Genomic DNA, 43,443 nt, shown 5'->3' on the forward strand with positions numbered 1-43,443 from the left:
TTTTGTGATTTGAACGTCATGTGGATGTGATTCTTTCAATCCGTTACCACTCATTTGAACAAATTGTGCTTCTTCACGCAACGCTTTCAAGTCTGCTGCACCGACGTAACCCATCCCTGATTTCAAGCCACCGATTAATTGGAAGACAATATCAGAAACGCTTCCTTTGTAAGCGACACGTCCTTCGATTCCTTCTGGCACTAATTTATTTGCTTCATTGACACTTCCTTGGAAGTAACGATCACTTGATCCTTTTTCCATTGCGCCCAATGAGCCCATGCCACGGTAAGTTTTGAAACGACGGCCTTGATAAATTTCAAATTCGCCTGGAGATTCATCTGTACCTGCTAACATACTTCCTAGCATTACAGCATGGCCACCAGCAGCTAAGGCTTTCACGATATCACCAGAATATTTAATACCGCCATCGGCGATAATTGCTTTACCATATTCTCTAGCTACAGAAGCAGCATCATAAATTGCTGTTAATTGAGGAACACCAACACCAGCAACGACACGTGTTGTACAAATTGAACCAGGTCCAATACCAACTTTGACAACGTCAACGCCGACATTATACAATGCTTTGGTTGCTTCAGCAGTGGCAACATTACCAGCAATTAATGTTGCTTCAGGGAACGTTTCACGAATTTCTTTAATTTTGCGAATAACGCCGGCACTATGGCCATGTGCAGTATCGATAACAATCGCATCGGCACCTGCTTCTAATAATGCTTCCGCACGTTCGAACGTATCACTAGTGACACCGACTGCTGCCGCTACAAGTAAACGACCATGTTCGTCTTTGGCAGCATTTGGGAATTCAATCACTTTTTCAATGTCTTTAATTGTAATTAAGCCACTTAAGCGACCTGCTTCATCAACGATTGGTAATTTTTCGATTTTATGTTTTTGTAAGATTTTTTCTGCATCTTTTAAAGATGTGCCTACTGGCGCAGTGACTAAATGATCTTTTGTCATGACTTCTTCGATTTTGATTTGGTAGTCGGTTACAAAACGCATATCACGGTTTGTAATAATTCCGACTAATTTACGGTTTTCCATTGTTTCTACAATTGGCACACCGCTAATACGGTAACGACTCATTAATTCTTCTGCATCCGCTACTAAGTTTGTTGGTGTTAGAAAGAATGGATCAATGATAACGCCGCTTTCAGAACGTTTGACTTTACGTACTTCGTCTGCTTGTTGGGCGACAGTCATATTTTTATGTACGACACCTAGTCCACCTTGACGAGCCATCGCAATTGCCATATTACTATCTGTAACAGTATCCATACTGGCACTCATCAATGGAATATTTAACTTGATATTTTTAGCTAATTGTACACTCATGTCTACATCATTTGGTAAGACATGGCTTTCTGCAGGGATTAATAGCACATCATCAAATGTAAGACCTTTTTTCGCAAATTTTGTTTCCCAATTTGACATTTTTTTGTCCACTCCTCGACTTAATTTTATATATGAAAATAACAGATAATACTAAGGAAGTCAACTAGATTTGTTTAAATAATCAATGAGGAATAAAGGACAAAACGCCAAAATCGGTTTGTCCTTTATTCAACTCTTCCTAATTAAGGTCCTACTTTCATCGTTGTTCTTTTATCTTGTGTTTCTTTTTTTGTTGTAAAAATCGGCTAAATCCAAAACCACCAACAGAAAGTAAGGTAATCATTGTCCCTATTTTTTGCACTTTTGTTCTTTGGTAACGGATGTCGACATGTCCTGTACCAGATAAAGAAAGAGCGGTTAAGCCTCCTTGATTGGTTAGGCTCATTTTTTTAGCGCCCGTTTGGTTTTTCATTTGAATCGTGGCTTGATAGCCTAAGTAATAAATAAAAGGAACGGTCACCTTCGCTGATTGATTCACCACTTGGTAGTCAAATGAAATTTTCCCATAAGGCATTCTAACATTTGTAATGGTTACTTGTTCTGCCGAATAATCAAGTGGTCGTTTTTTCTGTTTCAATAATTCCTGATAATTGATTTCATCTGGCAAATATTCATGGCCCGCACCGATATAAAAAGGCGCTGGCTGCTCATACTCAGCTTTTGTTAACAGGCGGCCTTGTTGTGACTGAATACTTTGATATTGATAAATGCCCAAATTGCTGATGGCAAGGAAAACCAACAAAGCCACGGTCCAAGATTTACGGAAAACGCCCCATTCGTCTTGTGCAATGAAAAAAGCGAGCATTACAGAAAGAATCCCTAAAAACCGCCAAGGAAACTGAATTGTATTTAAAGGCGTGTGGTTCAGCCAGTGCCAAGGAAAAAGCGTGGTAACCATCAATAAGAGTACCAGCGTCAAACCAATAAACCGTTTGTTCTGAATTTTTTTGCTGGCAAGCGAAACCACTGCTACAACAAGCCCCACAAACAAAAGGGTTCCTAGATTCGCTGTTTTCGCGTGAAAAACACTGCTCTTTAAACTATTAATGAAAAGAGAAACAATAGGATAACTTCTTTCGGAAATATAAGTGAGTGGATTGGACGTAACTTTAAACACTTGATTTTTCATTTGTTCAGCAACTGGTAAAAGATAAAAGGCCAGCCAAAGCAGCGTCAAACCTGCAGCCTTCGCTAATGCCAACAGGACCTCCTTTTTAAAAAACTGCTGCCAATAAAACAGAATGTATAACCCAATCCAAATAGAAACCATTTCAATAGAAATAAAGTGAGCCAACCCAATCCCAGTCATCGCCAGCGTTAACAACGGCCAACATTTCGTGGTTCCCTTTCGTAATAAAAACAGGCTCGCTAAGACCAACGGAAAAAAACTTAGCGCCAAAAATTCTCCTAACGCTTGGCGATTAAACAAGTCTTGCATGCGGTAAATAGATAAGCCATACAAAATGGCAAAGAGATAGCTTCTTTTTTTAGAGAGCGCCATTAATCGGCCTGCATAATAAGTAAGACTAAATGTTGCCAAGTTTACCGCAAAAACAAAAATCGCCATACTAGCGACAAAGGAAATCCCCAGAACACGCAAAAGCGCAGGTAAATAAAGATACGCATCTGGATAAAACAAACTAGAGGCATAGCCATAGCCTCCCAAGAAAAAATAATTGATTTTAGGAAACCAGTCGTTGTTTTTAATTGCTAATGCGAGACCTTCCACCCGATTTTGATGAAAGCGGAAATCACTTGCTCGTAAAAAATTCTCTTGAAAATAGACAAAATAGAGAGAAAGTCCACTTAATAAGAGAAAACTAATAAAAATGAGTAGCCGGTCGTGTTGACGGCACCAAGACTTCACTTGTTGTCCCATAAGAGGCTCCTTTCTTTAGCAAACTTCTGAAAACAGAAGCCTGGGACACTAGTTTTTTCGACTAATCCCCCAGGCTTTAACTGTTAAAACGCTCTATTGAGAGAGCGACTTTGCTTGTTGCAGTTTCTGCGTCAGCCGAGCGCATTCACAATTGAGCGCGCGCCGTTTATTGACGTGTCATGAAACTACCTTGAATATTGTATTTTTTCTTGAAGAAATAGCGTGCTACAAAGGCTAACGCACCGATTACTAAAGCAATCATCGGATCTAAGATGGGATTGATCACTGGTGGTAGCATCGCTGAACCAGCGAAAACTGCAATCCACAAGAACATCCCACCAAATAGAATGGCGGTCGTTTTTAACCAACCAGGACGTTTGCTTTTGTCGCCACCTTGACGATCAAAACGGTAAACATATTTGTGCATTAGATAGAAAACATAACCCCCAGCCATCGCACCTAAGATATATGTGGTTAATCCGAGAGGTTGTGCGGTTCCTTTTGAAAATAGAGACATCGCCGCTAACATGATTGTTAATAAACCAAGTAATAGTAAGGTATTGTCGAGCCAAATCATCCAGCCCGCTGGTTCTTTGACTTCTGCTGGTTTATTTAAAATTGCTTCCGTCCGTTCTGAAACAGTGCCAAATAACTGACGGGCTGTTTTACCTGTTTTTTGACCGGCTACTAATTCTGGCAAAATACCGTGTAGAGCCAATGCTAGCTCTTCTTCAGATAAATTAGCCGCTTTTAATGATTTTTTTAAGTCAAAAATGTATTGTTCATTTCTTTTAGTCAAATTCTGTTCTAATTGACGATTCTCAGCCACGATTGCTCGTAATGCTTCTGCTTCCATAGTTGTATCCTCCTCACCCTCATGTAGAGGGAACCTCTTTCTAAACGGCTGAATGGCCTTAAATATGTGGGCTTATCCCAAAACAAATTGCTTGTTGGGCACATTTTTTTAAACGTTAAAACGGAACAACATAACATCGCCATCTTGAACGACGTAGTCTTTTCCTTCTAAACGAACACGGCCCGCTTCTTTGGCAGCTTGCATATTGCCATATTTATCTAGGTCTTCATAAGAAACTGTTTCCGCACGAATGAAGCCTCGTTCAAAGTCACTGTGGATAATCCCAGCTGCTTGAGGTGCCTTGATTCCCTTACGGAACGTCCACGCACGAACTTCTTGTTCACCAGCTGTAAAGTAGGTAGCTAAGCCTAACAAATCGTACGCCGCACGAATCAATTGATCTAAGCCAGATTGTTCAATGCCCATTGCTTCTAAAAATTCAGCCTTGTCTTCTTCAGAATCTAATTCAGCAATTTCTTCTTCTGCTCGCGCACTAACCACGATTACTTCCGCATTTTCGCTGGTTGCAAAATTACGAACTTGTTGTACATACTCATTGTTGTCTGGGTCTGCCACTTCATCTTCTGAAACATTTGCTACATAAAGGACCGGCTTTGTGGTTAATAAGAAAAGAGATTTAACAATTTTCTCTTCTTCTGGCGTAAATTCAATCGTACGAGCAGATAAACCTTCTTCTAAAACTGGTTTAATTTTGTCTAAAACAGCTAATTCTTCCACCGCTTCTTTATCTTTTGCTTTCGCCATTTTAGCCACGCGAGTATAGCGCTTATTGATTGAATCTAAATCTGCTAAAATTAGCTCTAAATTAATTGTATCAATGTCTGCTAAAGGATCAACGAAATCCGCATCTCGATTTTGTTCACGCATGATATTTTCGTCATCAAAACAACGAACCACGTGACAGATTGCATCTACTTGACGAATGTGACTTAAAAACTGATTTCCCAGCCCTTCTCCTTTGCTGGCACCTTTAACAATTCCGGCGATGTCTGTAAATTCAAACGTTGTGGGAACTGTTTTTTTCGGTTTTACTAGTTCTGTCAAGCGTTGTAAACGGGCATCTGGTACTTCAACCATGCCGACGTTCGGATCAATCGTTGCAAAGGGATAATTTGCAGCTTCTGCTCCTGCTTTTGTAATTGCGTTAAATAGGGTCGATTTACCAACGTTTGGTAAGCCGACAATTCCAGCTGTTAGTGCCATTTGTTTTCCACTCTTTCTCTCAGTCTATTCTCTTTTCTATTAGAGGCATTAAAGCATTAGTCTGCTTTTTTCTCGATTACTTTTTTTAATTTTTTAGTAAAATCACGACGCGGCATCATGACAATATGCCCGCAATTCGTGCACTTGATTTTGATATCAGCGCCCATGCGAATGATTTGCCAACGATTTGCTTGGCAAGCATGCGGCTTTTTCATTTCGACAATATCGCCTAAATCATACATGTTCCAAGCCTTCTTTCTTCTCTTACTTATATAAAAATACCATGATTACAATACCATTTTTTACCGAAACTAGCAAAAGGATTTGTGACTTTCTGTCTTACTTTCTCACTTTGCTTTTTATTCCTCGTCAAAATGAATATCTAAAATATCTAAAATTCTAGCCAAATCCGAAGAGGACAAGTACTCAATTTCAATTTTTCCTTTGCCTTCTTTTTCTTGAATCGCTACGGTTGTCCCAAATTTATCCATTAAGCGGTCTTCACTTTCACGAATATAAATGGGTTTTTCCTTGATGGCTTTTTTCGCTTTTTTGCCCTTTTTGCCTTGTGTTTCGTTTAATTCAGCGACAAGTTGTTCTAATTGTCGAACCGTTAAATTGTCTTTAATACAACGATTAGCTAATGGCAATAGCTGTTCTTTGTTCTTCAAACCTAATAACGTCCGTGCTTGACCCATTGACATGCTTTGTTTTTGAACCATTGCTTTGACCGCATCTGGTAAGGTTAGCAACCGTAAATAATTGGCAATATACGGACGACTTTTTCCCAAACGTTCTGCGACTTCCGCTTGTGTTAATTTCAAATTTTTCATTAGCATTTCATAGGCTTCTGCTTCTTCTAGCGGATTTAAATCTTCCCTTTGTAAGTTTTCCAAAACAGCAACTTGCATCATGGATTCTTCATCAAATTCGCGAATAATTGCGGGAATTTTTTCTTTGCCGGCTAATTTAGAAGCCCGGAACCGACGCTCACCTGCAATAATTTCATAGCCTTTAACTGCCGATTTACGGACAATAATCGGTTGAAACACACCGGAATGTAGAATCGAGTTTGCAAGTTCTTGTAAAGAGGTTTCATCAAATGTTTTCCGCGGTTGGTAAGGATTGGGACGAAGTTCGTTTAATAGAATTTCTGTCACTTGTTCGTTCTTAACGTCGACATCTTCTAGCTTTGCGATATCTTGAAACAAGGCATCGATGCCTCTGCCTAAACCTTTGCCTTTATTCATTCTCCAACACTTCCTTTGCTAGTGCTTGATACACTTCGGCACCTTTTGAGCGAATATCATAGTCAATGATTGGTAAACCATGACTTGGTGCTTCGGATAAACGGACATTTCTTGGAATAATCGTGTCATAGACTTTTTCACGGAAATATTTACGGACTTCTTCCACGACTTCGGCGCCTAAATTGGTCCGAGCATCGTACATGGTTAACAAGACCCCTTCAATTTTCAATTCAGGGTTAAAATGTTTTTGAACCAAGCGAATCGTATTTAGCAATTGACTCAAGCCTTCTAATGCGTAATATTCACATTGAACAGGAATTAGAATCGAATCACTTGCTGTAAAAGCATTGATTGTTAAATGCCCTAGAGAAGGCGGGCAATCAATTAAAACGAAATCATACATGTCTCTTACTTCATCAATTGCTAATTTCAAGCGCGATTCTCGAGCCATCATTGAAGTTAATTCAATTTCGGCGCCTGCTAATTGAATAGTTGCAGGGACAATATCTAAATTTTCACGGCTGGTATGTTGAACCACGCTAGTGATTGGTTCTTCATTTACAAGGACATCATACACATCGTGTGCGACATCTGGTTTAGGGACACCCATGCCACTGGTAGCATTTCCTTGTGCATCAATGTCGATCAGTAAGACTTTTTTGCCTAAGTTTGCTAAACATGCGCCTAAATTTACAGTGGTCGTTGTTTTACCAACGCCGCCTTTTTGGTTCGCTACAGAAATAATTCGTGTCATGTGTGTGCCTCCATCTTATTTAATCGGTTGTTTATTTGGTAATCCAGGTTTTCTGGGATATTTTTTAGGGGTTTCTTTTTTCTTTTGAATCACGACAATGTGACGTTCGTCTGCCGTAATCGGCAATGTAAAACCAACTTCTTTTTGAAATTGACCGCCTAATGTAGCGATTGCAGGTTTTGCTTCATTAATTTCTTCTTCACTTTTCGATGCTTTTAAGGCTAAAAAATAGCCTTCTTTTTTAACTAAGGGTAAACACAGTTCACTTAAAACATTTAATCGTGCAACTGCTCGCGCTGTAACGTAATCAAACGCGCCACGAAATTCTGCTTTTTGACCAAATGTTTCTGCACGATCATGATACAAAGAAACATTAGCCAAACCTAGTTGATTCACCAACTCTGTTAGGAAAGTAATTCGTTTATTTAAAGAGTCAACAATTGTGACATTTAATGAAGGAAAAACAATTTTCAAAGGAATACTTGGAAATCCTGCGCCTGCGCCAACATCACAAATGGCTTTATCGCTGGCAAAGTCTTCAAAGAATGCCAACGAAACAGAATCATAGAAATGTTTCAAATAAACTTCTTTTTCTTCTGTAATGGCTGTTAAATTCATTTTTTCATTCCATTCTACTAGTAGATGGAAATATTGGTCAAATTGTGTCATCTGTTGGTCTGTCAATTCAATGCCTTTTGCGGCTAATAGTTGTCTAAATTCTTCGGGTAGCATAAAGACTCCTTCCTTTTTTGTGAAACAGAAAAATGTTTCACAATCATCTTTTCCTACTTTAACGCAAATAGCAATTTCTTGCAATGCTTTTCGGAAGATTTTTGCCTGAATGATAAAAGAAAAATCCGCCTTTTTATGTGGTAAAAAGTCTCTAGCCACGGGCCAAAATGTTCAATTGGCGGCAACGAAAACCGCCTTTCTCTAAGAGTAAAACAAGCCAATGTTTCATGTGAAACATTGGCTTGTTTTACTTACTATAATCATCGCACTTTATTTGTCGTTCTCTGCGGTAGTCGTATTCTTGGATACGGGGACTTAACCAACCTTTTTTGGCTGTTTTTCGTAATTGATGATCAAATCTCCCTGGTGGTGAACTATCTAGTAATTCATGGGTACGATTATTCCGATTTGCATAATTAAACGATTCACCATTCAAGACTTTTTCCTGGTATTCATTGTTTTTGGCCGCTTGATAATAGGCTGGATTACTAATTAATCTGCCTCGCCAGTCCTCAACTAACACATCCCACTGGGTTACAAAGGTCCCTTCTTCATTCAAAATAAACTCACTGTGAAAATTAGGCGTCAATCGTTTCTTATTAATTAAAGAATAAGATGCCCCCTCAGGGTATTTGTTATGCAAACGAGCAGAGCTTTTTTTCAGTTTCCGCCCGCCCATTCCTTGCGGCTTGGCCGCAAAAACATAACGTTTTAATGCCTGTTCATCGGTGTCCCCTTCTTGTTTAAAAAAATCGCGGATATACGTGATATTTTGACGATCAATATACATTCTTAATTGATGTATCTTTTTCGCTTTCTCTTGGTTAAAGCTCCCAAGAAGACCTAACGGATAGGCTTTTTGAACTGTTTTTGCCAACAAATGCCAAAACGTCGCATGCGGTGCAATCGTCTTCGAGAAACGATAAGGTCCTACTAATTGCAACATGCCATGCTGATCCAACACTGCACCTAATTGCCATAACAGTAACGAGAGCTTTTCTTGCGGACGATAAACCGAAAAGCGAAATAATCGCTCATACGCTGAAGAGCCCACTTCTTCCACTTCAGAAAACAGTTCCGCGACTGCTGTTTTCGCTTGCTCAAGTGGCAAGAAACGCGTGTCTTTTATGGCGCTTTCCACTAATCCATAAACAGCTTGGCGGTCCCAGCCAGCGTCAATCGCCGCCTCTACACCAGCACTCATTGCTTGTTGTAATTCTTGCCAACGTCCCATCTTCTCGCCGCCTTTTTCTATATACTTCTTCTATAATGATAATCCTTTCCCCGCAAAATGCCAACTGCTTTAACGCAAAAAAACAACCCGCCCTTTGGGGAAGGGCGGGCGGAGGAGTTAAAAAATGAAAAAGTGTTTTGTTAGGGTTTTGTTTATCGGGTATGTTTAAATAATAGCCGTTAAATGTGAAGAAACTATGGTAAAAATGCGCCTTCTTTTCAACAAAATTTTGAAAAAGTCTCTTCAGAAATTAAGATTTTTTTGCGAAGTTGCCCACTGGCTACCCTCATTCAACATATTATATATTTAATATCCACAAAATCATAAAATAAATATACACAATAATGAATATTTATTCAACGGTTAATAAAACAACCAAAAAAGCGAGTGATTTACACTCGCTTTTTCAACTAAATTAAATGATTTTCTCTTAAAATATCACCAATATACGTATCCTCAAATTTCTTCACAAAGTGTTCAACCATTTTGCGTTCCACGAACGGCATATCCATTTCTGTTAATTTTTTCTTGTCAGATAAATAATAAACAGAGTTTGCTAAGACGCGCAAGTCGTATGCAGAAGCAAACACTTCTGGTACTCCGCGTTCAACCTCTAGCAATTGATAAACAGCTTCCATCGCTGTCCGTACAGAATACTCTGTTGTAAACACCGTATCTCGTTCAGTATCTGCGAAGTTCCCAATGAAAGCAAGATTTTTAGAGCCGTTTGGTACAACTAATGGTCGATCGCCTGGTTCTCTTAACATAAAGTAAGAAGTGATAAACGGCATATACACCGGAATAGTGGTAGCCGATTCTTCTGAAATACGTTCAATTTCCCCTTCTGGGACCCCTAAATGATAAAGTAACTCTTGCGTAATTTCTTGGCCGGTACATTGTTCGATTGGTTTTTTGATATAATTTCCTGGTTTATTAGAAAGTAATCCATATACCCAAGTTATAGATTGTTGATCATTTTGTTCTTTAAAATGCGGTTGTCTATGCATGGCGAAACTCATCATCCAATTAGAGTCTTTGATAGTAATAATACCACCTGTGACAATTTTTCCTGTGCGTAATTTACGATGTGTTAACCGAGAAAGATACGGTTCAATATCGAAATTTTCCCACGTAATCGTTGCTGAGACAAACCAACTTTCATCTGGTAAATTTTCACAGAAAACTTCTGGGTGCCCAAATTCTGGGGATTGTTTTGCTAAGTTTTTCCAGAGATTCCAACTTCCCCCTAGTTCATGAGTAATTGGTGCTGGTGTATGATGATCTCCTTGCGTCGAACTTTCAGTAATTGAGCCATTCGTTACGAAGACTAAATCATTTTCAGTTAAAGGAATTTCTTTGGTTTTGCCCGCTTGTGTCAACAATAATCGCCGAGCAACTTTAGTAGCTCCTTTGATGTCGACTTGGATATCATTGATCGTTGTTTCATATTGAAAGTCTACCCCTTGATTGGTTAAAAAGCTTAGTAATGGTTTCACTAACGATTCGTATTGATTGTATTTGGTAAACTTCAAGGCTGTAAAGTCAGGCAAACCTTTGATGTGGTGGATAAAGCGCATGATGTAGCGGCGCATTTCAATGGCAGAGTGCCATTTTTCAAAAGCAAACATTGAACACCAATAGATCCAAAAGTTGGATTCAAAAAATTCTTCGCCGAAAACATCTTCAATTTTTTTGCCAATTAATTGATCTTCAGAAGTCATAAATAAATCAACGATTTCTTTTTGTGCTTTTTTGGATAAAGTAAATTGTCCATCATCGGGGACACGTTCGCCACGGTTATGAATAATGCGGCAATTTGAAGAATTCGGATCATCTAAATCTAACCGGTAAAACTCATCTAGGACAGAGGCATCTTCTACTTCTAATGATGGTACCGAACGAAATAGATCCCACAAACACTCGAAATGGTTTTCCATTTCGCGTCCGCCGCGAGTGACAAAGCCATCATGGGGAATAAATTTACCATCTAAAGAACCGCCAGACAGCGTGAGTTCTTCAAAAATGTGAATATTTTCGCCCTTCATTTGACCGTCACGAATTAAGAAAACAGCCGTTGCTAAACCTGCTAGGCCACCACCAACAATGTAGGCACTCTTGTCATCTACGCCTTTTGGTTTTCTTGGTCGAGCAAATGCTTCATAATTTCCATTTGTGTATCTCATTCTCGTTTCCTCCTATCATTTGATACCCTCATCATACTGCTACCAAAAAAAATACCCAAAAGATAACCCTTTTTTTTAAGAAATTCTTTGACAAATAAAGAAAATTGTCTAATTTTTAAGCAAGTGAATAAACGTAGATGTTTCATGTGAAACAAAAAAAAGAACGAGAAGAAAAATGGCCGCTTTTTCTTCTCGTTCTTTTTATGCTAATTCGTTTACCGTTTCTACTCCAAAAACAGCAACCCAATCTTCCTGAAAATCAGTTACTGCTTTTTGAATGGCGGGCATTGCCAAGCCTTGTGTCACGAGTTCTGGTGCGATAGTGACCGCTTGCGCCCCCATTTGACAGGCTTGATTAATTTGTGCCACGTTTTTAAAACTAGCAGCTAAGATCTTACTCTTTGCGTTCGTCCGTTTAATTTCTGCAGCTAAATGCTCAATAACCTTTTGAGAATCAATTGTTAAATTCTCCATCCTATTATAATACGGCGCTAAATAATCTGCACCTGCCGCAATCGCTAGATAACCTTGAAATTCTGTATAAATAGCGGTTGCTGTTATCCGATAATTTGCCTGCTTTAGTTGTTTGATGGCTGCCAAGCCTGCTTCATTGACTGGGATTTTAATGAATGTTTCTTGGCCTAATTGTTGTACAATGGTTTGGGCATCTTCTAGCATCTCTTCTGTCGTTTGACCGACCACTTGGACGTGCAAACTCGCTTGTCCAATCGTTTTTTTGATTTCTTTCATCTGCGCAAAGAAGTCAATTTTTCCTGCTTGTTTAACAATACTGGGATTAGACGTCACGCCTGCCAGTGGTAAAATTTTCTGATACTTTCGAATAGCCTCAAGATTAATTGTATCTAGCATAAATTCCATCTTTTACGTTCCTCCCTTAAACGATAATTATAGAATAGTGATTGTTGTACCAACAGTTATTTCAGGAATAGCTTTTTCTTCAACATATAATGTACCTGGTAATTCAGGTGTTGTTGCGCCATCAAATTTAATAGTAATGTGACCCAATGTGTCTAAATTAGTTAATACTACCTCGCCTACAGCGGTAATCTGGTAAGTTTGTTCATCAATCACTAACGTTTGCTTGTCCGTAATCGCTTCTGTGACTGGCTGAACCTCAATGTTATAACAATAATCTGCTAAAGCATCTGGTGCATCTTTTCCAAATAAGATGACCATTTTTTCTTCTTTAAATAATTCGGCTTCTGGTCCAATAGACTGAACCTTTGTTGTAAATACTGACATTTCCCATCCTCCAAAAAAATTTTTTAACTATACAATCCAAAACTTGCTAACCAAGCAACTAGTACTCGAGGGGCACCATTTAAGAAACGAGAATATAAAACAGAAGGGACCCCGACTTCAACGGTTTCAGCTTCAGCTTCTTCCAAGCCTAAACCCACGGGAATAAAGTCGCACGCGTTTTGTGTATTAATAGCAAACAATGCTGGTAGAGCTAGTTGTGGCGGAATGTTGCCTTTCCCAATTTCCACACCAATTAACGTACCAATTACTTGGCTGATTACTGCTCCAGGACCTAATAAAGGAGAAAGAAACGGCAGAGAACAAATAAAACCAATAATTGTTAACCCCACAATGTTTCCTGCTAAGGGCGCCATGATATTGGCAAAAAATTCACCAATTCCTGAACCTTGGATCACACCAATTAATAAAGAAACAAATGCCATAAACGGAATCACTGTGTTGATCATCGTTTGTACGCCTTCACGGGCTGATTGGTTGAATGTCGCTACAACTTTTCCTGCACCCATACCAATTTTCGCAACAAAACTTTGTTGTTCCGCTTTTTGTTCAGTAATTTTTTTACTTGTATCATATTTAAATTCTGTTTTTTTCGAGGTGGGCTTTTCTGTATCAGCAGCAGCTTCTTCTGATGTCAATGTAATCTGTTTCGGGCCTACAGCGGAAACATAAATTGTCTCATTAATGTATTGTGCTAAGGGACCACTTTTGCCAGTTGGAACAACGTTAATAGTAGGAATTCCTTTTTTAGGATAAATTCCGCAACGAAGAGTGCCTCCACAATCAATAATGGCTAATGCGATTTCATCATCTGGAATCGATGTCTTAAAACCATTGACCGCTTCCATTCCTGTCAAATCTACGATTTTATCAACAATTGCGGGTTTCTCGCCGCCACCTGTAATGTAAATAAATTTATGTTTTTCTTCTGTCGGTGTAATCACTAAGGGCCCACCATAACCGCCATTTCCTTTAACTACCTTAATACTATTGTACGTCATCTCACCTTGCTCCTTTCTAATCCACAGCAATCTCTACTGTTTTACTAAGGGTAATTCCTTGTTGTTTGCAAACATAGGCGGTAGTGAAATCGGTAACCCAACCGCCAATAAAATTCATTAATATCCCTACAAACATATAGCGAATCGCTAGGTCCATCGAATTTAGTCCTAACGTATCAATCCCTTGCGCAATCCCTAACCAAACGAACAATTCACCAGGATTAATATGAGGGAAAACTCCATTACTGGTATGACAAAATTGCGCTTGTGCAGCATAATAGCTAGGTTTATAGTATTCTGGTAAAAATCGAGCCATCGTAAAGGACATTGGATTGCCTAACATAAAAGCGGATAAAAAAGGCAACACTAAATACCGCGTAACAGGATTTTTGGCAGAAAGTTTGGCTACCTTGGTTACTCTTTCTTCTCCTAGAAAAGCAATTAAAGTATTCATAGCTACCATTAACATCAAAACAACAGGTACGATGCCTGTCATCCAAGAAATAAATGTTTCTGCTCCTGTTTGGAAAAGGTGCATAAATCCTTCCGCAAATTTTGTAATATAAGACATTACTCGACACTTCCTTTCAATTTTGTTTGTACTTTATTTTTCCATAATTGCCATTGAATTTTGGCTCCATTAAGCGGCGTTAATGGTTGTGTTTCTTGATAATTGCCAAGCTCAACACGTAAGTAAATTTCTCGTGCATTTTCCATCGCTTGTTGGGTTAATTTATTTTCCTTTTGTACGAGTGGATGGTAATGATCCATATAATGAATATCCTCGTTCACGTACTGAGGTAAGGGATGAAATTTAGCTAGAACAGTGACACCTTGCATCTTTCTAGCGGCTAAGATTTTCCCTTGCGAATCCACAGCAAACAAGATAATCGTGCCTGCTTTTAACTTCCCTGCACGTCGACCAATCGCGACTTTCCCTAATTGTCGCAATTCTTGGTAGTTTTGATTAAAGTGTTTAATCTGTTTCATTCCCATAGCTATCTGAACGAAGTAAGCTGTTAAAAAAAGCGCCCCGAATACGTAGATAAAACTCATATGATAATCCCCTTCCTTTGCATCCACTCTTTAACCGCTAAAACATCTCGTTGCTTCCGTAACTCATTACGTAAACGTTCGTCTCCTGCGATTGTAAACAAGCGGTCATATAGTTGTAGTAACTCTGCTTCAACAGTGGCAGTCAGCTCTTCTGGAATACCCAACAGCAAAATAACATCAACTTTACCTTCTGGTGTAACCAGTGATTCTTCAAAAACCCCAATCGATAAAATAATCGTTGGTAAGGCTTGATTAATTGTATGGGGAAAGGCAATCCCCGATTCAAAAATAGTTGTTTGTTGATCTTCTCTAGTAAAAATTCGTTCGATAAATTGGGAATCTACTAATTTTTCTGCTTCTAAATCAGCAATCATTTTTTGGATATTCGCTCGGTAACCTTGAGTATTCTCTAATAATTGATAGGTCATATGAATATTTTGAGATTCCACGGAACGAATTTCTTTTGCTCTCTGCCACTCATTTCTGAGCCAAGTATCGTTAAATAAATTAGTTAAATGGATCATCGGTGTTTGTGGTCGAATATTTTTTAAGGGAATGGTTGTAAAAATAGCAAAATATTGATTCAATTCTCTTCTCTCTGCCTCTTCTTCAGAAAAATGGGCAATCTGGACGTCTGGACCCAAAACTTTTTCCAATTGCCGCTGAATGATCAAGGCCGTTCCATGACCTGTACTGCAGATTACAGCGATTTCTTTTTTGGCTCCCGCTTCATAGTTCCCTCTCAATGCTAGTTCAAAATACAAAGCGAGATACCCAAATTCAACCGTCGGCACACAACGATTTAACAAACGGCCCAATTCTTGCAAGCCAATCTTGGCTAATTCATAGGCCAAAGGATATTGTCGTTCAATTTCTCCGTAAAATAAATCGTGACACTCCACATGAAAAACGAGTCGATTCATCACGTTTCTTAAATGATCTTTCATTTCTGAAAACAAGAAGTCCTCATCAAATTCAACAACAACTGAATGATGAATTTTTTTCATCATTTTTTGAAAATAGTCAGCTAAGAGTCCTTCATCAGCCAATAAAGAATTACGAATATGGTTTGTGTTGATGTTAAAAGGAAAGCTGATAAAGGAACGTTCCCATTGGCTTAACGTTACATTATAGGTTATTTCCAAGTGATACATCAGTTCTTCAATCTGCTCGTTATGACGAACATAATCAACATATTCTGGTGGTAGTTCCGTAATGAGTTTTCCAGCTAAAACACGCTGCAAAACAATTGAAACCACTCTTCGTAAAAGAAAACTATCTTGTTTTGCTAGTCTTGTTTCTTTGATTATTTTTTGTATCATTTGTTTGGTAGTTTCATGAAGAAACTGTTCTTCAAAATATTCTTGGACGTAATTCACATGAAGTAAGCGTAAATCAAACTCTTTTCCTTCTAAATGAATGCCACGGTTTGGCGTACCTACAACCGCAACCTGCCAAGGAGCAATCAGCTCTTTCATGCGCTTAATGTCTTTATTAACTGTGCCGCGACTAACGGCGAGTTCTTCGGATAAATCATAAGTTGAAATAAATTGATCTTCTTCTATTAATCGTTTGATAATGTAGGAAACACGCTTGCTTGAAGAATTAAAATCAGATTCCCTTTTTAGCCGTCCAGACAAAACCTCTTCAAAACCTTCAAAGTTATTGATTTCTAACTGAAAGAGATTTTCCTTCTGAATAATTTGGGCGATACCGATTAATTCATCATTCAATGTATCAATGTTTTTACGAACTGTTTGAGGACTTGCGGCTAATTTTTCTTGCAATTCCTGTAAGCTCATTCCTTTGTGATCAACTAGTAATTTTATTACTTGGTACCATCTATTTACTAGCGTCATTTAGTTTTCCCACCTCTATCCTCTTGTTTTACCTCCAGCTACGTTTGTGGTGATGCCTGTAATATAGCTTGAACGGTCTGATAAATAATAGCATACTAAGTCAGCGACTTCATGGAGTTTTCCGCTACGACCTAATGGAATCGTACTTGTTTTTGAATAACCTGCTCGCAATTGCTCCACAGAAATGTTTCGTGTATAAGCCAATGCTTCTTCGTATGCTAAAGTGCGCAAGCCCGTTTCTTCCATAATGCCTGGCGCAATCCCCACGACACGGACGTTTGATTTTCCTAACTCTTTAGCCCATGAACGTGTATAACTGCTGACCGCTGCTTTCGTTGCAGCGTAGGCGCTTTGCCCTTCGGAGCCTTCTAATCCAGCTTCTGAAGACATATTAATAATGACACCTGCTTGTTTTTGTACAAGAATCCGGCCCACTGCTTGGCTCATTAGGTAGAGCCCTTTTTGATTGATGGCTACAATTTTGTCGAATACCTCATCCGATAATTCATAAGGCCCATGAGGATGATTTTTATCCACCAATAGACGAGGAATATTGATTCCGGCATTATTTACTAGGCCATCTACGGTTCCAAATTTTTCCACCACTTGAGCGACACCCGCTTCTACTTCTGCTCGAGAAGTTACATCGACTTTCACAAAGAGTAAATGCTCATGTTGCGTTTCTGATGCTGAAATATCAAAATTAGCGACATAGACCTCTTGCGCTAACAAGCTTTCAACAATGCTGCGACCAATACCAGATGAGCCTCCTGTAACAATCACTACTTTTCCTTTAATTCCTAACCAATCTGTCATTTGTTCCACTCCTATCATTTGTTTGCGCTTTCAGTATAGGTCAGTTTGTGAAATTATTTAAGACAGTCTTTTTTTGCAGTTTAGAAAAAAAAGTAGACTAATTCAAAACAAAAAAGCAGTTGCTTCTTCACAATCAATCATCCGTGAAGAAGCAACTGCTTCAAATTTTTATTATCCTTGCACTTTCGCGATTTTTCCTTGTTCGATGTAGACCATCAAAATGCTAATGTCAGCGGGGTTCACACCGCTGATACGGCTTGCTTGGGCAATCGTTTCTGGTTGGATTTTTTGTAGTTTTTGTTTTGCTTCTGTAGCCAAGCCGTTAATCGCTTGGTAATCAATGTTTTCTGGAATGCGTTTTTCTTCCATGCGTTTTAGTTTCTCAACTTTTTCCATGGCTTTTTTAATGTAGCCTTCGTACTTGATTTGAATTTCTACTTGTTCAATCACTTTCGGATCGAGTGCCTCTTCAGGTGCGGGGATAAATTGAGCGACTTCTTGATAACTGATTTCTGGGCGTTTCAGAAAATCTCTAGCTAAAATACCATCTTTTAAGCCAGCAGCGCCTTTGGTTTCCAAAAATGCTTGCACTTCTTTGGTTGGTTTAATCCGATGTTTGCCTAAGCGGGCAATTTCCGCTTCAACAGCCGCTTTTTTGACTAGATAGGCGGCATATTGTTCTTCTTTGACTAAGCCAATTTCATGACCCATTTCTGTTAAACGTAAGTCCGCATTGTCATGTCTTAAAATCAAACGATACTCCGCACGTGACGTTAATAAGCGATAAGGTTCGTTAGTGCCTTTTGTAACTAAATCGTCAATCATGACGCCAATATAGCCATCACTACGTTTTAAAACAAGAGGCTCTTTGCCTTGAATTTTCAATGCAGCATTAATTCCTGCCATCAAGCCTTGACCAGCAGCTTCTTCGTAGCCACTAGTTCCGTTCGTTTGACCTGCTGTATAAAGATTTTCAATGACCTTTGTTTCTAATGTTGGGCGTAATTGGTGAGGGACTACCACATCGTATTCAATGGCGTAACCTGTACGCATCATTTCTACTTTTTCTAATCCTTCAATAGAATGAAGCATTTCTGTTTGGACATCTTCTGGTAAAGAAGTAGATAAGCCTTGGACGTAAACTTCTTCGGTATTCAACCCTTCTGGTTCCAAGAACAATTGGTGTCTTGGTTTGTCTGCAAAACGAACAATTTTGTCCTCGATGGATGGGCAATACCGAGCGCCCACACCTTCCACAATCCCAGTAAACATTGGGGCGCGGTGTAGATTTTTTTGAATAATTTCATGCGTTGTTTCATTCGTATAAGTTAACCAACAAGGTTCTTGGTTTTGATTGTAGGCACTATCTGGCGTGCTGTAACTAAAGTGGTTGGGTTCTTTATCGCCTGGTTGTTCCTCTGTCACAGAATAATCAATCGTACTTGATTTTACTCGCGGCGGCGTTCCTGTTTTAAAGCGATCGATTTCTAAACCTAATTCTTTTAAATGATTGGCTAAACCAACGGAAGGTTGCGAATTGTTTGGTCCTGATGAATATTTTAATTCACCAATAATAATTTCGCCACGCAAGGCAGTACCGGCAGTAATCACCACTGCTTGACTACGGTATGCGGCACCTGTTGAAGTTACAACACCACGACAAACGCCATCTTCCACGATTAATTCTTCAACAATCCCTTGACGAAGGGTTAAATTTTCTTCTTTTTCAATGGTATGTTTCATTTCTGTCGCATAGGCATGTTTGTCAGCTTGCGCGCGCAACGCACGCACTGCTGGACCTTTACCAGTATTTAGCATCCGCATTTGGATGTAGGTTTTATCAATGTTTTTACCCATTTCGCCGCCTAATGCATCGATTTCTCGGACAACGACTCCTTTGGCAGGTCCACCAACAGAAGGGTTACATGGCATAAAAGCAACCATATCTAAATTAATCGTTAAAAGTAACGTTTTAACGCCCATTCGTGCGGCTGCTAAGGCTGCTTCAGAGCCAGCATGTCCAGCACCGACGACAATAACATCATATGATTCTGCTTGATATTGATTCATAAAAAATTCCTCTCTTGTCTTATTTTCCTAAACAAAATTGACTAAATAACTGTGTAATTAATTCATCTTGGACACTATCGCCGACGATTTCCCCTAAATAATCCCAACAACGGGTCATATCAATTTGAACTAAATCGACTGGCATACCTGCTTCGATGCCGTTAATCACTTCTTGTAACGAAAGCGCTGCTTGATCCAGCAAAGCAATATGACGTGTATTAGAAATATAGGTAGCATCTTTTTCGCCTGTTTGGCCGCCAAAGAAAAGATCAGCAATTTTCGCTTCTAACTGGTCTAAGCCTGTGTTTGACAACACCGAAACGGATAAAATTTCTTCTGCAGGGACTAATTCTTGTAATTCGTTAGGATCTAGTTTTGTCGGTAAGTCCATTTTATTTAAAAGAATAACGCGTTTTAAGCCTTTCGTTGCTTCCAACAGTTGACGATCTTCCTCCGTCAATTCTTCGCTTTGATTTAAGACTAACAAAATTAAATCCGAATCTGCTAACGCTTTGCGGCTACGTTCGACACCAATTCGTTCCACAATGTCTTCTGTTTCGCGAATCCCCGCTGTATCAATTAATTTTAAAGGAACGCCGCGAACGTTAACGTATTCTTCAATGACATCACGTGTCGTTCCAGCAATATCTGTAACGATAGCTTTTTCTTCTCGTAACAGATGGTTTAACAAACTGGATTTCCCGACATTTGGTCGGCCAATAATTGCTGTACTTAGACCTTCTCGCAAAATTTTCCCTTGTTTAGCGGTCGTTAATAATTGTTGAATCTGCGCTTTCACAAATTCGGCTTTTTCTAAAAGTAATTTCGTGGTTAATTCTTCGACATCATCATACTCTGGATAATCGATATTAACTTCTACTTGTGCTAAAGTATTTAAAATTTCTTGTCTTAATGAACGAATTAACGCCGACAAGTTACCATCCAATTGATTCAATGCAACATTCATCGCTTTATCTGTTTTAGCACGGATTAAGTCCATCACTGCTTCTGCTTGTGAAAGATCCATTCGGCCATTTAGAAAAGCACGTTTTGTAAATTCCCCAGGTTCTGCCATTCGTGCGCCTTCACGTAACAGTAATTGCAATAATTGGTTCACCACGACAATGCCGCCATGACAGTTAATTTCTACCACATCTTCTCGAGTAAATGTTTTCGGTGCCCGCATCACAGAAAGCATGACTTCATCAATCAATTGATCGTTTTGCGGATCAACAATATGACCATAATGAATCGTGTGCGTGGGGACTTTAGCTAAATCTTTAGTGCCTGACCGATAAACTTTGTTTGCAATAGCAACTGCTTGCTCGCCACTTAAACGAACAATACTAATCGCACCTTCACCTGGCGGCGTAGAAATCGCCGCAATTGTATCAAATTCCATTGTAGCTGATTGCATAATTAGCTTCCTTTCTTCATAACAACAAAAAAAGCGCCCACTCCTCCTGCATTAAAAAATTCAGGTTGGATTTAGCACTTTCACTGCTTGTTCCTTCGATTTTCTGAAAATAGAATAGCACATTTTATTCTATTTGGCAATTTTTCTTCATTAAAGGGAACGAGAAAACGTATCATTGAGTGGGGAATTCTCAACAATACGTTTTCTCATCTATAGGAATTAAAGGAGAGAGCTAGTTTTTACGTTTGCGTTTGATGATTCCCATGCTCGCAAGGAGTGCGACAAAGGCGCCAAACAAACTTGTTGTCACGGCTGAAGACTCTTTTTCACCTGTGCTAGGTAAGAAGCCTGTTTTCCCGTGATTTCCAGTGCCATAACTGATGGTACTTAGTTTCGGATTGTAGCCACTACCATTTGTACCGATGCCATTGCCTAGTGAACCTAAGCCAGAACCTGTTGTGCCTAAACCAGAACCTCCATTTGGATTTGAACCTGTGTTTGAACCATTCCCATTATTCCCGCCAGTTGCGCCATTGTTTCCTGTGTTGCCGCCTGTATTGCCGTTATTTCCGCCAGTGTTACCATTGCCTCCTCCAGGATTTGTTGGGTCGGCTGGCGTCATGAAGGTTGTAGCCGTACTGTAATGTCCTGCGCCATCGGTAGCTGTCGCAAGTAAACTTTGTTGAGCAGTCGCTTGTCCCGCTGTTAATTGGATAGCGAAGTTGCCTTCAGCATCGGTGGCACCTACAGCAATCACACTTCTTAATAGTCGGTTACTAATTTGAATGATTCGGTTTGGTTCAGCTGTTCCTTTGATGAGGTAGCCGGCTTTAGACGTTCCTAAAACTGAAGAAACAGTTGGTGCCGCAATTTTAATTTCTGGTTCTCCCGTAATATCGGCTGGCGTCATAAATGTGGTTTTAGGACTCACATTTCCTTGTGTATCTGTGGTTAGTGCGGTTAACGTTTCTTTTTCTGTTGCTAACCCTGCTGCAATATGAACGGAGAAGGTGCCTCCAGTAGTTGTATTGCCACTTGCCAATAATTGTTCACTGCTATTGTAAAATTGAACCGTGACATTTGGATCAGCAGTTCCAGTGACTGTATAGCCATTGGCTTTGTTTCCTTCAACCTTCGTAATAGTTGGCGCCGCTAAAACAACATCCGCTGGAATAACGGCTGTAGCTGGTTGACTTTCATTACCTGCGCCATCTTTGCTAATAATCGTAATCGTTTCTCCTGGTGTCACTACGCCAGCTGGTAGAGTCACCGTATATTGGCCGGTTTCGTTAGCAGTTGTAGCAGCAATGATGGTTCCGTCTGCGTCACGGACATCAATAGTGGTTTTTGGCTCCGCCGTTCCAGTGATTTCGTAACCTTTACTAGAATTTCCGGTAATAGAATCAATGGTTGGTGTGGCTAAGTCGGCTGGTGTAGTTGCTGTAGCCGGCTGACTTTCTTTCCCTGTTGCATTTTTCGCTACGACAGTTATTGTTTCGTTAGCTGAGGCCTTCCCTGGCTCTAAAGTCACTGTGTATTTGCCATCAGTTCCAGTAGTTTCCATGCCAAGGACTGTGCCATCGGCGTCACGCACCTCGACTGTTGTACCAACTTCTGCTGCTCCTACTACTTGATAGCCTTTTGTCGTGCTACCAGTGATTTTGTCAACAGTAGGTGTCGCGACTGGTGCATCTGGATCAGCAGGTGTTTTGAAAGCAGTCGGATTACTTTCTTTCCCAGCAGCATCTTTTGCAATGGCAGTTAAGGCTTCGTTGGCTATTGCTGTGCCCGTCGGAAGAGTGATTGTAAAGGCGCCAGCACCATCAGTCGTTCCCGTAGCAATAACTAAACCTGCTTCATTGTGAATCTCAATGGTGACATTTGGCTCTGCCGTGCCAGTTACTTGATACCCAGTAGCAGTTGTTCCTGTGACATTCGTCACAGTCGGTGCTGCCACGGTTGCATCTTCAGGGACCGTCACTTCCGTTGGTTGACTTTCATTGCCGTCACCGTCTTTTCCAACAACTGTTAATGTATCACCAGGATTAGCGGCTCCCGCTGGAAGGTCCACAGTAAAGTTTCCTTGATCATCCGTTGTCGTTGTACCAATAATTGTTCCATCTGGGTTACGTACTTCAATGGTGGTATTAGGGTCCGCCGTCCCAGTGATTTCATAACCAGTTGTTGAATCTCCAGTAATGTCACCAATTGTTGGTGTGGTAACATCAGCGGGTGTCATAGCTGTAGTTGGTTGACTCTCAAGTCCAGTATCATTTTTAGCAACTACATTCACTGTTTGTTTCGCTGTTGCTTTTCCTGAAGCTAACGTCACAGTATATTGGCCAGTCGGTCCAGTTGTTGCGGTGCCTAAAACTGTTCCGTCTGTTGCACGAACTTCAATGGTGGTGCCAAGTTCAGCGGTACCTGTCACTTGATATCCTTGTGTTGTATTCCCGGTTACTTTGTCGACACTTGGCGGTGCCACTACTTCATCTGCTGGTGTTTGGAAGGTTGTCGGTGTACTTGTATTGCCAGCAGGATCTTTGGCTAACGCTGTCAATGTTTCATTCGCATTTGCCGTCCCAGCTGGAAGGTTCACAGCAAAGGAACCAGTCCCATCGGCAGTCCCTGTTGCAATCACGTTCCCATCTGCATCACGAATTTCGATGGTAGCATTCGGATCAGCGGTGCCTGTCACCTGATAACCAGCAACTGAATTACCTGTTACTCCTGTTACAGTTGGTGCTGTAACCGTGGCATCAGAAGGAACAAGGACTTCAGTCGGTTGACTTTCATTTCCCGCGTTATCCTTTCCAATCACTGTTAACGTATCCCCAGGATTGGTCGTTCCCGTTGGTAGTGTGACAGTAAAATCACCATTCGCATCAGAGGTACCTGTACCAATGACTGCCCCAGCTGGATCACGAACTTCGATTGTTGTGTTAGGGTCTGCTGTTCCTGTAATTTCATAACCCGAACCAGAGTTACCTGTGATGTTATCAACTGTTGGTGCAGTGACATCAGCTGGTGTTGTCGCCGTTGCTGGTTGACTTTCCGTGCCACTAGCGTTTTTCGCTACAACGCTCAGCGTTTGATTTGCTGTTGCTGTTCCTGGAGCTAAAGTCACTGTATATTTTCCATCAGTTCCAGTTGTTGCAGTACCAAGGACCGTGCCAGCTGCATCGCGAACCTCAATGGTGGTGCCAACTTCAGCAGTCCCTTTGACCTCATAGCCTTTTGTTGTACTACCTGTTACAGTCTCAACAATTGGCGTCGCCACGGGCGTATTAGGATCCGCTGGCGTTTGGAACGTTGTTGGCGTACTTTCTGTACCGCTGGCGTTTTTCGCTACGGCGGTTAACGTTTCATTGGCGCCTGCTTCACCTGCGGGAACGGTAACTGTAAATGCCCCTGTCCCATCAGCGGTACCTGTACCTATTACGGTGCCTCCTACATTTCGGATCTCAACCGTGGCATTGGCATCAGCAGTTCCTTTAACCTCGTAACCTGCCGTTGAATTACCTGTCACTCCTGTGATTGTTGGTGCGGTTACGGTTGTCTCATCCGCTGGTGTTTGGAACGTTGTTGGCGTACTTTCTGTACCGCTGGCGTTTTTCGCTACGGCGGTTAACGTTTCATTGGCACCTGCTTCACCTGCGGGAATGGTAACTGTAAACGCTCCTGTCCCATCAGCGGTACCTGTGCCTATTACGGTGCCTCCTGCATTTCGGATTTCAACCGTGGCATTGGCATCGGCAGTTCCTTTAACTTCGTAACCTGCCGTTGAATTACCTGTCACTCCTGTGATTGTTGGTGCGGTTACGGTTGCTTCATCCGCTGGTGTTTGGAACGTTGTTGGCGTACTTTCTGTACCGCTGGCGTTTTTCGCTACGGCGGTTAACGTTTCATTGGCGCCTGCTTCACCTGCGGGAATGGTAACTGTAAATGCCCCTGTCCCATCAGCAGTACCTGTACCTATCACGGCACCTCCTGCATTTCGGATTTCAACCGTGGCATTGGCGTCGGCAGTTCCTTTAACTTCGTAACCTGCTGTTGAATTGCCTGTTACTCCTGTTACGGTAGGTGCGGTTACTTCACTAGTAGTACCTGCAGCAAAATAAATGTTGGATACACCGTCTGCTGTTGCTAATAAATTAACGTCTAAAAGATCTGTTTGAACGACTGTTCCTACAAAACGAGCATCTAAATTATTGGATAAATTTTGAGGTGTTGAAACGGTAGTTGGTAAAGTAACCGTGGTTGCGCCTAGTAAAGAAGCATCCACTAACTCATTTACGCCTGAACCACCAACCGCTAATAAAGGCAAAGCACCTGAAACAGCCACGTTCACCGTGCCTTTGACAGGAAGCAAGGCTGCATTTATAGCTGCGGCGACAAGATTACTTGGGATACTGGTTCCTTTTGCCTCCAAAGCTTGAACTGCCGCATTCAAATCTTGTAAGATGTTTGAAACATTTTGGGCTAAAACTAACCCTAAACCATCACTAATTGGTGCGCTAATGTATGAGCCATCAGCTGCTAACGTTTCTGGAGCTGTAAATGAAGCAGCACCTAAGTTTTCAATGTTATTCACTAATTCCAACTGACGATTCACTTCCGTCAAATCAATATCAACACCAGTTAAATTCCCTAAAGCCCCACTGGTAATTTGAGTAATGACATTGGTTAAATCATTGGCTGCATTCAAAACGGCAGTCAAAAAAGTAACTTTTGAAAGATCAATCGTAACGTTGGTATTGATTGCTGCGCTGCCTGCTGCAGCTACATTTCCTCTTAACTCAGGAGGAACCACTAACACCGCTTGTTTTTGTCCACTAAACACAGCGGAAGCATCTGCTAAAGCGCCACCAGAAACCGTGAAATTAACTGGTTGATTTTGGTTTGCGGCTGTCCAACGATTACTCGTTGAAGTGCCACTGTCATTATTTGACGTAACATTTGATAATAGTTCGATATCCAAGACCGCTGCTGATGCACTGATTGTGCCAGAGGTAACAGCTATACTTACAGGGATTGCTAATGACGTAAATAATAAACCACTTGATATTGCTAAATTAAGCATCTTGCGTTTTGTCCATTTTTTATACTGACTTTTCCGATTAAAATCCTCAACAATTTTCTTTTTCATCTGATCGTCCCTCTTTTCTTTAAAATAAACGATAAATACCAAGATCATTAGCTTCCCCTAGTTGTTCATCTCCCCCTTTAGCGATTTAAATGGATTTAACACCTGCAGTTTAGTACATTTCCTCAGCTTTTCAAAATATAATGCTGTGAATTTTTATATAAAAATTCATTTGATAACAAGCATCCTGGATATGTTAAAAAACTCACTAATTCATTAGTGAGTTATTATACAATGAGAGGAAAATGAGGAAGTTTATACGTTTCTCCCCAATCATTAAAGATAAATAAATTATTTTATTATAACTTATCGTTTGATAAATCGATAATTAAATAACGGAAAATTTTTTTATTTTTTTGAGAAATTCCACTATTATTTTTTCTGCTTCTTTGACTGTTTTTATCAATTTTATAGACATAAGTCATAAAAACTTTACATCAAAAAAATGACTCTAATCTATAACAATTTTTTCTGTTTTTAAGATTTTTTTTATGAAATTTTTTATATTAAAAAAATTTCATAAAAAAAAGACGACAGCCGTTTTTGAACGAATGCCGCCTTTTAGATAAACAAAAACCTGATTCTAAAAGAATCAGGTTTAGGAAAAGCAAATCAAGATTCGCTTCAACTGTTTATCATCGTATTTGTATACTCTGATAAGAATGATTTCGTAATAAAATATACTGTGTTTCGTGGTATTTGTCAATCGCTTTCTTGAATTCTCTTGAGACCTTTCCATAAGCATATAAGGTCAAAATAACTGACCAAATCAGCGTTGTAACTATCTTTTTAATTAAGGCGTCAGCCAATTTAATTTCATTAGTTTATCTAAAAACACCACCAAAATTAAAGCATCTGCACTGCCACCAATACTCCAATTTTTTTCTTTGAATAAGTGATTCAATCTTTCTAAGCAAAGGGTTCCCCGTAACGTTTGTATCCCCCCTAAAGCAAAATATTCCTGGATTAACGGTTGATATATTTCAAAAATTTGGACATTTTGACTTCGTTTAATCAAATTCGTATCCTCAACATAGAGCGATAAATAAAGGAGCGTATCAATGAGTTTTTGTTGTTGTGTGCCTTGATGTTTTTGATAATAAGGCACTCCCTGTTCAAAGACAGCGGGATAGCCTTGTTGCGCCTCACCACGGATTCCAGTCAAGCCATGCTGAACAAATAGTCGTTCACCCCAAGTTAGTTTTTCTAGCTCATTCGTAGCGAGGTTTTCAAAGTCAGCCAATAAGTCTTGCGTCATTGTTTGAAGCGTTTGTTGAAACAATTGTAAGGTGCAAGGGGTCTCCCAAATCATTAAACGACCACAGATAGCTAAAAAAATACCTAGAGAAAAAATTGCTCCTTTATGTGTATTGATCCCTTCTGTTGCCTCAAACATCGCTCGTTCTGCTTCTAAACCAACTTGTCGAATCGCGCGAAATGTTGCCTCAATCGGCAAATGACGTAGCTCTGTCCCAGCTTGAACGAAGGTTTCAAAATAAGGAGTCAAAACCACACTACTTTCTAAAAAAGTGAAAACATCCATATCTTGATGGGCGCCTGCATCGACTGGATCCACCAAGCCTGGTTTATTTAAACAGGTCACTTCATAGAGTAGTGCCAATTGTGCTTGCTGCGCTAATTTACTCCTTGCTTGCTTTGTCATTGCCTTTTACGTCCCTTCTTCTGTGCCGTGGTCTTTTCTTGTTTTATATAGTCTAGTACAGCATTAAAAACCGTGTCAACTACGCCGCCATCAAATACATTAGGTATGAATTTTTCTGCTGTGGGTTCTGAAATCATAGCGGCCAAGCTTCGTGCTACTGTCATTTGCAAACCGACATCGACTTTTCTGCCTTTCGCTGCCAATAACCCTTTAAAAAGACCTGGAAAAGCTAAAATGTTGTTCACTTGATTCGGATATTTGGAAGAACCAGTTGCTAATAAACGGACGCCATTGGCTTGGGCGAGGGCTGGTTCAATTTCTGGTTTAGGATTTGCTAAAGCAAAGATAATTGGGTCTTGGTTCATTGATTTAATCAGGGCTGGCGTTAGCACATCCGCTTCTGATAAGCCTAAAAAAACATCCTGATTGACGACAGCGGTGGCTAAATCTTTGTTTTCTACTGATGGTTTTATTACCTGTCGAAGCAAAGCACGTTGGTAAGGATTCAATGTCGGGTCTTCTTCTCTTAAAACACCTTGGCGATCTACTAAGGTGAGATGCGTAATCCCCGCTTGAATACATAACTTAGCGGTCGCTACACCAGAAGCACCAACTCCGTTAATCACCACACGTAATTCATTTAAAGGTTTTCCTTTAATTTTAGCTGCGTTAATTAGCCCAGCTAAAACGACAATGGCAGTGCCTTCTTGGTCATCATGATACACAGGAATGTTCAAACGTTGTTGAAGTTTTTCTTCAATTTCAAAACATTTTGGTGCAGAAATATCTTCTAAGTGGATTCCTGCAAAACTATTTTGTAAATTTTCAATTGTTTGAACCATCTCGTCCACTGATTTTTGTTCCAGTGCTAAAGGAATAGCATCGACCCCCGCCAAATTTTTATAAAGTAAAGCTTTGCCTTCAACAATTGGCAAGCCCGCTTGCGTGCCCATATTGCCGAGACCCAGAACAGCTGATCCATCTGTAATAACCGCAATTAACTTACCACTAATGGTCCACTCGCGCGCTAATTCATGATTTTGGGCAATCATTAAACTCAATTCTGCGACACCAGGTGTATACATTTTGGCTAAATCATGATGGTTTAACACCGCTTCTGTTGCTTCAAGACTTAGTACACCAATATTTTTTTGATGAATTGCTAGAACTTCTTCTAACACATTGTCACTTCCTTTCACGGGCTGCCTTTTTTCTATTTGATGAAGCAAGGGTTTGAACAACCGTTATCGTCGCTCAAACCCTTGCTTCTTTATACATTTGCGGAGCACTTGCCCGTTCTATTCTGGCAAGTCAAGTTTGACTGTCACTTTCTGTAACGGTACATCGTAAAAAGGATCTTCACGACGTCCTAAAAAGTCTTTTCCTTGTTGCGGGAACATCGCATATAATAGGACATCCTCTTCAGATTTTGCGTATTGTTGGATTTCCTTTTCTAAACTATGCAACTCTGGTTTCAATAAATCCGCTGGTCGACAAGTGATTACCTCTTCATCCCCAATGATTTTTTGCTTAATCTCTTCTGCGATAGGTGCTGGTGAGTTGCCGTATTCTCCGCGCACATAATCTTTGATTTCATTCGGTATTAAGGAATATCTTTCCCCAGAAATCACATTCATTAAGGCTTGTGTTCCAACCATTTGTGAAAGCGGCGTAACTAGTGGTGGATACCCTAAATCCGCTCTTACTTTAGGTACTTCAGCTAAAACTTCTTCATATTTGTCTTGTAAACCTTGCTCCGTTAATTGACTTAATAAGTTTGATAACATACCACCAGGCACTTGATAAATCAAGGTTTTCGGTTCCGTATCTTTAACTTTAGGGTTTAAAATGCCTTCACTTCTAAAGCGATCACGAATCGGATTGAAATAGTCAGCAATCTCTGTTACTTTTTCCATATTTAAACCTGTTTCAAAGCCTAAATCTTCTAACGCAATGGCTACAGATTCTGTGGCTGGTTGACTCGTACCGCCAGCGAAAGAAGAAATAGCTGTATCGATGATATCCGCACCTGCTTCAGCAACTTTTAAATAGGTCATCTCAGAAATACCACTAGTCGCATGCGTATGCACCTCTAAAGGTAAATCAATGGCATCTTTCATTTTGCTCACTAATTCAAAACCCGTTTGTGGCGTCAAAACGCCTGCCATATCCTTAATACAAATGGAATCCGCTCCTGTTTGACTCAATTCTTTGGCTAATTTTACAAAGTAATCGATGGTATGAATTTCACTCGTGGTATAAGAGATCGCTGCTTGACAGTGTCCGCCAGCTTCTTTTGTTGTTTGAATTGCTGTTTGTAAATTACGGACATCATTCAAGGCATCGAAAATACGAATAATATCAATCCCATTTTCAACTGATTTTTCGACAAAGGCCCGCACCACATCATCAGCGTAATGACGATATCCTAGTAAATTTTGTCCTCGTAATAACATTTGAAGTTTGGTATTTTTAACTTCTTTGCGAATTTGGCGAAGACGTTCCCAAGGATCCTCGTTTAAATAGCGGACACAGGAATCAAACGTTGCCCCGCCCCACATTTCTAATGCATGAAATCCTGCCTCGTCCATTGTTTTAATAATCGGCAGCATATCTGAGGTTGGCATCCGTGTTGCAATTAAACTTTGTTGCCCATCCCGTAGCACCGTTTCTGTAAAACGAATTTTTTTACTCACTTGGCTGCTCCTTTCGTGTCAAAATTATTTCTGTTATTTTTTCTTGCATTGCTTCAAGACTGTGACGTCGATTTCGTCCACAGACTTTCGCCTCTTCTTGGCACATAAAACAGCGCCGTGGTGGCAAGCCTAAATCTCCTCGATGAAGGCTTTTTAGTTCCTCATTTCCCCATAAAACATCTAGGTCCACTAAACGACCATAAGGATGTGTTTCTTCAATTTTGACCATTCTTTGTTTTAACTCTTGCGGGGCTAACGAAACCGCCAAATAATATTCAGGCCCTGTCTTTTCATTCCGGTAAAAATTAACAATCGGTACTTGATCCAGCAATTGTTGCTCGACTTCGTCAATTACTTCTAAAAAAACATCCGTTAAGGTGGGCGAATTTTTTACTTCTCCAGGAATATTCATTGTGGCAGATAAGAGACTAGCTTCTGGTGCTGTTTCTAACAACTCCTTCTGTGTAGCAGCTCTTTGTTCGCGAGCATCCAACATCTCTAAAAGTGTTACTTTTTCCCCATTAAACATTGCGTACCACATCAATTAGACTACCATCTCGGTATTCAATTAACGCAACGACTTTGTCTCCATATTTAATTGGTTCCGGGGTGCCAACAATGTTGTAGGCTTTGTCTTTCAACTCTTCTAACGTAAACTGAGGAACATCTAAAGTTTTAAAACAATCAATTAAGTCTGTTCTTTTTGGATTGATTGCAATGCCGACTTCTGTTACTACGACATCGTCACTCGTACCTGGTGTAACGACTGTATTTACTTGCTCAACAATTGTTGGAATCCGTCCACGAACAAGTGGTGCAATCACTAGACTCATTTTACAAGCCATACTTGTATCGGAATGTCCGCCAGAAGCACCACGGATAACACCATCTGAACCAGTAATGACATTTACATTAAAATCTGTGTCCACTTCTAAAGCAGATAAAATAGCTGTGTCTAATTGATTAATAACCGCCCCTTTGCTAAGCGGTGAAGCATACATATTGGCATCAATTTCATAATGATTGGCATTTTCTCCTAAAGAAATAGCTGATGGATGATCAAAATCTTGGACGTCAATAATTTTTTCTACTAAGCCTTCTTCCAAAAGTTCCACCATTGCATTCGTAATTCCGCCTAAAGCGAAACTTGCTTTAATGCCATCTTTAAGCATTTGTTCTCTCATGAACCGCGTAACTGCTAGTGAAGAGCCACCTGTTCCTGTTTGGAATGAGAAGCCTTCTTTGTAGTAAGGAGAATGTGTAATTATTTTTGCAGCATATTCAGCAATCAATAATTCTTTAGGATTCTTTGTAAAACGTGTTGCGCCTTTGGCAATTCCATCTGGATCACCAATTGCATCAATTTCTACCACATAATCAACATCTGTTTGTGGAATACTGATAGGGGTATTAGGATATGGTACTAATGTGTCAGTAATGATGACCACTTGATCCGCATATTTTGCATCGACCATCGCATATCCAAGAGAACCACAGGTAGCTTTTCCTTTGGTTCCATTCGCATTTCCATAAGCGTCTGAACTTGGTGCACCTAAGAAAGCTACATCAATATGGATATCGCCTGCTGCTACTGCCCGTGCCCGGCCACCATGTGAACGAATCACCACAGGATTTTCCATGATACCTGCTGAAATAGCGGCGCCTACTTTATCTCTCAAACCTGAAGAAGTAATGTTGGTGACTACTCCATTTTTAATGTGTTCGATCAGAGGTTCATGAACATTTGCAATTGAACTAGGTGCAATCGAAATGTTTTTCAGCCCCATGGCGGCAATCTCGGCTAAAACTAAATTCATCACATAGTCTCCTTCACGGAAATGGTGATGGAAAGAGATGGTCATGCCATCTTTCAACCCTGTTTTTTCAATTGCTTCACGAATACTTCCTAAAAGTTTTGTCTCCCGAGGTTTCACTGGTTTAATTGCTCGGCTCGCTTCTTGATAAGCATCAATGTGTGCTAATTCTCCTTCATAAATGCCGTATTGCTCTGCATAAGATTGAGGAATGTCTTTGCCTACTTTATTTACTACCATGTCTATATTTCCTCCTCGGTAATTAATTTAGCCGCCAATGCTAACGCAATGACCCGTTCAGCTCGTTCAACAATTGGTTTATCAACCATTTTTCCATTTACGGAGATAACACCGGAACCTTTAGCTTCGGCTTCCCGAATGCCCCAGATTACTTCCTTAGCATTCTGGATTTCTTTTTCTGTCGGCGCATAAATAGTATTAACCAATGGGATTTGACGAGGGTTAATCACCGATTTCCCATCGAAACCTAGCTGTTTAATCAAACGAACTTCGGCTTCAAAGCCTTCCGTATTGTCTACATCTGAATAGACCGTATCAATAGCTGCAATCCCAGCTGCTCGAGCGGCATGTAAAATCATGCTACGAGCAAAGAATAGTTCTTGGCCATCTGGATGGCGGCGTGTTTTCATATTGGTAACATAGTCTTCGGCGCCTAACGCGATGCCAATCAAGCGAGTTGAACTTTTGGCAATCGCGGGCGCATTTAGAACACCTTCGGCCGATTCGATAGCAGCCATCATTTTCGTTGTTCCTACGGGAATGTCATTTTGCTGTTCTACTTCTGTAATGACTGCCTCGACATCAATGATATCTTGGGCTGTTTCTGTTTTTGGTAAACGAATCACATCGACACCAGCTAAGACCATTGCTTCAATATCTTCTGCGCCACCGGCATCTAAAGCATTGATCCGAACAACAATTTCAATATTGCCATAATCGAAAGTTTTCAAAGCAGAATGGACTAAAACACGGGCAGAGTCTTTTTCTTTTAATGAAACTGCATCTTCTAAATCAAACATGATTGAATCTGCCCCATACAATGGTGCATCTCTTAGCATTGCTGCGTTCGCTCCAGGGACAAACATCATTGTTCTTCTTAAACGTTCCATGAGTCCAACTCCTTCCAATCATACGTTTCTTTTTCAGCGCCTCGATGTAAAACTGTAATCATCCGAGCTTTGATCGTACAATCTAATGCCCCTTTATCAATCGCCTTGACCGCAACGCCTTGGACATCTAAATGTTCCAAAGTTGTCGTAATCACCTGACGAATTTGATTGCCAAATTGTTTTTCGACACTACTTTCTAATTCAATGGTATTTTCTGTTGATTCAATGGGTTGGACGGTAATCATAATATCACTTGATTCTACTGTCCCTGCAGTAGCATTTTTGATAATCTTCACTTTCTTCACCTCATTAGTTTCTTGTGTTCTACTAAGTATTGATAACTTGTTGCTGGTAAAAACTTCTTGAGTGTCTCTTTGTCGCCTTCAGCCATCGCTTTGCGAACTTTCGTCGCACTAATCAGCTCTCCATCACTCGCTAATCGCGGGACAATGGTTAGCGTTATCGTTTGTCCGAAAACTTGTTGCATTGCTTGATTGTAGACATCGGTCACTTCTGAATAAGGCTCTTCTCCCACATAACGTTGCTGAATTTCAAGTATTGGCGCAATTCTTTCTTTAAATAACGTTGCATCAAGCGTTGCTTGAATTGCAGCTACCTCTAATGGCGCTTTTTCTTTCAAAAAATAGGTAGGAAAAGTCGCAGACGAAACTAAGTAATCTTCTGTAGATAGGACTGTCACATTGGGTAAATGGGCGACCCCTTTTTGCACCATTGCGAAACGTGCTTCTTTTGAAAACAGCGATTTATCTTCAGATAAAACAAACACATAAACGTGTGGACTTTCTTTGGCTGCTTTTTCGACTAAGTACTGATGGCCTTTCGTAAAAGGATTTGCATTCATGACAATGCTACTGGCTGGCCCTGCTTTTTTATGCTGTGTCAGGTAACCAAGATAATCGGCAAAATCTGGTTTGCCTTGCTCCATAAATAGCACCTCTTGATTCGCAACCACTTTTTGAAAGCCTAGCGACTGAAAAATTTGTTCATTTTTTGGTTTTGTATACAAAAAACTGTGTAATTGGTTTTCTTCTCTCAGTTTTTCAAGTAGATGAACCACCAATTGGGTTAACAAGTTTTCAGATTGATATTTTTTACAAACGGCCACGCACTTAATCGTTTTGCCTGAAAGCGAGCCAGAGGCGATTAATGCTGTGTCATCATATATGCCAACGGTGTAATCAAGTGCTTCTGTCGTTTGCAATGCGGCTTTTTCCATTAATTCGCGCCAAGCTTGATAAGCTTTTTTATCTTTTTGCAACCAGATTCTTTTCATTGTATATACGCTACTCACAGCAATAACCTCCTTTATTTTTTAATTGGAAATAATTTTGTTAGTAATTTAGATGCTAGATAAATGATAAATAAAACAACGAAAACGCCGCCCCAACCAAAACCTAACAGTTCAAAAGCAATTTTTAAATCTTCCATGTTAACAGACATGTATTCGTTCTCCTTTCCGTCCTATGTTAAAAAGGCTAATAGTAAGCCGCCAGCAATTACAGAAGCGATTTGTCCTGAAACGTTGGCACCAGCAGCATGCATTAAAATAAAGTTTTGTGGGTCTTCATCCGTAGCCATTTTTTGAATAACCCGACTAGACATTGGGAAAGCGGAAATACCCGCAGCACCAATCATGGGATTGATTTTTTCTTTTCTAAATAAATTCAAGAATTTAGCAAAAAGCACGCCGCCGACTGAATCCATAATAAAGGCGACTAACCCTAAGCCAATAACCATCAATGTATCGACTTTTAAGAACTCTGCATAGTTCATGCTAACGGAAATAGATAGTCCTAGCAAGATACTAATAATATTTACCAATTCATTTTGAGCTGTAATGGATAAGCGGTCCAAAACGCCACATTCTCTTAATAAGTTCCCAAACATTAAGAAACCAACTAATGGTAATGACACCGGCGCAATTAACCCTGCGACAATCGTAATAACAACCGGGAAAAGAATTTTCGCTGTTTGAGAAACTTCACCGGCCCGATAAGTCATACGGATCCGACGTTCGGCTTTCGTCGTCACTGCTTTAATCGCTACTGGTTGAATAATCGGAACTAACGCCATGTAGGAGTAAGCGGCAACCATTATGGCCCCCATGTATTTTGAATGTAAGGTATTTGCTACGAAAATAGACGTTGGACCATCAGCGGCACCAATAATCCCAATCGAAGCAGCATCGTTTAAATCAAAACCTAATAAAACAGCCATAATAACTGTAAAGAAAATCCCAAACTGTGCAGCGGCACCAAACATCAACATAAACGGATTTTGTAACAATGGCCCGAAATCAATCATTGCCCCAATCCCAATAAATAATAATAACGGGAATAATTCTGTTTTTATTCCAAAATCAAAAAGAACATTAAACGGACCTGGCTCGCCGCCAGCGCTCAATACGCCGGAATTGGGAAAGTTCACTAAAATCGTTCCTAAACCCATCGGCACTAAAAGTGTTGGTTCATACTCTTTTTTTATTCCTAAATACATTAATAGTCCACCAATCAGCATCATCACAATGCGTCCTGGTTCTTGGCCCATTCCTATAACACCTTGAATCAGTGTCTCCACACAAATCACTTCCTCTTCTTAAATTAATTCTAGTTAATTGTTATTAATGGTTCCCCTGGATTCACAATTTGGCCTTGGGTAACATGAATTCCTGTTACCGTACCTGCTTTTCCTGCAACGATTTCATTTTCCATCTTCATTGCTTCTAAAATTAACAATGGTTGGTTCTCAGACACCGTATCACCAACATTGACTAATACTTTTAACACAGTTCCTGGCATTGGCGCAGGCATTGCATCTGCTCCTGCTGGGGCGGCTGGCTGTGCTGCTGGCGCTGGGGCTTCTTCAACAGCAGGGGCTGGTGTTTCTGTCGTAGCAACTGGCGCTGTTGGTTGTGGCGCAACAGGTGCTGGTTGTGGGACGCCACCGATTTCTTCCATCTCGACTAAATATTCTTTCCCATCAATTGAAATTTTAAATTTGCGTAACATAATGATCCTCCTCAAGGTTTTGTTTTGAAATTCTTTTGACAACTAGCTGAGACTCTTCTGAAAGCTCTGCAGCTATACTGGCTGCAATAATGGCAACTTCTTTTGCTTCTGGATTTCGTTTTGCGATTTTTTTGATAACAAAACGACTTTCTGGAAACTCTCCTGCTGCGATGGCAGTGGCCACAATACTTACCAATTGATATTCTTTTGGCTCAGCAGGAATATATGCTGGTATATCTATCCATCGCTTTTCCAAGTTATCCGCTTCACGTCGGATAACGCTTTCATTAATCTCGGTTTCCTGCGTGTGTTGCTCTTTCTTGAATAAGGACTTAAATAGGCCCATATTGTCTCTCCTTTCACTAATTCTTGGTATACGTTCATTATAGAAAAAACCGTTAAAAAACCTAGTGAAAACACTAGCTCAGATTGTTCTTTTATTGTTTATTTTGTGAAAAAAACTCTGTAAACATTGGTATATAAGCATTTATCAGCCGTTAAGATTCTATTAATATTATATTAAGTTATTAATAAGAATTTGATTGTTGAATTGTTTTTTTGATGTTCTTTTTGTTTTAGGCTATTTATTCTCTGCGAAAGTTTGTATATTCTCACACTATAGACAAACACAAAAAATATTTTTTGTTGTAAACCAGAATACTGTGAAACATTTCTCATGGCTATTCTTTTTTATTAACACCGGTTGTTAACGCTTACAAAAAAGTTCTAAAAAAGAAAGGAAGAAAAACATGTTACTCACTATTTTAGCTTATGGTATGATTATCATCTTTATGTATGTAATCATGAAAAAGAAATTGTCACCGTTTACATCTTTAGTAATTATTCCTCTTATTTTTTTTTTACTTTGATTGCAATTGCAACTGGAGTAGCGAGTCCGCCACCTGGTGCTGACGGTGTTGTCCCTGAAGTCAACATTGGGAATTTCGTCTTAGATGGGATTTCAACTACTTCAAAAACTGGTATTATGTTATTATTTGCCATTCTTTACTTCTCTATTATGTTGGATGCTGGTTTGTTTGACCCAATCACTAAAAAAATGATTTACTTTGCTAAAGGCGATCCAATGAAAGTCTTGATGGCTACTGCGGTAGTTGCTGCTGCTGTTTCCTTAAACGGAGATGGAACAACTACGACCTTGATTTGCTGTTCTGCGTTTATTCCCATCTACAAAAAACTTAATATGAAATTGATGAATTTAGGTGTGCTTGTTATCTTACAAAACACCATTATGAACTTATTACCTTGGGGCGGTCCAACAGCTCGTGCCATGGCCGTACTAGAAGTTGATGCCGACATTCTTTCTTATTTAGCACCTGGTATGATTTTATCTGTATTGTATGTTATCTTCTTTGTTGCTTATCGCATGGGGAAAAAAGAACGTGCTCGCTTAGGCGTGACAACGCTTACTGATAAAGAATTGGAAGAAATGACTATTGTTAACGATCCTGAGTTATTAGAAATTCGTCGTCCAAAGAATTTTGCGTTCAATGGTATTTTAACGATTGTCTTAATCGGTTGGTTAGTCCTAAGTTCATTCGTTGGTCAATTAGGTTTGCCTTCGTGGATTGAAATGCCACCGTTATTATTATTCCTAGTTGGTACTTGTATCGCTTTAATGATTAACTATCCAAAATTAAAAGATCAAAGCAGCCGTATCAGTGCAAATGCTGGTGATGCTGTGCAAGTAGTTATCTTAGTTTTTGCTGCTGGCGTCTTCATGGGCTTATTCCAAGGTTCTGGTATGGCCAATGCCTTAGCAAATAGCTTTGTTAATATTATTCCAAAACAATTAGCCGGCGCTTGGGGCTTAGTGATTGCGTTCATTTCAGCACCAGGAACATTCTTTATTTCAAACGACGGTTTCTATTTCGGTGTCTTACCAGTCCTAGCAGAAGCTGGACGTTCTTATGGATTTGACAATATGTCTATGGCTTTAGCTTCCTTAATGGGGCAAGCGTTCCACTTATTAAGTCCATTAGTGGCATTTATTTACTTGCTATTACGTTTAACTGGTTTAGATATGGGCCAATGGCAAAAAGAATCAGCAAAATATGCCTTAGGAATTTTCGTTATTTTCGTTGTTACAATTGTTGCTTTAGGTCACATGCCTTTATTTATTCCACAAAATTAAACGTCGTCGCTGAAACCGTAGGAGTGCCTTTTCTCCTCGGTTTTCTTTTCATTTTGTCTTTTCTTGCGTTATATTTTCATTTTTAATATTATATTTATTATCTATAAAAATAACCTATAGGGAGGTGCCTCATATGAATCCAACGGTTGAAGCAGTAAAACGGAACTTAGATTTAACCAGCAGTAAACCTCTAAAAATTTGTACCTACGAAGCCTTTAAAAAAACCATTATTTTAGGGGATATTCCTGCAGGTGAACGGATTAACGAAAAAGAATTTTCCGAGCAATTAAACATTAGTCGGACGCCCATTCGCTTTGCTTTACAAGAATTGGTCAAAGAACAATTGGTGGAACATATACCTATGGTGGGTATCGTGGTTAAAGGGATTAGTATGAAAGATGCTTATGAAATTTATGATATTCGTAAATCTTTGGACACTTTAGCAACCATTAAAGCCATGGAACTCATGACACCAGAAGATTTTGATGAATTGGAAGCCTTACTTCTCGAAGGAGAACAATACAATAAAAATAACCAAGTAGATGACTTACTACAGAACTTTTCAGATTTTAATTCCTTTATTTATACTAAGAGTCAGATGCTACGTTTAAAAAAAATTGTGACTGATCTCCATGCTTACTTAATCTATTTCAGAGATATTGCGATTCGTGCCTCAGAACGTCGTAGTATTGCCCTAGAAGAACATTGGTTAATTTTCCGCGGAATGAAAACAAAGAATATTGACCAGATCACACTTTTAACCCATGAACATCTAAATCGTTCGCTTCAATTTATTTTGAAAGAAATGGAACGTCGGCAAATTGAATAAGCAAAAAAGACCTGCAGTCGCTCGTGCAACTGCGGGCCTTTTTTCATTTTTTTTGTACGCAACCATCTGGCGTAAAGGTATAACCAATGCCCCAAACGGTCCGAAGGTAACAAGGTTCTTTCGGGTTTTCTTCTAATTTACTTCGTAAACGATTAATAAAAACCATAATCGTATTCGCATCGACATCCCCAGTACCCCAAACACTGCTGTAAATTTGTTCTTTAGAGAATACTTGCTCGGGATTCTCCAGAAAAAATTGAATTAATTGAACTTCTTTCGAAGACAATGAAATAGGTAAATCCTTTTTAAATAGTTGATAACGACCATAATCAAAACGGAAATCGCCTACCTGTAGCTCTTCTTTTTTATAAACATTCAATTGTTTTCGAATCATTCGAGCTCGATTCAACGAAGCAATCACCTGAGCCTTAAAAACATTCAAGGAAAAAGGTTTCGTTATATAACTATCCACGCCCATTTCCAAGGCTGCAATGATATCCTCTTCTTCTTTTTTGCTACTAAAAAAGATAATTGGCACTAGTGGATATTTCTCTCTAATCATTTGGACTAAGTAGTAACCATCGCTGTCATGTTCCAAGTTATCATCTAAAATGAACAAATCAAAGGTAACTCTGGACACAATATCTTTTGTTTTTTCAATTGATTCACTTTGGTAAATAAGAATACCTGTTGATTGTAATGCTTTCCAAATCAAGCGACGAACTGCTGCATCATCATCTACAACCAGTATTTTCTCCGTACGCATACCTGTTGCTCCCCCTACGTCTCTTTACAAAACTTTTTCATTTGAATTTACTACTGGAGTAATTACTGATTATCATAACATAAAAAAAGAAACGGAGACGGCTAAAAAATCATTTAACTGGGAAAGAGCCTGGAACAGAACCAACACTACGCGTTGCTCCGATCTCAACAACTTCTAAGAGCTAAAGCTCTAAGAGTTGAAGGTCCTTCGGAAATAAGCCGAAATTGTTGAGAATCACGAAGAACGTAGTGATTCGATGATGAACAATACCTACTTGGTCTCCAAAAATTAAAAAGCAATTTTCGGAAATTCCTTCTTATTTCTCGGAGCTAAACGGTTCCGTCCCGACCTCTGTTTAAAAATACTTCTTAACTGGTTCAACCACTAAATACCGATAAGGTTCATCCCCTTCAGAATGGGTTTTGATTTGCTCATCTTTACTTAGCGTGTGATGAATTTGTTTTCTTTCAAAAGCCGGCATTGGTTCCAAGAAGACTGGCCGCCCAGTGCGTTTGGCTTTTTCCGCGGTGCGTTTCGCTAAACGTTCCAAAATTTCATGACGTTTTTCACGATAATTTCCGACATTCACAACAATCGATAGCTTATTGCTTGCAATGCGGTGAATAAAGACTTGCGCTAAATACTGTAACGCATTTAACACTTTTCCGTGTTTTCCAATTAAGATACCTTGTTTTTCTGTTTCTAAATGGAAGATAATATTGCCATTCTCGCGCGCTATGCGAACCATGGCAGGGGCGTTCAGTTCATTTGAAATATTCGTTAAATACATCGCTAATTCAGTAATAGCAGCTTCGTCTTCCAGATTTTCTAAAGAATGTGTTGATTCCTCTGAGAGACTAGGAATTGCTTCGGTTAATTCCTCAACTGCTTCTTCCACTGCTTTTGCTTCATCGGCAACAACAATATCTTCCACTGTTTCTTCGACCGCTTCTGTGACTTGCTCACTAATCGTTGGTTCCATTGAAATTTGGGCAAGTTTTTTTCCTAGACCTAAAAATCCTTTTTTTCCTTCGTCTAACACATCAATTGTAACATCCTCTTTGGTTAAACCAAGTGCTTGTAAGCCTTTCTGCGTTGCTTCTTCGATTGTATTTCCTTCATAAATCGGCATCTGAACGACCTCCTTTATTTTTTCTTCCCTTTTTTCTTAGGACTTTTTGCTCGTTCAAGCGCTCGCTCCCGTGCTTTGGCTTGACGTGCTGCTTCCTCCCGCTCTTTACGGATTTTGAATGGATTGTTTAATAACAATGTTTGCCCTGTTTGGAAGGCATTTGAGACCACCCAGTAAAGAGATAAACTGCTGGCTAATGAAATCCCCATAAAGAAGATCATCGCTGGCATAACGTAATTCATAATTTTCAGTGAGGCATTTGTTTCTAGTTGGCTCATACTTGAAAGATACGTACTAGCAAACGTAAAGACAGCTGCTAAAATCGGTAAAATTAAATACGGATCCGGCTTATCGAGGCTTAACCACAAGAACGTTCCTTCTTTTAACTCAGGCACGCGTGAAATGGCTTGATACAAAGCCATCATGATTGGTAGTTGAACCAACAGTGGTAAACAGCCAATGTAAGGATTCACATTATTCTCTGCATACAAACGTTGCTGTTCTTCTCGGAATAAGCGTTGTGTTTCAGGATCTTTTGAAGAATATTTTTGTTGCAAGGCCTTTAATTGCGGTTGCAACTCTTGTGTTTTACGCATACTCTTCGTTTGGAAATGCATCAACGGCAATAAAATAATCCGGATGACTAACGTAAATAGGATAATCCCAATTCCGACACTGCCGCCTAATGATAGGAACTTAATCGCTTGGGCAAAATAATAAACAATGTATCGATCCCAAATTCCTGTACTACTTTCACTTACGGGCGCGGTTCCGCAGGCGGATAAAACAAAGACTAAGGTCACTAACCCAGCCATTAATAATAAGCGCTTATACTTCTTCACTACTCAATTCCCTCTCTTACATCTAATATTTTAGCTAAATTTAACACATGTGTTAAATTAGCTTTCACTTCTTCAGACGATAATTTTTCCAATCCTGGACGTGCAATCACGATAAAATCAATTTCTGGAGAGATACGGTCTTTTAATTGAAATAAACTCGCGCGGATTTTCCGCTTCACAGCATTCCTTGTGACCGCGTTTCCAATTTTCTTCCCAACAGAAATCCCCACTCGAAAATGGGCTTGTTGTGGTTTCTCTAAAACGTACACCACGAAACGACGATTTGCACAAGATTGTTTTTTATTAAACACCTGTTGAAATTCTTTTTCTTTCTTGACACGGTAGGACTTTTTCATCGGCATCCCTTTGTTTCTATATTTTTTTACTTCTTAATAATAATAGCATATTTCCGCTCTTTTTTAGTAGCCTTTTCTATAGAATCCTGCTTTCTTTTATTGAAAACAGAAAAAGAACCCTTAGTTATCTTCACATCTTCCAAAAAATTATGGAGATAACTAAGGGTTCTTAGAAATTGACTGTTTAAAAGACCAGACCATCATTAAGCAGAAATAACTTTTCTACCTTTACGACGACGGCTTGCTAATACGCGACGGCCATTTTTAGTGCTCATACGTTTACGGAATCCGTGAACTTTTTGGCGTTTACGTTTGTTTGGTTGATACGTTCTTTTCATGCAATTACACCTCCTGAAATTGTAACTATCCATCAATATATAGACATACTTTGATAGTATAACGAGTAATAGGGTCTTTTGTCAATAAAATTTAAGAAATATTTCCTGAGAAAGATTCGTTTCAATTATCCACAAATTAAATTTTCCTGTGAGTAGCTTGTGGATAGTTTTCCACATTTTTTTCTGTTCACAGCCATTTTTCCACTAGTTTTACACAAAAAAACAGCCTGTTAAAAAGTTTTACACAGGTGTTTTTTCAGCTGTTGATAAGTTCTTGAAACATGATTGTGTCAAGCTTAATTATTCTCAACTTTTTGTGGATAACTCATTCAACAACCACTTTCTTCCGCAAGTGTCGACACCCTGTGGAAAACTTTTTTCACCCTTGTGTACTTTTTTTCCACATTGAACAATTGCTTGTGGAAAAAGTTTTAAAAAAATGCTAAAATCGACTATGCTCATTCTTTTAAGTTATCCACATTTTTTAGATAACCAAAATTTAAACATATAGGAGGTCACTGT

At 39.6% G+C, this 43,443-nt stretch carries 39 protein-coding genes (1 of these 39 only partly in view); 2 read left to right on the forward strand and 37 right to left on the reverse strand.

Annotated elements, in window-relative coordinates:
- From guaB to IGK96_RS13640, 32 genes are all read right to left on the reverse strand, one after another.
- A protein-coding gene (gene guaB, locus IGK96_RS13485; protein ID WP_438756276.1) for an IMP dehydrogenase crosses the window boundary here: on the reverse strand, window positions 1–1,455 show its 5' portion. 27 nt of this gene lie to the left of the window's left edge; the window shows 1,455 of its 1,482 coding nt (coding positions 1–1,455); the start codon lies at window positions 1,453–1,455; the stop codon falls past the left edge of the window.
- Window positions 1,456–1,612: 157 nt separating this feature from the next.
- Complete coding sequence (locus IGK96_RS13490) at window positions 1,613–3,295, reverse strand: 6-pyruvoyl-tetrahydropterin synthase-related protein (RefSeq protein ID WP_002387419.1); 1,683 nt, start codon at window positions 3,293–3,295, stop codon at window positions 1,613–1,615.
- Window positions 3,296–3,461: 166 nt separating this feature from the next.
- A complete protein-coding gene (locus IGK96_RS13495; RefSeq protein WP_002363563.1) occupies window positions 3,462–4,151 on the reverse strand; it encodes a DUF1129 domain-containing protein in 690 nt (229 codons plus the stop codon).
- A gap of 108 nt (window positions 4,152–4,259) precedes the next feature.
- The gene (gene ychF, locus IGK96_RS13500) at window positions 4,260–5,375 is read right to left on the reverse strand and encodes a redox-regulated ATPase YchF (protein ID WP_002355971.1); all 1,116 of its coding nucleotides are present in this window, start codon (window positions 5,373–5,375) and stop codon (window positions 4,260–4,262) included.
- Between the two features lie 56 nt (window positions 5,376–5,431).
- Window positions 5,432–5,617 carry a DUF951 domain-containing protein gene (locus IGK96_RS13505; protein ID WP_002355974.1) on the reverse strand — a complete coding sequence of 62 codons (186 nt, stop codon included), beginning with the start codon at window positions 5,615–5,617 and terminating at the stop codon, window positions 5,432–5,434.
- Window positions 5,618–5,734: 117 nt separating this feature from the next.
- Window positions 5,735–6,625 carry a ParB/RepB/Spo0J family partition protein gene (locus IGK96_RS13510; protein WP_002355975.1) on the reverse strand — a complete coding sequence of 297 codons (891 nt, stop codon included), beginning with the start codon at window positions 6,623–6,625 and terminating at the stop codon, window positions 5,735–5,737.
- Window positions 6,618–7,379, reverse strand: a complete 762-nt coding sequence (locus IGK96_RS13515; protein WP_002355976.1) for a ParA family protein — start codon at window positions 7,377–7,379, stop codon at window positions 6,618–6,620. The genes IGK96_RS13510 and IGK96_RS13515 overlap by 8 nt, the downstream gene beginning before the upstream one ends.
- A 15-nt stretch (window positions 7,380–7,394) precedes the next feature.
- Complete coding sequence (gene rsmG, locus IGK96_RS13520; RefSeq protein WP_002355977.1) at window positions 7,395–8,111, reverse strand: 16S rRNA (guanine(527)-N(7))-methyltransferase RsmG; 717 nt, start codon at window positions 8,109–8,111, stop codon at window positions 7,395–7,397.
- A 247-nt stretch (window positions 8,112–8,358) separates the two neighbouring features.
- Window positions 8,359–9,345, reverse strand: a complete 987-nt coding sequence (locus IGK96_RS13525) for a DUF3114 domain-containing protein (protein ID WP_075578728.1) — start codon at window positions 9,343–9,345, stop codon at window positions 8,359–8,361.
- A gap of 410 nt (window positions 9,346–9,755) precedes the next feature.
- The gene (locus IGK96_RS13530) at window positions 9,756–11,528 is read right to left on the reverse strand and encodes an oleate hydratase (protein ID WP_002361446.1); all 1,773 of its coding nucleotides are present in this window, start codon (window positions 11,526–11,528) and stop codon (window positions 9,756–9,758) included.
- A 201-nt stretch (window positions 11,529–11,729) separates the two neighbouring features.
- Window positions 11,730–12,407: a fructose-6-phosphate aldolase gene (locus tag IGK96_RS13535; RefSeq protein WP_002355980.1), complete on the reverse strand. Its 678-nt coding sequence runs from the start codon at window positions 12,405–12,407 to the stop codon at window positions 11,730–11,732.
- A gap of 27 nt (window positions 12,408–12,434) precedes the next feature.
- Complete coding sequence (locus tag IGK96_RS13540; RefSeq protein ID WP_002355981.1) at window positions 12,435–12,791, reverse strand: PTS glucitol/sorbitol transporter subunit IIA; 357 nt, start codon at window positions 12,789–12,791, stop codon at window positions 12,435–12,437.
- A gap of 23 nt (window positions 12,792–12,814) precedes the next feature.
- Window positions 12,815–13,810 carry a PTS glucitol/sorbitol transporter subunit IIB gene (gene srlE, locus IGK96_RS13545; protein ID WP_085443133.1) on the reverse strand — a complete coding sequence of 332 codons (996 nt, stop codon included), beginning with the start codon at window positions 13,808–13,810 and terminating at the stop codon, window positions 12,815–12,817.
- Window positions 13,811–13,826: 16 nt separating this feature from the next.
- Complete coding sequence (gene srlA, locus IGK96_RS13550; protein WP_002355983.1) at window positions 13,827–14,381, reverse strand: PTS glucitol/sorbitol transporter subunit IIC; 555 nt, start codon at window positions 14,379–14,381, stop codon at window positions 13,827–13,829.
- Complete coding sequence (locus tag IGK96_RS13555) at window positions 14,381–14,866, reverse strand: transcriptional regulator GutM (protein WP_002355985.1); 486 nt, start codon at window positions 14,864–14,866, stop codon at window positions 14,381–14,383. Before IGK96_RS13555 ends, srlA begins: the two co-directional genes overlap by 1 nt.
- A complete protein-coding gene (locus IGK96_RS13560; protein WP_016615254.1) occupies window positions 14,863–16,725 on the reverse strand; it encodes a BglG family transcription antiterminator in 1,863 nt (620 codons plus the stop codon). The genes IGK96_RS13555 and IGK96_RS13560 overlap by 4 nt, the downstream gene beginning before the upstream one ends.
- A gap of 15 nt (window positions 16,726–16,740) precedes the next feature.
- The gene (locus IGK96_RS13565) at window positions 16,741–17,541 is read right to left on the reverse strand and encodes an SDR family oxidoreductase (protein ID WP_002355987.1); all 801 of its coding nucleotides are present in this window, start codon (window positions 17,539–17,541) and stop codon (window positions 16,741–16,743) included.
- A 171-nt stretch (window positions 17,542–17,712) separates the two neighbouring features.
- Window positions 17,713–19,611, reverse strand: a complete 1,899-nt coding sequence (gene mnmG / locus IGK96_RS13570) for a tRNA uridine-5-carboxymethylaminomethyl(34) synthesis enzyme MnmG (RefSeq protein WP_085443132.1) — start codon at window positions 19,609–19,611, stop codon at window positions 17,713–17,715.
- A gap of 19 nt (window positions 19,612–19,630) precedes the next feature.
- A complete protein-coding gene (gene mnmE / locus IGK96_RS13575) occupies window positions 19,631–21,028 on the reverse strand; it encodes a tRNA uridine-5-carboxymethylaminomethyl(34) synthesis GTPase MnmE (RefSeq protein WP_002355989.1) in 1,398 nt (465 codons plus the stop codon).
- 232 nt (window positions 21,029–21,260) lie between these two features.
- Window positions 21,261–26,225 (reverse strand): Ig-like domain-containing protein, encoded by a 4,965-nt coding sequence (locus tag IGK96_RS13580; RefSeq protein WP_104846655.1) that lies wholly within the window; start codon window positions 26,223–26,225, stop codon window positions 21,261–21,263.
- A gap of 742 nt (window positions 26,226–26,967) precedes the next feature.
- Window positions 26,968–27,837 carry a triphosphoribosyl-dephospho-CoA synthase CitG gene (gene citG, locus IGK96_RS13585; RefSeq protein ID WP_010828451.1) on the reverse strand — a complete coding sequence of 290 codons (870 nt, stop codon included), beginning with the start codon at window positions 27,835–27,837 and terminating at the stop codon, window positions 26,968–26,970.
- Window positions 27,834–29,018 (reverse strand): NAD(P)-dependent malic enzyme, encoded by a 1,185-nt coding sequence (locus IGK96_RS13590; protein ID WP_085443234.1) that lies wholly within the window; start codon window positions 29,016–29,018, stop codon window positions 27,834–27,836. Before IGK96_RS13590 ends, citG begins: the two co-directional genes overlap by 4 nt.
- A gap of 117 nt (window positions 29,019–29,135) precedes the next feature.
- The gene (locus IGK96_RS13595) at window positions 29,136–30,533 is read right to left on the reverse strand and encodes an oxaloacetate decarboxylase subunit alpha (protein ID WP_085443233.1); all 1,398 of its coding nucleotides are present in this window, start codon (window positions 30,531–30,533) and stop codon (window positions 29,136–29,138) included.
- A complete protein-coding gene (gene citX, locus IGK96_RS13600) occupies window positions 30,526–31,062 on the reverse strand; it encodes a citrate lyase holo-[acyl-carrier protein] synthase (protein ID WP_016616669.1) in 537 nt (178 codons plus the stop codon). Before citX ends, IGK96_RS13595 begins: the two co-directional genes overlap by 8 nt.
- The gene (gene citF / locus IGK96_RS13605) at window positions 31,055–32,587 is read right to left on the reverse strand and encodes a citrate lyase subunit alpha (protein ID WP_438756282.1); all 1,533 of its coding nucleotides are present in this window, start codon (window positions 32,585–32,587) and stop codon (window positions 31,055–31,057) included. The genes citX and citF overlap by 8 nt, the downstream gene beginning before the upstream one ends.
- Window positions 32,588–32,589: 2 nt before the next feature.
- Window positions 32,590–33,477 carry a citrate (pro-3S)-lyase subunit beta gene (citE, locus tag IGK96_RS13610; RefSeq protein ID WP_002355998.1) on the reverse strand — a complete coding sequence of 296 codons (888 nt, stop codon included), beginning with the start codon at window positions 33,475–33,477 and terminating at the stop codon, window positions 32,590–32,592.
- On the reverse strand, window positions 33,465–33,773 hold the full coding sequence (gene citD / locus IGK96_RS13615) for a citrate lyase acyl carrier protein (protein ID WP_002355999.1): 309 nt from the start codon (window positions 33,771–33,773) through the stop codon (window positions 33,465–33,467). Before citD ends, citE begins: the two co-directional genes overlap by 13 nt.
- Before the next feature lie 5 nt (window positions 33,774–33,778).
- Window positions 33,779–34,771 (reverse strand): [citrate (pro-3S)-lyase] ligase, encoded by a 993-nt coding sequence (citC, locus tag IGK96_RS13620; RefSeq protein ID WP_016615890.1) that lies wholly within the window; start codon window positions 34,769–34,771, stop codon window positions 33,779–33,781.
- 32 nt (window positions 34,772–34,803) lie between these two features.
- On the reverse strand, window positions 34,804–34,938 hold the full coding sequence (locus IGK96_RS13625; RefSeq protein WP_002356001.1) for an OadG-related small transporter subunit: 135 nt from the start codon (window positions 34,936–34,938) through the stop codon (window positions 34,804–34,806).
- Between the two features lie 21 nt (window positions 34,939–34,959).
- Complete coding sequence (locus IGK96_RS13630; protein WP_002383526.1) at window positions 34,960–36,075, reverse strand: sodium ion-translocating decarboxylase subunit beta; 1,116 nt, start codon at window positions 36,073–36,075, stop codon at window positions 34,960–34,962.
- Window positions 36,076–36,104: 29 nt separating this feature from the next.
- Window positions 36,105–36,506 (reverse strand): acetyl-CoA carboxylase biotin carboxyl carrier protein subunit, encoded by a 402-nt coding sequence (locus IGK96_RS13635; protein WP_002363547.1) that lies wholly within the window; start codon window positions 36,504–36,506, stop codon window positions 36,105–36,107.
- Window positions 36,490–36,852: a hypothetical protein gene (locus tag IGK96_RS13640; protein WP_438756285.1), complete on the reverse strand. Its 363-nt coding sequence runs from the start codon at window positions 36,850–36,852 to the stop codon at window positions 36,490–36,492. Before IGK96_RS13640 ends, IGK96_RS13635 begins: the two co-directional genes overlap by 17 nt.
- A gap of 528 nt (window positions 36,853–37,380) precedes the next feature.
- On the opposite strand from IGK96_RS13640, the gene IGK96_RS13645 reads away from it, so the two are divergent.
- Both IGK96_RS13645 and IGK96_RS13650 read left to right on the forward strand, forming a co-directional pair.
- Window positions 37,381–38,658: a CitMHS family transporter gene (locus tag IGK96_RS13645; protein ID WP_438756310.1), complete on the forward strand. Its 1,278-nt coding sequence runs from the start codon at window positions 37,381–37,383 to the stop codon at window positions 38,656–38,658.
- A 133-nt stretch (window positions 38,659–38,791) separates the two neighbouring features.
- Window positions 38,792–39,487: a GntR family transcriptional regulator gene (locus IGK96_RS13650; RefSeq protein ID WP_002356006.1), complete on the forward strand. Its 696-nt coding sequence runs from the start codon at window positions 38,792–38,794 to the stop codon at window positions 39,485–39,487.
- Between the two features lie 43 nt (window positions 39,488–39,530).
- Here the strand turns inward: IGK96_RS13650 and IGK96_RS13655 are convergent, their stop codons facing one another.
- The 5 genes from IGK96_RS13655 to rpmH all read right to left on the reverse strand — a co-directional run bounded on the left by IGK96_RS13655 (window position 39,531) and on the right by rpmH (window position 42,921).
- Window positions 39,531–40,253, reverse strand: a complete 723-nt coding sequence (locus IGK96_RS13655; protein ID WP_002363545.1) for a response regulator transcription factor — start codon at window positions 40,251–40,253, stop codon at window positions 39,531–39,533.
- Window positions 40,254–40,608: 355 nt separating this feature from the next.
- Window positions 40,609–41,385 (reverse strand): RNA-binding cell elongation regulator Jag/EloR, encoded by a 777-nt coding sequence (gene jag / locus IGK96_RS13660; RefSeq protein WP_002356009.1) that lies wholly within the window; start codon window positions 41,383–41,385, stop codon window positions 40,609–40,611.
- Window positions 41,386–41,399: 14 nt separating this feature from the next.
- Window positions 41,400–42,227 (reverse strand): YidC/Oxa1 family membrane protein insertase, encoded by an 828-nt coding sequence (locus IGK96_RS13665; protein WP_002356010.1) that lies wholly within the window; start codon window positions 42,225–42,227, stop codon window positions 41,400–41,402.
- Window positions 42,227–42,583 carry a ribonuclease P protein component gene (gene rnpA / locus IGK96_RS13670; protein ID WP_002356011.1) on the reverse strand — a complete coding sequence of 119 codons (357 nt, stop codon included), beginning with the start codon at window positions 42,581–42,583 and terminating at the stop codon, window positions 42,227–42,229. The genes IGK96_RS13665 and rnpA overlap by 1 nt, the downstream gene beginning before the upstream one ends.
- 203 nt (window positions 42,584–42,786) lie before the next feature.
- Complete coding sequence (gene rpmH, locus IGK96_RS13675; RefSeq protein WP_002356012.1) at window positions 42,787–42,921, reverse strand: 50S ribosomal protein L34; 135 nt, start codon at window positions 42,919–42,921, stop codon at window positions 42,787–42,789.
- Window positions 42,922–43,443 lie beyond the last annotated feature (522 nt).

It is taken from the genome of Enterococcus sp. DIV0682 (assembly GCF_051712685.1).
Lineage (GTDB): Bacteria > Bacillota > Bacilli > Lactobacillales > Enterococcaceae > Enterococcus > Enterococcus faecalis.

Excerpts from the sequence above, each read along its gene's own strand:
- IGK96_RS13655 (WP_002363545.1), bottom strand. The coding sequence starts at position 40,253 with ATGCGTACGGAGAAAATACTGGTTGTAGATGATGATGCAGCAGTTCGT.
- IGK96_RS13525 (WP_075578728.1), bottom strand. The coding sequence starts at position 9,345 with ATGGGACGTTGGCAAGAATTACAACAAGCAATGAGTGCTGGTGTAGAG.
- IGK96_RS13580 (WP_104846655.1), bottom strand. The coding sequence starts at position 26,225 with ATGATCTTGGTATTTATCGTTTATTTTAAAGAAAAGAGGGACGATCAG.
- IGK96_RS13540 (WP_002355981.1), bottom strand. The coding sequence starts at position 12,791 with ATGTCAGTATTTACAACAAAGGTTCAGTCTATTGGACCAGAAGCCGAA.
- IGK96_RS13505 (WP_002355974.1), bottom strand. The coding sequence starts at position 5,617 with ATGTATGATTTAGGCGATATTGTCGAAATGAAAAAGCCGCATGCTTGC.
- IGK96_RS13555 (WP_002355985.1), bottom strand. The coding sequence starts at position 14,866 with ATGAGTTTTATCTACGTATTCGGGGCGCTTTTTTTAACAGCTTACTTC.
- IGK96_RS13490 (WP_002387419.1), bottom strand. The coding sequence starts at position 3,295 with ATGGGACAACAAGTGAAGTCTTGGTGCCGTCAACACGACCGGCTACTC.
- citG (WP_010828451.1), bottom strand. The coding sequence starts at position 27,837 with ATGACAAAGCAAGCAAGGAGTAAATTAGCGCAGCAAGCACAATTGGCA.
- mnmE (WP_002355989.1), bottom strand. The coding sequence starts at position 21,028 with ATGCAATCAGCTACAATGGAATTTGATACAATTGCGGCGATTTCTACG.
- IGK96_RS13495 (WP_002363563.1), bottom strand. The coding sequence starts at position 4,151 with ATGGAAGCAGAAGCATTACGAGCAATCGTGGCTGAGAATCGTCAATTA.
- IGK96_RS13565 (WP_002355987.1), bottom strand. The coding sequence starts at position 17,541 with ATGACAGATTGGTTAGGAATTAAAGGAAAAGTAGTGATTGTTACAGGA.
- IGK96_RS13625 (WP_002356001.1), bottom strand. The coding sequence starts at position 34,938 with ATGTCTGTTAACATGGAAGATTTAAAAATTGCTTTTGAACTGTTAGGT.
- rpmH (WP_002356012.1), bottom strand. The coding sequence starts at position 42,921 with ATGAAAAGAACGTATCAACCAAACAAACGTAAACGCCAAAAAGTTCAC.
- citF (WP_438756282.1), bottom strand. The coding sequence starts at position 32,587 with ATGGTAGTAAATAAAGTAGGCAAAGACATTCCTCAATCTTATGCAGAG.
- IGK96_RS13510 (WP_002355975.1), bottom strand. The coding sequence starts at position 6,625 with ATGAATAAAGGCAAAGGTTTAGGCAGAGGCATCGATGCCTTGTTTCAA.
- IGK96_RS13640 (WP_438756285.1), bottom strand. The coding sequence starts at position 36,852 with ATGGGCCTATTTAAGTCCTTATTCAAGAAAGAGCAACACACGCAGGAA.
- rnpA (WP_002356011.1), bottom strand. The coding sequence starts at position 42,583 with ATGAAAAAGTCCTACCGTGTCAAGAAAGAAAAAGAATTTCAACAGGTG.
- citX (WP_016616669.1), bottom strand. The coding sequence starts at position 31,062 with ATGTTTAATGGGGAAAAAGTAACACTTTTAGAGATGTTGGATGCTCGC.
- jag (WP_002356009.1), bottom strand. The coding sequence starts at position 41,385 with ATGCCGATTTATGAAGGAAATACAATCGAAGAAGCAACGCAGAAAGGC.
- rsmG (WP_002355977.1), bottom strand. The coding sequence starts at position 8,111 with ATGCTACCCGAAGAATTTAGACAACTATTAGCCGCAAAAGGCATTGAA.
- mnmG (WP_085443132.1), bottom strand. The coding sequence starts at position 19,611 with ATGAATCAATATCAAGCAGAATCATATGATGTTATTGTCGTCGGTGCT.
- IGK96_RS13515 (WP_002355976.1), bottom strand. The coding sequence starts at position 7,379 with ATGACACGAATTATTTCTGTAGCGAACCAAAAAGGCGGCGTTGGTAAA.
- citC (WP_016615890.1), bottom strand. The coding sequence starts at position 34,771 with ATGAAAAGAATCTGGTTGCAAAAAGATAAAAAAGCTTATCAAGCTTGG.
- IGK96_RS13635 (WP_002363547.1), bottom strand. The coding sequence starts at position 36,506 with ATGTTACGCAAATTTAAAATTTCAATTGATGGGAAAGAATATTTAGTC.
- citE (WP_002355998.1), bottom strand. The coding sequence starts at position 33,477 with ATGGAACGTTTAAGAAGAACAATGATGTTTGTCCCTGGAGCGAACGCA.
- srlE (WP_085443133.1), bottom strand. The coding sequence starts at position 13,810 with ATGACGTACAATAGTATTAAGGTAGTTAAAGGAAATGGCGGTTATGGT.
- IGK96_RS13530 (WP_002361446.1), bottom strand. The coding sequence starts at position 11,528 with ATGAGATACACAAATGGAAATTATGAAGCATTTGCTCGACCAAGAAAA.
- srlA (WP_002355983.1), bottom strand. The coding sequence starts at position 14,381 with ATGTCTTATATTACAAAATTTGCGGAAGGATTTATGCACCTTTTCCAA.
- ychF (WP_002355971.1), bottom strand. The coding sequence starts at position 5,375 with ATGGCACTAACAGCTGGAATTGTCGGCTTACCAAACGTTGGTAAATCG.
- IGK96_RS13650 (WP_002356006.1), top strand. The coding sequence starts at position 38,792 with ATGAATCCAACGGTTGAAGCAGTAAAACGGAACTTAGATTTAACCAGC.
- IGK96_RS13535 (WP_002355980.1), bottom strand. The coding sequence starts at position 12,407 with ATGGAATTTATGCTAGATACAATTAATCTTGAGGCTATTCGAAAGTAT.
- IGK96_RS13560 (WP_016615254.1), bottom strand. The coding sequence starts at position 16,725 with ATGACGCTAGTAAATAGATGGTACCAAGTAATAAAATTACTAGTTGAT.